Annotated in this window: 49 protein-coding genes, 1 tRNA gene and 1 pseudogene (1 of these 51 only partly in view); 25 read left to right on the top strand and 26 right to left on the bottom strand. The window is 70.7% G+C overall.

Annotated elements, in window-relative coordinates:
• Positions 1–255 precede the first annotated feature (255 nt).
• Complete coding sequence (locus tag ACIBQ1_RS50345; RefSeq protein WP_397289125.1) at positions 256–1,521, top strand: ATP-binding protein; 1,266 nt, start codon at positions 256–258, stop codon at positions 1,519–1,521.
• Positions 1,522–1,570: 49 nt separating this feature from the next.
• Here ACIBQ1_RS50345 and ACIBQ1_RS50350 read toward each other — a convergent pair.
• The 7 genes from ACIBQ1_RS50350 to ACIBQ1_RS50380 all read right to left on the bottom strand — a co-directional run bounded on the left by ACIBQ1_RS50350 (position 1,571) and on the right by ACIBQ1_RS50380 (position 5,059).
• Positions 1,571–1,642, bottom strand: a tRNA-Val gene (locus ACIBQ1_RS50350).
• Positions 1,643–1,659: 17 nt separating this feature from the next.
• On the bottom strand, positions 1,660–2,679 hold the full coding sequence (locus tag ACIBQ1_RS50355; protein WP_397289335.1) for an ROK family protein: 1,020 nt from the start codon (positions 2,677–2,679) through the stop codon (positions 1,660–1,662).
• Positions 2,680–3,082: 403 nt separating this feature from the next.
• Complete coding sequence (locus tag ACIBQ1_RS50360; RefSeq protein WP_397289127.1) at positions 3,083–3,406, bottom strand: hypothetical protein; 324 nt, start codon at positions 3,404–3,406, stop codon at positions 3,083–3,085.
• 14 nt (positions 3,407–3,420) lie between these two features.
• A complete protein-coding gene (locus tag ACIBQ1_RS50365) occupies positions 3,421–3,882 on the bottom strand; it encodes a peroxiredoxin (RefSeq protein ID WP_397289337.1) in 462 nt (153 codons plus the stop codon).
• 31 nt (positions 3,883–3,913) lie between these two features.
• On the bottom strand, positions 3,914–4,342 hold the full coding sequence (locus ACIBQ1_RS50370; RefSeq protein ID WP_397289129.1) for a DUF3052 domain-containing protein: 429 nt from the start codon (positions 4,340–4,342) through the stop codon (positions 3,914–3,916).
• A 117-nt stretch (positions 4,343–4,459) separates the two neighbouring features.
• Positions 4,460–4,867 carry a secondary thiamine-phosphate synthase enzyme YjbQ gene (locus tag ACIBQ1_RS50375; protein WP_397289131.1) on the bottom strand — a complete coding sequence of 136 codons (408 nt, stop codon included), beginning with the start codon at positions 4,865–4,867 and terminating at the stop codon, positions 4,460–4,462.
• 9 nt (positions 4,868–4,876) lie between these two features.
• Positions 4,877–5,059 (bottom strand): DUF1918 domain-containing protein, encoded by a 183-nt coding sequence (locus ACIBQ1_RS50380; protein ID WP_397289133.1) that lies wholly within the window; start codon positions 5,057–5,059, stop codon positions 4,877–4,879.
• Positions 5,060–5,843: 784 nt separating this feature from the next.
• Between ACIBQ1_RS50380 and aceE the strand changes: the two genes are divergently transcribed.
• From aceE to ACIBQ1_RS50395, 3 genes are all read left to right on the top strand, one after another.
• On the top strand, positions 5,844–8,591 hold the full coding sequence (aceE, locus tag ACIBQ1_RS50385; RefSeq protein WP_397289135.1) for a pyruvate dehydrogenase (acetyl-transferring), homodimeric type: 2,748 nt from the start codon (positions 5,844–5,846) through the stop codon (positions 8,589–8,591).
• A gap of 186 nt (positions 8,592–8,777) precedes the next feature.
• The gene (locus ACIBQ1_RS50390) at positions 8,778–10,274 is read left to right on the top strand and encodes an alpha/beta hydrolase (protein WP_397289137.1); all 1,497 of its coding nucleotides are present in this window, start codon (positions 8,778–8,780) and stop codon (positions 10,272–10,274) included.
• A 10-nt stretch (positions 10,275–10,284) separates the two neighbouring features.
• Positions 10,285–11,022: a maleylpyruvate isomerase family mycothiol-dependent enzyme gene (locus ACIBQ1_RS50395; RefSeq protein WP_397289139.1), complete on the top strand. Its 738-nt coding sequence runs from the start codon at positions 10,285–10,287 to the stop codon at positions 11,020–11,022.
• A gap of 185 nt (positions 11,023–11,207) precedes the next feature.
• On the opposite strand, the gene ACIBQ1_RS50400 is transcribed toward ACIBQ1_RS50395, so the two are convergent.
• The 6 genes from ACIBQ1_RS50400 to ACIBQ1_RS50425 form a co-directional block, all read right to left on the bottom strand.
• Positions 11,208–11,564 carry a VOC family protein gene (locus ACIBQ1_RS50400; protein WP_397289141.1) on the bottom strand — a complete coding sequence of 119 codons (357 nt, stop codon included), beginning with the start codon at positions 11,562–11,564 and terminating at the stop codon, positions 11,208–11,210.
• Positions 11,565–11,650: 86 nt separating this feature from the next.
• Positions 11,651–12,382: a helix-turn-helix transcriptional regulator gene (locus ACIBQ1_RS50405; RefSeq protein ID WP_397289143.1), complete on the bottom strand. Its 732-nt coding sequence runs from the start codon at positions 12,380–12,382 to the stop codon at positions 11,651–11,653.
• Positions 12,383–12,471: 89 nt separating this feature from the next.
• Complete coding sequence (locus ACIBQ1_RS50410; protein ID WP_397289145.1) at positions 12,472–12,828, bottom strand: hypothetical protein; 357 nt, start codon at positions 12,826–12,828, stop codon at positions 12,472–12,474.
• A 141-nt stretch (positions 12,829–12,969) separates the two neighbouring features.
• A complete protein-coding gene (locus ACIBQ1_RS50415; protein WP_397289147.1) occupies positions 12,970–13,275 on the bottom strand; it encodes a hypothetical protein in 306 nt (101 codons plus the stop codon).
• Between the two features lie 83 nt (positions 13,276–13,358).
• Entirely contained in the window at positions 13,359–14,336 is a 978-nt protein-coding gene (locus ACIBQ1_RS50420) for an aldo/keto reductase (protein WP_397289149.1), read from the bottom strand.
• A gap of 70 nt (positions 14,337–14,406) precedes the next feature.
• Positions 14,407–16,320, bottom strand: a complete 1,914-nt coding sequence (locus ACIBQ1_RS50425; protein ID WP_397289151.1) for a hypothetical protein — start codon at positions 16,318–16,320, stop codon at positions 14,407–14,409.
• 91 nt (positions 16,321–16,411) lie between these two features.
• Between ACIBQ1_RS50425 and ACIBQ1_RS50430 the strand changes: the two are divergent.
• The 7 genes and pseudogenes from ACIBQ1_RS50430 to ACIBQ1_RS50460 form a co-directional block, all read left to right on the top strand.
• A pseudogene (locus ACIBQ1_RS50430) lies at positions 16,412–16,921 on the top strand (GNAT family N-acetyltransferase); the annotation flags it as partial.
• Positions 16,922–17,128: 207 nt separating this feature from the next.
• Positions 17,129–18,439 carry an MFS transporter gene (locus ACIBQ1_RS50435; protein WP_397289153.1) on the top strand — a complete coding sequence of 437 codons (1,311 nt, stop codon included), beginning with the start codon at positions 17,129–17,131 and terminating at the stop codon, positions 18,437–18,439.
• 4 nt (positions 18,440–18,443) lie between these two features.
• Positions 18,444–20,465 carry a molybdopterin oxidoreductase family protein gene (locus ACIBQ1_RS50440; RefSeq protein WP_397289155.1) on the top strand — a complete coding sequence of 674 codons (2,022 nt, stop codon included), beginning with the start codon at positions 18,444–18,446 and terminating at the stop codon, positions 20,463–20,465.
• Positions 20,462–21,856, top strand: a complete 1,395-nt coding sequence (locus ACIBQ1_RS50445) for an FAD-dependent oxidoreductase (protein WP_397289158.1) — start codon at positions 20,462–20,464, stop codon at positions 21,854–21,856. Before ACIBQ1_RS50440 ends, ACIBQ1_RS50445 begins: the two co-directional genes overlap by 4 nt.
• Positions 21,853–24,279: a nitrite reductase large subunit NirB gene (gene nirB / locus ACIBQ1_RS50450; protein ID WP_397289160.1), complete on the top strand. Its 2,427-nt coding sequence runs from the start codon at positions 21,853–21,855 to the stop codon at positions 24,277–24,279. Before ACIBQ1_RS50445 ends, nirB begins: the two co-directional genes overlap by 4 nt.
• Positions 24,276–24,596, top strand: a complete 321-nt coding sequence (nirD, locus tag ACIBQ1_RS50455) for a nitrite reductase small subunit NirD (RefSeq protein ID WP_397289162.1) — start codon at positions 24,276–24,278, stop codon at positions 24,594–24,596. The genes nirB and nirD overlap by 4 nt, the downstream gene beginning before the upstream one ends.
• A gap of 846 nt (positions 24,597–25,442) precedes the next feature.
• Positions 25,443–25,838 carry a nuclear transport factor 2 family protein gene (locus tag ACIBQ1_RS50460; RefSeq protein WP_397289164.1) on the top strand — a complete coding sequence of 132 codons (396 nt, stop codon included), beginning with the start codon at positions 25,443–25,445 and terminating at the stop codon, positions 25,836–25,838.
• Between the two features lie 115 nt (positions 25,839–25,953).
• On the opposite strand, the gene ACIBQ1_RS50465 is transcribed toward ACIBQ1_RS50460, so the two are convergent.
• Positions 25,954–26,100, bottom strand: coding sequence for a hypothetical protein (locus ACIBQ1_RS50465; RefSeq protein WP_397289166.1), 147 nt, complete (start codon positions 26,098–26,100; stop codon positions 25,954–25,956).
• A 231-nt stretch (positions 26,101–26,331) separates the two neighbouring features.
• On the opposite strand from ACIBQ1_RS50465, the gene ACIBQ1_RS50470 reads away from it, so the two are divergent.
• Positions 26,332–27,243, top strand: coding sequence for a hypothetical protein (locus ACIBQ1_RS50470; RefSeq protein ID WP_397289168.1), 912 nt, complete (start codon positions 26,332–26,334; stop codon positions 27,241–27,243).
• Positions 27,244–27,298: 55 nt separating this feature from the next.
• Here ACIBQ1_RS50470 and ACIBQ1_RS50475 read toward each other — a convergent pair whose 3' ends face one another.
• Together ACIBQ1_RS50475 and ppgK are read right to left on the bottom strand one after the other, a co-directional pair.
• Positions 27,299–27,958: a FadR/GntR family transcriptional regulator gene (locus ACIBQ1_RS50475; RefSeq protein ID WP_397289170.1), complete on the bottom strand. Its 660-nt coding sequence runs from the start codon at positions 27,956–27,958 to the stop codon at positions 27,299–27,301.
• Positions 27,959–28,063: 105 nt separating this feature from the next.
• The gene (gene ppgK, locus ACIBQ1_RS50480; RefSeq protein ID WP_397289172.1) at positions 28,064–28,783 is read right to left on the bottom strand and encodes a polyphosphate--glucose phosphotransferase; all 720 of its coding nucleotides are present in this window, start codon (positions 28,781–28,783) and stop codon (positions 28,064–28,066) included.
• Positions 28,784–29,003: 220 nt separating this feature from the next.
• Here ppgK and ACIBQ1_RS50485 point away from each other — a divergent pair, with 220 nt between their 5' ends.
• A complete protein-coding gene (locus ACIBQ1_RS50485; RefSeq protein WP_397289173.1) occupies positions 29,004–30,062 on the top strand; it encodes a TIGR03118 family protein in 1,059 nt (352 codons plus the stop codon).
• A gap of 294 nt (positions 30,063–30,356) precedes the next feature.
• Positions 30,357–31,004 (top strand): TenA family protein, encoded by a 648-nt coding sequence (locus ACIBQ1_RS50490; RefSeq protein ID WP_397289175.1) that lies wholly within the window; start codon positions 30,357–30,359, stop codon positions 31,002–31,004.
• On the opposite strand, the gene ACIBQ1_RS50495 is transcribed toward ACIBQ1_RS50490, so the two are convergent.
• Positions 31,001–31,579, bottom strand: a complete 579-nt coding sequence (locus ACIBQ1_RS50495) for an HAD family hydrolase (protein ID WP_397289177.1) — start codon at positions 31,577–31,579, stop codon at positions 31,001–31,003. The genes ACIBQ1_RS50490 and ACIBQ1_RS50495 overlap by 4 nt on opposite strands.
• A 108-nt stretch (positions 31,580–31,687) precedes the next feature.
• Between ACIBQ1_RS50495 and ACIBQ1_RS50500 the strand changes: the two genes are divergently transcribed.
• On the top strand, positions 31,688–32,494 hold the full coding sequence (locus ACIBQ1_RS50500; protein WP_397289179.1) for a DUF4253 domain-containing protein: 807 nt from the start codon (positions 31,688–31,690) through the stop codon (positions 32,492–32,494).
• Positions 32,495–32,546: 52 nt separating this feature from the next.
• Here ACIBQ1_RS50500 and ACIBQ1_RS50505 read toward each other — a convergent pair whose 3' ends face one another.
• Together ACIBQ1_RS50505 and ACIBQ1_RS50510 are read right to left on the bottom strand one after the other, a co-directional pair.
• A complete protein-coding gene (locus ACIBQ1_RS50505) occupies positions 32,547–33,380 on the bottom strand; it encodes an SAM-dependent methyltransferase (RefSeq protein ID WP_397289181.1) in 834 nt (277 codons plus the stop codon).
• A gap of 184 nt (positions 33,381–33,564) precedes the next feature.
• A complete protein-coding gene (locus ACIBQ1_RS50510; protein ID WP_397289183.1) occupies positions 33,565–34,827 on the bottom strand; it encodes a Scr1 family TA system antitoxin-like transcriptional regulator in 1,263 nt (420 codons plus the stop codon).
• Between the two features lie 206 nt (positions 34,828–35,033).
• On the opposite strand from ACIBQ1_RS50510, the gene ACIBQ1_RS50515 reads away from it, so the two are divergent.
• The 6 genes from ACIBQ1_RS50515 to ACIBQ1_RS50540 all read left to right on the top strand — a co-directional run bounded on the left by ACIBQ1_RS50515 (position 35,034) and on the right by ACIBQ1_RS50540 (position 40,984).
• Complete coding sequence (locus ACIBQ1_RS50515) at positions 35,034–35,780, top strand: hypothetical protein (protein WP_397289185.1); 747 nt, start codon at positions 35,034–35,036, stop codon at positions 35,778–35,780.
• On the top strand, positions 35,777–37,036 hold the full coding sequence (locus ACIBQ1_RS50520; protein WP_397289187.1) for a hypothetical protein: 1,260 nt from the start codon (positions 35,777–35,779) through the stop codon (positions 37,034–37,036). Before ACIBQ1_RS50515 ends, ACIBQ1_RS50520 begins: the two co-directional genes overlap by 4 nt.
• A gap of 12 nt (positions 37,037–37,048) precedes the next feature.
• Entirely contained in the window at positions 37,049–37,258 is a 210-nt protein-coding gene (locus ACIBQ1_RS50525; RefSeq protein WP_397289189.1) for a hypothetical protein, read from the top strand.
• A 65-nt stretch (positions 37,259–37,323) separates the two neighbouring features.
• Positions 37,324–38,049, top strand: coding sequence for a hypothetical protein (locus ACIBQ1_RS50530; RefSeq protein WP_397289191.1), 726 nt, complete (start codon positions 37,324–37,326; stop codon positions 38,047–38,049).
• Positions 38,046–39,212, top strand: coding sequence for an FAD-dependent oxidoreductase (locus ACIBQ1_RS50535; protein ID WP_397289193.1), 1,167 nt, complete (start codon positions 38,046–38,048; stop codon positions 39,210–39,212). Before ACIBQ1_RS50530 ends, ACIBQ1_RS50535 begins: the two co-directional genes overlap by 4 nt.
• A gap of 44 nt (positions 39,213–39,256) precedes the next feature.
• Positions 39,257–40,984 carry an RNA polymerase sigma factor gene (locus tag ACIBQ1_RS50540; protein WP_397289195.1) on the top strand — a complete coding sequence of 576 codons (1,728 nt, stop codon included), beginning with the start codon at positions 39,257–39,259 and terminating at the stop codon, positions 40,982–40,984.
• A 69-nt stretch (positions 40,985–41,053) separates the two neighbouring features.
• On the opposite strand, the gene ACIBQ1_RS50545 is transcribed toward ACIBQ1_RS50540, so the two are convergent.
• Positions 41,054–42,976, bottom strand: coding sequence for a Xaa-Pro dipeptidyl-peptidase (locus tag ACIBQ1_RS50545; protein ID WP_397289197.1), 1,923 nt, complete (start codon positions 42,974–42,976; stop codon positions 41,054–41,056).
• Positions 42,977–43,049: 73 nt separating this feature from the next.
• Here ACIBQ1_RS50545 and ACIBQ1_RS50550 point away from each other — a divergent pair, with 73 nt between their 5' ends.
• On the top strand, positions 43,050–44,153 hold the full coding sequence (locus ACIBQ1_RS50550) for an ADP-ribosylglycohydrolase family protein (RefSeq protein ID WP_397289199.1): 1,104 nt from the start codon (positions 43,050–43,052) through the stop codon (positions 44,151–44,153).
• Between the two features lie 110 nt (positions 44,154–44,263).
• On the top strand, positions 44,264–48,136 hold the full coding sequence (hrpA, locus tag ACIBQ1_RS50555; protein WP_397289201.1) for an ATP-dependent RNA helicase HrpA: 3,873 nt from the start codon (positions 44,264–44,266) through the stop codon (positions 48,134–48,136).
• Here the strand turns inward: hrpA and ACIBQ1_RS50560 are convergent.
• Both ACIBQ1_RS50560 and ACIBQ1_RS50565 read right to left on the bottom strand, forming a co-directional pair.
• Positions 48,126–48,779, bottom strand: coding sequence for a Uma2 family endonuclease (locus ACIBQ1_RS50560; RefSeq protein WP_397289202.1), 654 nt, complete (start codon positions 48,777–48,779; stop codon positions 48,126–48,128). The genes hrpA and ACIBQ1_RS50560 overlap by 11 nt on opposite strands.
• A gap of 61 nt (positions 48,780–48,840) precedes the next feature.
• Positions 48,841–50,844, bottom strand: a complete 2,004-nt coding sequence (locus tag ACIBQ1_RS50565; RefSeq protein WP_397289204.1) for a catalase — start codon at positions 50,842–50,844, stop codon at positions 48,841–48,843.
• Positions 50,845–50,917: 73 nt separating this feature from the next.
• Between ACIBQ1_RS50565 and ACIBQ1_RS50570 the strand changes: the two genes are divergently transcribed.
• A complete protein-coding gene (locus ACIBQ1_RS50570; protein WP_397289206.1) occupies positions 50,918–51,571 on the top strand; it encodes an HAD family hydrolase in 654 nt (217 codons plus the stop codon).
• A gap of 137 nt (positions 51,572–51,708) precedes the next feature.
• On the opposite strand, the gene ACIBQ1_RS50575 is transcribed toward ACIBQ1_RS50570, so the two are convergent.
• Together ACIBQ1_RS50575 and ACIBQ1_RS50580 are read right to left on the bottom strand one after the other, a co-directional pair.
• Entirely contained in the window at positions 51,709–52,035 is a 327-nt protein-coding gene (locus ACIBQ1_RS50575; RefSeq protein WP_397289208.1) for a DUF5709 domain-containing protein, read from the bottom strand.
• A gap of 108 nt (positions 52,036–52,143) precedes the next feature.
• A complete protein-coding gene (locus ACIBQ1_RS50580; RefSeq protein ID WP_397289209.1) occupies positions 52,144–53,877 on the bottom strand; it encodes an ABC transporter ATP-binding protein in 1,734 nt (577 codons plus the stop codon).
• Between the two features lie 71 nt (positions 53,878–53,948).
• Between ACIBQ1_RS50580 and ACIBQ1_RS50585 the strand changes: the two genes are divergently transcribed.
• On the top strand, positions 53,949–54,368 hold the full coding sequence (locus ACIBQ1_RS50585) for a MarR family winged helix-turn-helix transcriptional regulator (RefSeq protein ID WP_397289210.1): 420 nt from the start codon (positions 53,949–53,951) through the stop codon (positions 54,366–54,368).
• A 67-nt stretch (positions 54,369–54,435) separates the two neighbouring features.
• Here ACIBQ1_RS50585 and ACIBQ1_RS50590 read toward each other — a convergent pair whose 3' ends face one another.
• Positions 54,436–55,431 (bottom strand): imidazolonepropionase-like domain-containing protein, encoded by a 996-nt coding sequence (locus tag ACIBQ1_RS50590; RefSeq protein WP_397289212.1) that lies wholly within the window; start codon positions 55,429–55,431, stop codon positions 54,436–54,438.
• Positions 55,432–55,549: 118 nt separating this feature from the next.
• On the bottom strand, positions 55,550–56,574 hold the 3' portion of the coding sequence (locus ACIBQ1_RS50595) for a PucR family transcriptional regulator (RefSeq protein ID WP_397289214.1). It continues 133 nt past the right edge of the window; 1,025 of the gene's 1,158 nt are visible here — the last part of the coding sequence; its start codon lies beyond the right edge, outside the window — the gene reads right to left on this strand; the stop codon is at positions 55,550–55,552.

Here is a 56,574-nt window from a genome sequence, read left to right on the forward strand (position 1 = left end):
CACCAGGGAAAGCACAGCCGACCGGGAAACCGGCGGAAGAAAGGCCCTGGGCCCTACCGTCAGACATCATCACCTCGTCTGCTCCCGACCCGACTGATCAGGAGTTGCGCCGTTCACCTTTACTGCTGCGCGGCACGCGCCGCTCAGCGAGCGACCATCACCCCATATTGATAGCGACCATTCCGCCATCAATATAGCGACCAAGTCACTGCCGATCAGGCGACCAACTCACCACAACATGTCATGATGGAGAGCATGGTCACCACCCCGCTCGGGCGCTTGATCCACCGTCACGCGGAGCAAACAGTCACGGACGCCCTGGCCGACACGCGCGTCGTCCTGGTCAACGGCGCACGGCAGTCGGGCAAGAGCACACTGGTCCGGCGGCTCGCCAAGGCAGACGGCACCGAGTGGCGCGACCTCGACGATCCACTGACCCTGCAGGCTGCGTTGAGCGACCCCAGCGGCTTCGTCGACTTTCCGGAGCCCATGGTCATCGATGAGATCCAGCGTGCTCCGGAACTACTGCTCGCTATCAAATCTCAGGTGGACGCCGATCCGAGACCCGGCAGATACCTGCTCACCGGCTCCTCCCGGCTACTCGCCCTACGCGGTCTGCCGGACACCCTGCCCGGGCGGATGGAAACCATCGAACTGTGGCCTTTCGCGCAGGGCGAGATCGACGGCCGTCCTGATGCCTTCGTCGACGCGGTGTTCACACACGGCCCGACCCTCCGGCACACCTCCCGGCTCACCCGGGCTGACTATGCAGACCGCCTGATCCGCGGCGGCTACCCCGAAGCTGTCGCCCGCACCAACCCTCGACGCAGGCAACGCTTCTTCGACTCCTACGTCGGCGATCTGATCAACCGTGACGTGATGCAACTGTCGGAGATCGAACGTACTGCGGAACTACGCGCGTTGGTCAGGTCTCTGGCGGCCAGATCCGGCCAACTCCTCGTCGTTCAGGCGCTCGGCCGTGACCTCGGCCTGCCCGGCACCACCACTGCCAGATTTCTGGCACTGCTGGAAGAAGTCTTCCTGATCAAACGCATCCCCGCCTGGTCGAAGAACATCAGCAGCCGGGCCGTACACACCCCCAAGGTCACCTTTGTCGACTCGGGAGTGGCAGCGAACCTGCTGGGCGTCGACGCCCACAGCCTCCTCCGGCCCGGTTCGGCATTCGGGCCGCTGCTGGAGGGCTTCGTCCTGACGGAACTGGCCCGGCAGGTGACCTGGGCGGACACCTTGGTCGACCTGTACCACTACCGGACCAAGGACAAGGTGGAGGTGGACGCCGTCCTTGAGAGCCGCCAGGGCCGGGTTGTGGGCATCGAGGTCAAGGCCGCCTCCACCGTACGACCGGACGACTTCAAAGGACTCCGCCACCTTGCGGAACGGGTGGGCCCCGACTTCGTCGCCGGTCTCGTCCTGCACACCGGCACGCAGACATTCTCCTTCAGCGACCGAATGCTGGCCGTCCCGGTCAGCGCCCTGTGGGAGGCAACAGCCACGACCTAGCCGGCCGCCACTCGATATACCACCGGACCCCCACGAGCCCTGGAACATGTGGGCGGTACTGGGTTCGAACCAGTGACCCCTCGCTTGTAAGGCGAGTGCTCTACCGCTGAGCTAACCGCCCCTGATCGGCACTACACCTTACGACACCACAGGGGCCGATCGCACATCCACCGTCCACCCCGGGCCCAGTTCGGGGCGGTCGGCGGCGCGCCAGCCCAGGAGGGCGGCTCCGAGCATGCCTGCGTCCACCCCGAGCGCGGCCGGGACCAGTGGGGGTGCCTCGCGGAAGGCCAGGCGTTTGACGAGGCGGGTGCGTACCGGGTCGAAGAGGGCGGGGCCCGCTTCGGCGAGGCCGCCGCCGAGGACGATCACCGTGGGGTCCAGCAGCAGCGTGTACGTGGCCAGGGCCAGCGACAGGGCCTCCACGGCCTCGTCCCAGACCTCCACGGCGATCGGGTCGTCGGAGGAGACCACCTGTTCCGCCTTGACGTCCTCGATGCCGGCGCGCTGGCTGTAGCGGCGGCCCACCGAGGCGGCCGAGGCGTACGTCTCCAGGCAGCCGAACTGGCCGCACGCGCACTGCTCCCCGTCCGGGAAGACCGGGGTGTGGCCGATCTCGCCGGCCCAGCCCGAGGAGCCGCCGTACGGCTCGCCGCGGATGATCGAGGCGCCGGCGATCCCCGTGCCGATGGGGAGGAAGAGGAAGTCGGACAGGCCACGGCCCGCGCCGAGGATGCTCTCCGCGAGGCCGCCGGTGCGTACGTCGTGTCCGAGCAGGACGGGGGTGTCCAGGGTCGTGAAGCTTGAGGCGGGGACGTCGCGCCAGCCCAGGTTCGCGGCGTAGAGGGCGGCGTTGTCGGACACCAGGCCGGGCACGGCCAGGCCCACGCCTGCCGGGGTGCCGTCACCCGAGGCGGCCAGGTGGCTGATGAAGTCGGAGATGGCGGCCACGACCGCCTCCGGGCCCTCCGCACGGGGCGTCGGGCGGCGCTCGCTCAGCAGCACCACGCCGGACTCGCTGACCAGGCCGCCCTTCATGGACGTGCCGCCGACGTCGAGCGCGACGACGAACGAACTCGGAGCCGGGCTCGCACTCGGGCTCGGGCTCACACTCGGGTTCGGGCTCACGCCCGCGCTCGTGCTCACGCTCGGAGTCATGTCGGACACGGAGGAGACGATAGCGCAGCTCAGCAAATGTCTGGAAAGCGTCCCCTCGGCTGTTCCCTTGACCGTCCTCCCCATGGGGGTTCTTCGTTGGGGCTGTGCGGTTGGCTGGGGCCGGTGGGTCCGACTCGCCTGTTGTTCGCCTGGGGCTCGTGGCCGCTGGGTTCTCTGGGGCTGATGGGTTCTGCGGGGTCCGGGCCGGTCCGGTTCGCGGGGTTCGGGGCCGGGTGGGTGCAGTGGGTTCTGCGGGTCGGGTGGGGGTGGTCCGGTGGGTGGGGATCGCTGGTCGTTTTCTGGGGGTTGTGGTCTACGGGATCCGGCAGGGCGGCAGGTTTGGGTCGTGGGGCGGCCCAGAGCGACTCACAGCGCCGGTGGCGCCCAGGTCCGGCCCCAGGGGTCAGGCGCGGCCCAGTACGCGGTTGAGCGCCGCTTCCACCTCCGCCGAGAGGCCGGGTGGCGGGGACGGTGGGGAGGCGGGAGCGTCGGCGAGCGCGTCGCAGCGCGCCAGCCGTACGGCGCCGCAGGACCGGCACTCCACCTCGCCCAGCCGGCAGATCAGCGCGACCGACCCGCAGGTCGCGCACGAGTCGAGGTCGAGGTCGTGCAGCCGCTGACAGTCCGGGCAGATCAACACCTGGGTTTCCTGGCGCACCCCGCGCTGCCACGGGCTGGCGCCGCGCACCGGGTCGGTCTGCCGGGCCCCGCATCGGTAGCAGGGCATCGTTCCCTCCGAGGTCAAGAAATGTCGGCGAGTGCCTTGGTGTAGTCGGCGACGTCGCGTGCGGCGGAGGTCGGATTGACCACCGACCACCTGATCACGCCGTCGCCGTCGATGATGAAGGTCCCCCGAAGAGCGAACCCCTTCGCCTCATCGAACACACCGTACGCCCGCGCGACCTGTCCGTGTGGCCAGAAATCAGAGAGCAGCGGAAACGCGTAACCCTCACGATCGGCCCACGCACGGTGCGTGAACATGGAGTCGACGGAGACAGTCAGCAGCTGCGCCCCGTCGAGTGGCTGGTCGCGCAGCGCGGACAGCTCACCGTGACAGATCCCGCTGAAGGCAAGCGGGTAGAAGACCAGCACGACCTTCGTGCCCCGGAACTGAGACAGGCTCACCGGGGTGCCGTGCTGGTCCTGCAGCTCGAAATCCGGAGCCAGGGCGCCGACCGCGGCAGGATGTGCGTTCACAGGCATCATCCTGCCGCACGGAAGGCGCTCGGGCCCCCTACCGTTTGCCCTTGGGCGTGACGAGCCTGGTCCCGGACCAGTCGGATGCGGCGGAGATGCTGCTGGTCTGCGAGAGACCCGCGGTAGCGGCATCCTCCCCGATGTCGCTCGGCTCCACGTGGCCGTCGCGTCCGGCCTTGGGAGTCAGCAGCCAGATCTGGCCGCCGTCGGCGAGTGATCGCATGACGTCGCTGAGGGCGTCGAAGAGGTCTCCGTCGCCGTCGCGCCACCACAGCAGCACCACGTCCACGACGTCGTCGCTCTCTTCGTCCAGCAGCTCGTTACCGGTCAGGTCCTCGATGGAGTCGCGAAGCTCGTCGTCGACGTCCTCGTCCCAACCGATCTCCTGCACCACCTGACCCGGCTTGAGGCCGAGCCGTTCGGCCAGGCCGCGCTCGCCCTGCGCCTGACCCGCGGTCGCGCTCACGTTTATCCCTCCTGCTTGAGTGGCCCCGCTTATGCGGTTTATCGCTTCGGCACAGTCCACACGCTGTGACCCTCAGTCGTCAACGGTCGCCACGGGTACGGCCGTAGTCGGTCAGAATCAATCAGACAAAAACGACAGGCGAACCTGGCGTTGCGGGTTGTCGACGTTCAGATCGACAAGTGCGATCGACTGCCACGTGCCGAGCGCCAGACGCCCGCCCAGCACGGGGACGGTAGCGTACGGCGGGATCAGCGCGGGCATCACGTGCGACCGTCCGTGACCGGGCGAGCCGTGGGCGTGACCCCATCGGTCGTCGGCCGGCAACAGGTCGCGCAGCGCGGCGAGCAGATCGTCGTCGCTGCGCGAGCCCAACTCGAGCAGGGCGACGCCGGCCGTCGCATGGGGCACAAAGATATGCAACAACCCGTCTTCGCCCTGCGCGCGCACGAAATCAGCGCATTGACCCGTGATGTCGTGCACGGTCTCTCGTGACCCTGTAGCCACGGAGATGATTTCAGATCTCACAGGGAAATCTTACTTATGCACCACGACGGCGTCCGGGCCGGGAAACACCAGTCCGGTGTGCCCGTCGTCGAAGCGCACCACGTAGGGAGGCCCGCCCTCGAGGCCCTGGACCTCCACAATCACACCACTCCGGTCCCCTTCGCCAACGGCATGCCCGTGCACCAGGAGCCGGTCTCCTACTGCAGCATTCATATAACCCACATTGGTACGTGGGGGGCCGTACGGAAAGAGTGATTCGCAAGTTTTGCCCCCACTCTGGGGGGAGCGAGAAAAATGACCGAAACGTTACGTAGTGCTGATGCGGTGTTTCGGGCTCCGTGGCCGGATAGCGATGTCGTGCGTGCTTTGTGCTGATCATGGCTGATGTCGCGGGATGCTCGACGCGCGTCGGCCGGCGGGCGGGGCGCGGAGGGTCGCCGGTGTTGCGATCACGAGGCCGATCGGGAGGAGGGTTTCGGCTGAGGGCTGAGGGTCCCCAGGGGAAGGAGTCGGAGGCGGGTGGGGAGGTCCCCGGATGGTCGGCTCCGGCTGTGTGCTCGGAGTGGGTGATGTGGCCGCGCGTGACCGATGTCTCCCATGGGTCCGGACAGAGGTGGCGGTACCAGTGGTGATCGTCAGGTCGCCGGACGGCCCCGTCGGAGTCGTGCCGGCGGGCGGGCCGCTAGACTCGCCCGTCACGCCGCGCCGTCCCGGTGAGAACCTCGCCCCGTCGGGGGAGAGTGGAGGGTGCGGAGATCAGGAGTCCAGGGGTGTTCGAGCGAAATTTCGTTCGTTTTCCTGTCTTGTTAAATTGCTCCCGGGATGTAACCTTTGGTGGCGATTCGTCCTACCATCGGTGGTCTAGGCCATCTGATCCGTCCCTGCCAGCAGGGACACCACTGGTTACCGGTCAGTAGAGATGCGTTTTCTACGGCTAGCGACCAGGATGGAAGGCGACCCAGACCAGACATCAGTCATCCTCGGAAGGCGAGACCCAGTGGCTTCCGGACGCCAGCGATTCTCGATCATCAGCGACGGCCTACCCAGCCAGCTGCCTGATGTCGACCCCAGCGAGACCAACGAGTGGCTCGAGTCTCTCGACAACGTCGTCAAGACCGAAGGCCGCACCAGAGCCCGCTACCTCATGCTGCGCATGCTGGAGCGGGCCCGCGAGCACCAGGTCGGCGTGCCGGGTTTGCGGAGCACCGACTACATCAACACGATCCCGCCGGAGCGCGAGCCCTGGTTCCCGGGCGATGAGCACGTCGAACGCCGCATCCGCGCCTACATCCGCTGGAACGCGGCCATCATGGTGTCCAGGGCCAACGCCCGCACCAACGTCGGCGGTCACATCGCCACCTACGCCTCCGCCGCCTCCCTCTACGAGGTGGGCTTCAACCACTTCTTCCGCGGCAAGGATCATGGCGAGTCGGGCGACCAGGTCTTCTTCCAGGGGCACGCCGCGCCGGGCATCTACGCCCGCGCCTTCCTCGAGGGCCGGCTCAACGAGGCCCAGCTCGACGCGTTCCGCCAGGAGTTGTCGCACGGCTTCCACGGCCTGCCCTCCTACCCCCACCCGCGCCTCATGCCCGATTTCTGGGAGTTCCCGACGGTCTCCATGGGCCTCGGGCCGATCGGCGCGATCTATCAGGCGCGGTTCAACCGCTATCTGCTCAACCGGCAGATCAAGGACACCAGCCGCAGCCACGTGTGGGCGTTCCTGGGCGACGGCGAGATGGACGAGCCCGAGTCGCTCGGCGCGATCGGCCTGGCGGCCCGCGAGGAGCTCGACAACCTCACGTTCGTGATCAACTGCAACCTGCAGCGGCTCGACGGTCCCGTACGCGGCAACGGCAAGATCATCCAGGAGCTGGAGTCGTACTTCCGCGGCGCCGGCTGGAACGTCATCAAGGTCGTGTGGGGCCGCGACTGGGACCCGCTGCTGGCGGCCGACGTCGACGGCGTGCTGGTCAACCAGATGAACACCACGCCCGACGGCCAGTTCCAGACCTACTCGGTCGAGGCCGGCGAGTACATCCGCGAGAACTTCTTCGGCGGCGACCCGCGCCTGCGCAAGATGGTCGAGCACCTGACCGACGACGACATCCGCAAGCTGTCGCGCGGCGGCCACGACTACCGCAAGGTCTACGCGGCGTTCAAGTCGGCCCGCGAGCACGTCGGCCAGCCGACCGTGATCCTCGCCCAGACCATCAAGGGCTGGACGCTGGGCAAGGACTTCGAGGCGCGCAACGCCACCCACCAGATGAAGAAGCTCACCAAGGCCGAGCTGAAGGAGTTCCGCGACCGGCTCTACCTGCCGATCCCGGACTCGGCGCTGGAGGGCGAGCTGCCGCCCTACTTCCACCCGGGCGAGAACGACCCCGAGATCCAGTACATGAAGGAGCGCCGCGCGGCGCTCGGCGGCGTGCTGCCCAAGCGGGTCATGCGCGCCAAGCCGGTCAAGCTGCCCGCCGACGAGGTCTACGGCGGCTTCGCCAAGGGCTCGGGCAAGCAGCAGGTCGCCACCACGATGGCGTTCGTGCGGCTGCTGAAGGACCTCATGCGCGACAAGGAGATCGGCCACCGGTTCGTGCCGATCATCCCGGACGAGGCCCGCACGTTCGGTCTCGACGCCATGTTCCCGACGGCCAAGATCTACTCCCCGCACGGCCAGACGTACGAGGCCGTCGACAGGGAGCTGCTGCTGTCGTACAAGGAGGCGACGCAGGGGCAGATCCTGCACGAGGGCATCAGCGAGTCGGGCTCGATGGCCTCGGCCATCGCGGCCGGCAGCGCCTACGCCACGCACGGCGAGCACATGATCCCGATCTACATCTTCTACTCGATGTTCGGGTGGCAGCGCACCGGCGACCAGATGTGGCAGATGGGCGACCAGATGGGCCGCGGCTTCCTGCTCGGCGCCACCGCGGGCCGCACCACCCTCAACGGCGAGGGCCTGCAGCACGAGGACGGCCACACGCCGCTCATCGCCTCCACCAACCCGGCCGCGATCTCCTACGACCCGTCGTGGGCGTTCGAGGTGGCCCACATCGTCAAGGACGGCCTGCGGAGGATGTACGGCGACCAGCCGGAGGACGTCTTCTACTACATGACCGTCTACAACGAGCCCTACCTGCAGCCCGCCCAGCCGGCGGACCTCGACGTGCAGGGCCTGCTCAAGGGCCTGTACAAGTTCGCCGACGGCCCGCGGACCCAGGGGCCGAGGGCCAACATCCTGTCCTCCGGCGTGGCGGGCCCGTGGGCGATGGAGGCGCAGCGGCTGCTGGCGGAGGACTGGGGCGTCTCGGCCGACGTGTGGTCGGCGACGTCGTGGTCCGAGCTGCGCCGCGACGCGCTGGCCTGCGAGGAGCACAACCTGCTCAACCCCGACGCCGAGCAGCGGGTGCCCTACGTGACCCAGGCGCTGTCCCAGGCGCAGGGCCCGTTCGTGGGCGTCAGCGACTACATGAAGGCCGTGCAGGACCAGATCGCGCAGTGGGTGCCGGGTGACTGGTCCTCGCTGGGCACCGACGGGTTCGGCCTGTCCGACACCCGCTCGGCGCTGCGCCGCCACTTCCACGTCGACGCCGCCTCGATCACGCTGGCCGTGCTGACCAGCCTGGTCAAGCGGGGCGAGCTCGACGGCGAGGTGCTGCGCGAGGCCATCGCCCGCTACCACCTCAAGAACGGCGTCACCGAGGCGGGCGGCGCGGAGAGCAACGACACCCAATCGATGGGCGTCTGAGTCATCCAGGAGGGGCGCCCCCGCGAAGAACATCTCGCGGGGGCGCCGTCATTGTCCGCCGCCCGCGGTGTTCGGCCTGTGAGGCGGCACGTTCAGGAGGGGTACGTGCCGCCTCACCCAGGTTTGGTGCAGCGTCACGTATTGTGGGCACTACTTCCCCCTGAGAGACCGAGGGGAAGTTTGTTCATGCGATCCGTCCTAGCCGCCACCCTGTTCATGACGGTTGTCGCCGGCTGCTCCACCGCGCCGGCCGAGCCCGCCACGCAGTCGACGGCGGATTCCGACACGATCAGCTGGGGGCCGTGCACCGACATCAAGCGTCCTGACGGCCAGCCGCCGGCCAGCCAGGACAGCTCCGTCCGGTGCGGGAAACTGGCCGTGCCGCTCGACTACGACAGGCCCAACGGGGAGAAGCTGGACCTGGCGCTCATCAAGCTGCCGGCCACCGGCAAGAGCCGGCTCGGTTCGATGGTGTTCAACTTCGGCGGTCCCGGCGCCTCCGGCGTCGACACGCTCGACCAGGCCGGCAAGGCGCTCACCGGCCTGCGCGCCCGGTACGACCTGATCAGCTTCGACCCGCGCGGCGTCGAGCGCAGCTCCGGCGTGCGCTGCGGCAACGGCGCGGAGATGGACAGGTTCACCGCGCTGGACACGCTCCCGGTCGACAGCAAGACCCACCAGGAGACCGCGGCGGCCAACAAGGAGTTCGCCGCCCTCTGCCAGCAGAACTCCGGCAAGATCCTTCCGTACGTCGGCACCGTGAACGCCGCCCGCGACATGGACCGGATCCGCGCCGCGGTGGGCGACCCCAAGCTCAACTACGTCGGCATGTCGTACGGCACGCAGCTCGGCGCCGTGTACGCCACCGAGTTCCCCAAGAACGTGGGCCGCATGGTGCTCGACGCGCCGCTCGACCCGACGGTGACGTTCGAGCAGCGCACGCTGGTGCAGACGCGCGGGTTCCAGAAGGCGTACGAGAGCTTCCTGCGCTCGTGCGTCAAGGAGAAGTGCGACATCGGCAAGGACCAGGCCACCGCCAACGAGAACGTCGACAAGCTGCTGAACCAGCTCACCACCAAGCCGCTGAAGGTCGGCACCCGCGAGCTCACCCAGGGACTGGCCGCCACGGGCGTGGCGGCGGCGCTGTACTCGGAGCTGACCTGGCCGTTCCTGGAGCAGGCCCTCTCGGAGGCGATCAAGGGCCGGGGCGAGGCGCTGCTGTACCTGGCCGACTCCTACACCGGCCGCTCCCAGGACGGCAAATACTCCACGCAGATGACCAGCTTCCCGGCCATCACCTGCGTCGACACCTCCGAACGGCCCAGCGAGGCCGAGCTGCGCCGCACCGAGGCGGCCGCCATCAAGATCTCGCCGCTGTTCGGCAGCGAGGGGTCCGGCGGGCTGTGCCGGGTCTGGCCGGCCAAGGGCAGCGACCAGGCGCGGCACGTGAACGCCACCGGGTCGGCGCCGATCGTCGTGGTCGGCGGCAAGGGCGACCCGGCCACGCCGTACGAGTGGGCGCCCAAGCTGACGGCCCAGCTCAGGACCGCCAGGCTGGTGACGTACGAGGGCGAGGGGCACGGCGCCTACCTGTCGGGCAGCAAGTGCGTGCTGGAGCTCGTGGACTCGTACCTGATCGACGGCAAGCTGCCGCAGAAGGGCGCGACCTGCCCGGCGGCCTAATGTGGGCCCTGTGACGACATATGACTCGCTCATCGACACCGAGACCGCCCGCCTGGCGGCCCTGGCCACGGATCTGTCCGTCCCGGTGCCCACGTGCCCGGGATGGACGCTCGCCGAACTGATCACGCACGTCGGCCAGACGCACCGCTGGGCCGTGCACGTGCTGCGCAACCAGGCCCAGGAGCGGATCTGGTCGCGCCAGGTGCCCAGCGGGCTGGCCGAGGGCCAGAGCGGCGACGCGGCCTGGCTGACCGCCGGGGCGGCCGAACTGCTCGACACCCTGCGCGCCACCGACCCGTCGCAGGCGGTGTGGACCTGGGGCCCGGACCGGCAGGCGTCGTGGTGGCCCCGCCGGATGCTCTTCGAGCTGGTGATCCACCGGGCCGACGCGGAGCTCGCGCTCGGCATCGACCCGGTCGTCCCGGCCGAGGTCGCGATCGACGGCATCGAGGAGTTTCTCCACAACCTGCCGTACGCGACCTGGGTCACCCGGTCGCTGGCGGAGCTCGAGGCGGAGGGGGCCACGATCCACCTCCACGCGAACGACGCCGACGGCGAGTGGACCATCACCCAGGGGCCGGCCGGGGCGGTCGACTGGGCGCGCGGGCACACGAAGGGCGACTGCGCCGTCCAGGGGACGGCCCAGGACCTGCTGCTCATGCTGTACGGCCGGCGCTCGCCCGAGGCGCTGACCGTGTACGGGGACGCGGACCTCCTCAGCCGCTGGCTGTCCAGGGCGGCCTTCTGACGCGGGGAATGGGCCCTGGACGCGCCGCCGCTCGGCGATCGGCGGCGTGCCCAGGGCGCGGGGTGAACCGCTCCTCGGAAGCGGCCCGTCCGTACGCCGGGGGTCGGCGGGGAAGGCGTTCTCCCCGGCCCTCGAACGGGTGATTCACCTGTGAGGGGAAGTCTCTTGGCGCGCCCGGCCGGGCGTCACCTGCGGTGGAAGATCCCGAAGACGCTCCCGGACGTGTCACGCAGGTAGGCGAAGTCGGTGCCGGCGCCGTCGTCGATCACCTTGGTGATCACCTTGCCGCCCAGCGACTCGCTCTTGGCGCAGGCCGCCTCGACGTCGGCCACCTGCACGTGGAAGATCGCGTGCGCCGGGAACTCGCCCTTGGTGTTGAACAGGCCGCCGCGGGGCTGCTCGGCGCCCGGATAGCCGATCATCCGGTAGTCGATCGGCCCCTCGCCGGCGGCGAACGTCCAGCCGAACAACCCGCCGTAGAACGCCTGGGCGCCTTCGGGATCGTCGGTCGCGATCTCGAACCAGGTCACGGTGTTGTCCATCGTCGTCTCCTCGTCACTGAACTTTTCTCGAACAAGACAACGATCTAACGGTGTGGCGACAACCCTATGTCGGTGTTTTCGATTGACTAATCGAGCGCGGCACTGTTGACGATCATGTGGGGCACGTCGGCGGCGAAGCCTTCGAGGGGCCGGTCGGGGCTGCGCTCGGCGGTCACGGTCGCGGCGGCGATGCGATCGAGCCGGAAGACCCGCACGTCATCGCGTAACCGGCACCAGGCCACGAGATACCAGAACCCGCCGCGCCCGCCCAGGAAGACGCCAGGCTCGACGTCCCGCGAGGTCAGCGCGCCCTTGGCGTCGGCGTATTCGAGCCGGAGCACGCGCCGCCGCAGCAGCGCCTCCTCGATGGCCCGGGAGATGCCCTCGCCGCCGAGCGGCTGGATCTCGGCGGAGCCGGGCTCGGGCGGGTCGCGCATGAGCTGAACGCGCCGCGCCAGCTCCCTGGCCAGCTCGCCCTCGGAGCCCGGCATCGCGGCCACGACCTTGCGTAACGCGCTGCGGGCCTGCCGCCCGAACGGCTGGTCGCCGGCCTGGCTGAGCGCCACCGCGATGGCCACCGCCTCGGCCGGGGTGAAGTTGAGCGGGGGCAGCGACATCTTCTTGTCGATCGCGTAACCGCCCTTGCGGCCCGGCTCGGCGTAGATCGGCACCCCTGACTCCTGCAGGGCGGTGATGTCGCGCTCGATCGTGCGCACGCTCACCTCGAACCGCTTTGACAGCTCGCGGGCGGAGCGGCAGCGGGGCGCGATGGCGCGCAGGTCCTCGACGAGCGCGTAGAGCCGGTCGGTACGATTCACAGCGGCGACGCTACGCGCCGCCACCGACAATCATGGTCCGCGCGCCGTCCCGGCAACCCGTGCCTCACCCCGCCGCCACAGGGGTCTCACTACACGGGGCAGGCTCTGCTGGTCCCCGTGCGGATCGAGTAAAGGACGACCTGGCGGTAGGCCGCCGGGACCACGGCCTTGCCCGCGCAGAGGACGAAGTCGCCGCCCAGCGAGTGCAGCACCACCTGGCATCCGGGCAGCGGGCTGTTGTCGAAGGACCCGACGCGCTGCCCGGGTACCCGGCCGATGAAGTTGTCGCAGGTCTCGTAGCTGACGGAGTTGGTCGGGCGGGAGAAGCCGGTGTCGGAGTAGAGGGTGAGCCGGGCCGTCGCGGCGCCGGCCGGAGCGGCCGCGAGGGCGAGCGCGGAGAGGGTCGTGGCGGCCACGCAGGCCGCGCGAGCTCGCTGACGTAACATGCTGGTCCCCAAAGGTTGTGAGATCGCCGGAACGCGGCGAACTCCCCGTGCCCAAGACCCCGTCGCCGCGCCTTGCCGACCTCATCATTTGCGACTGCCGTGCGGCTGTAAAGGCGCGGCCCGGGATCCGGCGCGGACAGGTCAGCCTCGGGTCTCGACCCAGAAGCTGACCGTGGTGTGCGGCGTGATGCCGGTGTAGGAGACGGTGCCTACGGGCTGCCACGGGCCCTCGATCGGGATCAGGCCGACCTCGGGCAGGAAGTGCCGTTGCAGGACCCGGATGCGGTGCTCGCCGGTGCCCGACGTGCACAGGCTCGTGGCCCAGCGGTCCTGGGTGTTGAGCTGAGACGTGCAGCCGGTGGGGGAGGCGTGGGCGGCGGGGACGGGGCCGAGGACGAGGGCGGCCGTCAGGAGGGCGGTGGGGGCGGCCCATCTTCTCGCGTTCATGGCTGGCTCCTTGGGGGGAGGGGTGGAGCAGGCGAGAAATGCTTAGGAAAGCTTCCTAAAAGATAGCCGCCCCGTCAATGCGCCTACCAGCGGTCGTGGACCTGAGGCCGGATCAGGTCGTCGTAGACGGCCTGGACCGCCTCCAGCGTGGCCGCCGGGAGGGGCGGGGCCGACGCGGCGGCCGCGTTCGCGGTGGCCTGGGACGCGTTGCGGGCGCCGGGGATCACCACCGACACGCCCGGCTGGTCGAGGATCCAGCGCAGCGCGAACTGGGCCATCGTCAGGCCCTCGGGCACCAGGGGAGCCAGGCGGCGGACCGCCTCCAGGCCCGTGCCGAAGCCCACGCCGGAGAAGGTCTCGCCGACGTCGAACGCCTCCCCTTGCCGGTTGTAGTTGCGGTGGTCGTCGGCGCCGAAGGTCGTGTGCTCGTCGTACCGGCCGGACAGCAGGCCGCTGGCCAGCGGGACCCGGGCGATGATGCCCACCCCGGCGGCCCGGGCGGCGGGCAGGACCCGCTCCAGCGGCTTGAGCCGGAACGCGTTGAGGATGATCTGCACGGACGCCACCCCTGGCCGCGCGATCGCGGTCAGCGCCTCCTCGCACGTCTCCACGCTGACCCCGTACGCGGCGATCTTCTGCTCGGCCACCAGCGTGTCCAGGGCGTCGAACACGGCGTCCGTCGAATACACCGGGGTCGGCGGGCAGTGCAGCTGGACCAGGTCGAGGGCGTCCACGCCGAGGTTCTGGCGCGAGCGCTCGTTCCAGGCCCGGAAGTTGGACATCACGTAGTTGCCGGGGATCTGCTCCAGCCGGCGGCCCATCTTGGTGGCCACGGTCAGCTCCGGCCGGCCCTTGGCGAAGCGGCCGACGATCTGCTCGCTGCGGCCGTCGCCGTAGACGTCGGCCGTGTCGATGAAGGTGACCCCGGCATCCACGGCGGCACCCAGGGTGGCGAACGCCTCGTCCTCCGTCACCTGGCCCCAGTCGGCCCCGAGCTGCCACGCGCCGAGGCCGACTGTGCCCACCTGGCGTCCTGTCCGTCCCAACGTGCGTTGTTCCATGGGAACAGTCTCCCGGATGGAGACCGCACCCGGCGGGGACCCCCCACCTGAGGCGTGACATCCCGTTCCATCACCGGGGCCGGTAGCAGCAGCGCAGCCCCGTCTGCACCGTGGCGCGCAGCTCGTCCCCGATCGCCGGGTCCACCGCCGAGATGCGCGCCAGCGCCCGCCTGATCGCCTTGCCCACGGCGATCCTGGCCCGCTCCTCGCTCCCGGTGAACGGCCGGGCCCGCCCGCCGAAGCCCGTCGCCGCCGCCAGCTCCGCCACCAGCCACTCGCGCTCCAGCCGCAGCCCCGCCGCCCGTTCGAGGTCGTTCATCGACTCCAGCTCGTCGATCTCCGCCTCCAGCTGGCCCAGCCGCTGCCGGTAGGTCTGCCTGGCCTGCTCGTCCAGCACCAGCTGGGCCGACCCGGCCTGGGGCTCGCGCGTCCACGTCTCCGACGCCAGGTCGGCGGCGAGGATCTCCCGTCCCGGATTGGCGATCAGCGTGGCCAGATGCCCCATCCCGACGCTGTGGTCGACCAGCGCGAGCCGCCCGCCCAGCTCGACCTGCCAGTGCCGCCCGTGCCTGCGGATCCGGCAGCCGCCCTGCCCCGCGGACGGGCGCCCGGCCGCGGACGGCAGCACCATGCCCAGCTCGCCGGCCTCCCGCTCGGCGGCGGCCTGCTCCCGGTTGGCCTGCGGGTCCCGCGTCCCGTCGCGCCGCGCCAGCGCCTGCCCCAGCCGCCACCTCGACAGCGCGGCGGCCGGCCAGTGACCCAGGGCGAAGTTCTCCCGCACGGCCGCCCGCAGGTGCTCCACGGCCGTGGGGAGGTCACCGGTGGTGAGCGCGGCCATGCCCAGCGAGTGGTGGACGGAGCCGAAGCAGGCCACGCCCAGGCTGGCGACCACCGGCAGGCCCGCGAACGGGCGCAGCAACCCGTACGCGCGGGCGGCCGCGTCCGTGTCCTGCAGCAGGTGGGCGGTCTCCACGACGCAGTACATCGAGACCAGCCAGGTGCTCGACCCCGGCATCTCCTCCACGCGCAGCCTGGCCAGATGCCCGGCCGCCGCCCGCCGGTCGCCCGCGACGGCCGCGGCCAGCGCCAGGCCCGCCAGGTACGAGTTGTCGATCGGGCTCAGCGTGGGCGAGCTGACCAGGTCCGACAGCACGGGCAGCAGCTCGGCGGCCCGGCCCTGGAACCAGCGGATGGCGCCGAGCTGGCCGCCGTACCAGCCGGTCGCGTCCATGTCACCGGCCGCCACGCCGCGCTCGAAGCACTCGCCGGCCCGCTTCTCGGCCTCGGCGAAGCGGCCCGCGCGGATGGTCAGCATGACCTCGATCGCCTCGACCACGTACCCGACCGCGAGATGGGCGTGGCCGGCCAGCAGGCCGCGCAGCTCCTCCAGGCCGCGTTCGGCGTGCGGGTCGGCGGCCAGGTAGAGGTCGACCGTCCGCCACAGCAGGCCCATCAGCAGGTCGCCCCTGCGCTCGGTGACGGCCGCCTGGCCGATCAGCTCCCTGGCCAGCTCCAGCCTGAGCGCCGCGTGCTCGGGGCCGAGCAGGCAGTGGTGCGCCAGGCTCAGCGCTTCGGCCAGCGCCATCGGGTCGCCGGAGCCCCTGGTCTCGGTGAGCAGCCGCACGATCGCGGCGTGCCGGCCCGCGCGGTAGTCCTCCTCGCCCAGCAACCGCACGCGCAGCCGCAGGGCCAGCGACGAACGGGGGTCGATCAAGGACAGCGCGTTCCGCTGGCGGGCGCGTACCATCTCCGACTCCGCGCACGTCCTGTGCTCGTGCACCCAGACCCCGCCCAGCCCCAGCGCCGCCCGCGCCAGCGACGACGGGTCGCCGCAGAGCTCGGCCAGCCGGTACGCCGAGTCGAACCAGCGCCGCGCGGTCTGCAGGTCGCCGTTCACGAACAGCGCCCGCTCGCCGAGCACGAGGGCCAGCTTGAGGTCGGGGCACGAGGGCAGGAACACCCCCGGCTGCTGTGCAACGCCCATCGGTTCCGCTCCCCTGTCCGTCACCTTACTGAGCGCCATCACGGTCCCCGAATACCGTTCTGGGAACTAGGACGTTCGACACACTCGGCGGGGTTCACGCCGGGAGGCCAATACGCTGGAGGACATGATTCGCCCCGCAACGCCTGCCGACGTGCCCGAAATCGTCAACATGATCCGCGAGCTCGCCGAGTACGAGAAGGCCGCGCACGAGGCGAGGGTGACCGAGGAACAGCTGCACACCGCGCTCTTCTCCGCCCACCCCGCCGCTTTCGCGCACATCGCCGAGCACGACGGCGAGGTGGCCGGCTTCACGCTGTGGTTCCTGACGTTCTCGACGTGGCGGGGCGTGCACGGCATCTACCTGGAGGACCTGTACGTACGTCCCCGGCACCGGGGCGGCGGCCACGGGATCGCGCTCATGAAGGAGCTGGCCCGGATCTGCGCCGAGCGTGGCTACCAGCGCTTCGAATGGTCGGTGCTCGACTGGAACGAGCCCAGCATCGTCTTCTACGAAAAGCTCGGCGCGGTGCGCCAGGACGAGTGGCTGAAGTATCGGCTGACCGACGAGCCGCTGCGCCGCCTGGCCGGCCGCCAGGACTGATCGCTCACATACCGTGACAAGCCACGCGTAAGGTTACGACTGATCATCACGCCGTATTACGAGCATGTTTCCTTCGTGACGCATGTGCGTGGCTTGTTACGCCGGTGAATCACACGTAACGAACGCACAGCCACGGATCGTCAAAGTGCGTAACGCGCGCTTCCTACTTTGGAGTTCCCCCCGGACGCCGAAGGTAGGAGAAAGTCGATGGCGCGCTGGATCGCCGACTGGCACCCCGATGACCCAGCTTTCTGGGAGAGCTCAGGCAAGCGCGTCGCACGGCGCAACCTGATCTTCTCGATCGCGGCCGAGCACCTCGGCTTCACCGTGTGGACGCTGTGGAGCATCGTGGCCACCAAGATGGGGGTCTACGAGTTCTCCACGGACCAGCTCTTCTGGCTGGTCGCGCTGCCGAACCTCATCGGCTCCGCGCTGCGCGTGCCCTACACGTTCGGCCCGGCCAGGTTCGGCGGGCGCAACTTCACCGTGGTGAGCGCGCTCCTGCTGCTCATCCCCGCGGTGCTGCTCGGCGTGGCGGTCGGCAACCCGGACACGCCGTACTGGCTGTTCCTGGTGATCGCGGCGCTGGCCGGAGTCGGCGGTGGCAACTTCGCCTCCAGCATGGCCAACATCACCTACTTCTACCCCCGCCACAAGCAGGGGATCGCCCTGGGGCTGAACGCCGCGGGCGGCAACATCGGCGTCAGCTCGGTCCAGCTCGTCATGCCGCTGGTGATCGGCGCGTTCGGGCTGGCCGCGGCCGGCTGGTTCTGGATCCCGTTCGTCGTCGTGGCCGCCGCCTGCGCCTGGTTCTTCATGGACAACCTCACCAGCGCCAAGGCCAACCCGCGCGAGCAGCTCGCGGTGGCGGGCAAGGCCCAGACCTGGATCATGTCGTTCCTCTACATCGGGACCTTCGGCTCGTTCATCGGCTACTCCACGGCCTTCCCGCTGCTCAGCAAGAGCCTCTTCCCCGAGGCCCCGTTCGCCGCCGTGGCGTTCGTCGGGCCGCTGCTGGGCTCGCTGATCAGGCCGGTGGGCGGCTGGCTGGCCGACAAGCTCGGCGGCGCCCCCGTCACGTTGTGGAACTTCGCCGCGATGGGCGGCGGCGTGCTGGTGGTCTGGCTGGCCAGCACCTCGGGCAACTTCTGGATGTTCTTCCTGTCCTTCCAGCTCCTCTTCGTCACCGCCGGCATCGGGAACGGCTCCACGTACCGCATGATCCCGGCCATCTTCCAGGCCAAGGCCGTCGCCGAGCGCGGCGAGGGCGAGGAGGCCCTGATGTACGGCAAGCGCCAGGCCTCGGCCGCCATCGGCATCATCTCGGCGGTGGGAGCGCTGGGCGGGTTCCTCATCAACCGGGCGTTCGGGATGTCATTCGCCGCGGCCGGGACCCCCGCGCCCGCCTTCCTCGCCTTCGGCGTCTTCTACGTCTCCTGCTTCGCCCTGACCTGGTGGTGCTACACGCGCAAGGTGGGTGCCTCGGTCGTGGCCAGCCTCGCCTATGCCCGGGTCTGACCTGATGGCCGAGCCCGTGAAGACCCACTGCCCGTACTGCGCGCTCCAGTGCGGCATGGAGATCGGCCCGGGGCTGGCGATCAGCCCCAGGACCGACATCCCTGCCAACGCCTCCGGCGCGCTGTGCCAGAAGGGCTGGACCGCGGGCGAGCTGCTCACCAACGGCGAGCGCCTGACCACCCCGCTCCTGCACGGCGAGCCCGTGGAGTGGGACGTCGCGCTCGACCACGTGGCGGAGCGGCTGTCCGCCATCCGCGCCGAACACGGCCCCGACGCCGTGGCCGTGTTCGGCGGCGGCGGGCTCACCAACGAGAAGGCCTACACGCTCGGCAAGTTCGCCAGGGTCGCGCTGGGCACCAGCCAGATCGACTACAACGGCCGCTTCTGCATGTCGTCGGCCGCCGCCGCCTCGATCAGGGCGTTCGGGATGGACCGCGGCATGCCGTTCCCGATCACCGACCTGGCCGAGGCCGACGTCGTGCTCCTGGCCGGCGGGAACGTCGCCGAGACCATGCCGCCGTTCGTGCGCCACCTGAGCGGGCCGCGCATGATCGTCATCGACCCGCGGCGCACCCAGACGGCCAAGCTGGCCTGGCTGCACCTGCAGCCCACGCCCGGCACCGACCTGGCCCTCGCGCTCGGGATGCTGCACCTGGCCATCGCGGACGAGCTCGTTGACGAGGCGTACGTGGCGGCCAGGACCACCGGGTTCGAGGAGGTCCGCACCTCGCTGGCCGCCTGGTGGCCGGAGCGGGTGGAGCGGATCACCGGGGTGCCGGTCTACCGGATGCGGCAGGCGGTCAGGGCGCTGGCCGCGGCGGGCAACGCGTACGTCCTGACCGGGCGCGGCGCCGAGCAGCACGCCAAGGGGACCGACACGGTCACCGCGTTCATCAACCTGGCGCTGGCGCTGGGCCTGCCCGGCCGGCACGGCTCCGGGTACGGCTGCGTGACCGGGCAGGGCAACGGCCAGGGCGGCAGGGAGCACGGGCAGAAGGCCGACCAGCTCCCCGGCTACCGCAAGATCGACGACCCGGCGGCCCGCGAGCACGTGGCGGGCGTGTGGGGCGTCCCGGCCGACAGCCTCCCGGGGCCCGGGCGGTCGGCGTACGAGCTGCTCGACGCCCTCGGCACCCCAGGCGGGCCGCGGGCGCTGCTGCTGTTCGGCTCCAACCCCGTGATCTCCGCGCCCGCCGCCGAACACGTGGCCGAGCGCATCGCCTCCCTCGACCTGCTGGTGACCTGCGACTTCGTCATGTCCGAGACCGCGGCGCTGGCCGACGTGGTCTTCCCGGTGACGCAGTGGGCCGAGGAGAGCGGCACCATGACGAACCTCGAAGGCCGCGTCCTGCTCCGCAACCGGGCCGTGGCGCCGCCCGAGGGTGTCAGGAGCGACCTCGACGTGCTCGCGGGGCTCGCCGACCGGCTCGGCCACCGCTTCGAGACCGAGCCGGTCAAGATCTTCGACGAGCTGCGCCGGGCGAGCAAGGGCGGGGCGGCCGACTACTCCGGCATCACCTACGAGCGCATCGCCGCCGAGAAGGGCGTCTTCTGGCCCTGCCCGGAGCCGGAGCACCCCGGCACTCCGCGCCCGTTCCTCGACTCCTTCGCCCACCCGGACGGCCGGGCCAGGTTCGTGCCCGTCCAGCACCGGCCCGCGGCCGAGGAGCCCGACGACGACTACCCGATCTACCTGAGCACCGGCCGGGTGCTCTCCCACTACCAGAGCGGCGCCCAGACCCGCAGGATCGCATCGCTCGTCCAGGCGGCCCCCGAGCCGTTCGTCGAGCTGCACCCGGATCTGGCCGAGCAGCTCGACATCTCGCCCGGGGACGTCGTACGGGTCAGCAGCAGGAGAGGCGAGGGGAAGGCCGTGGCCAGGATCAGCGACACCATCAGGCGCGACACCGTTTTCATGCCCTTCCACTGGGAGGGCGCCAACCGGCTCACCAACCCGGCCCTTGATCCGGCATCGAGGATGCCGGAGTTCAAGGTCTGCGCTGTCAGGGTGGAGAGGGACACATGAGGCTCGTCGTCGTCGGCAACGGGATGGCCGGGTCACGGCTGGTCAGCGAAGTGCGCACCAGGGACCCGCACATGAGGATCACGATCTTCGGCGCGGAGTCGCGCCGGCCGTACAACAGGGTGCTGCTGTCCAACGTGCTGGCCGGCAGCTCGCGTCCCGAGCAGGTGAGGTTGCTCGAATCCTCCTGGTACGACGCCCACAACGTCGAGGCCGTGTTCGGCGACGCGGTCGCCCACATCGACAGGGAGACCAGGCACGTGGTGACCGAGGGCGGGCGGCGCGAGCCGTACGACCTGCTGGTCCTGGCCATGGGCAGCGAGGCCGTCGTGCCGCCGATCCCCGGCGTGGAGCGGGCCATCCCGTTCCGCACGCTCGACGACTGCGAGCGCATCATGCAGGCCGCGGACCAGGCCCGCGGGGCCGTGGTCGTCGGCGGCGGCCTGCTCGGCATCGAGGCCGCCCGCGGGCTGGCCGGGCGCGGCCTGCCCGTGACGCTGCTGCACCTGGCCGGGCACCTCATGGAGCGCCAGCTCGACGTCGAGGCGGGCGAGGTGCTCGGCGAGACGCTCGCCGGGCTCGGCGTGGAGATCCGCACCGGCGTCAGCGCGGAGTCGGTGCGGGAGGACGGCGTCCGGCTGGCCGACGGCGAGCTGATCGAGGCCGACCTCGTCGTGCTGGCCTGCGGCGTGCGCCCCGTCACCGGCCAGGCCGCCGCGGCGGGGCTGGAGGTGCGGCGCGGCATCGTCGTGGACGACGAGCTGCGCACCGACGACCCGTCGATCTTCGCCGTCGGCGAGTGCGCCGAGCACGACGGCACCGTGTACGGCCTGGTCGCCCCCGCCTGGGAGCAGGCCGCCGTGGCCGCAGACGTCATCACCGGCGGCAAGGCCCTCTACCGGGGCTCCCGGCTGGTCACCAGGCTCAAGGCCAGGAGCGTCGAGCTGGCCGCCATGGGCGAGACCCAGCTCACCGAGGAGCACGCCGAGGTGGTGCGCTTCAGCCACCGGGCCCGCGGCACCTACCGCAAGCTGGTCATCCGCGACGGGCGGCTGGTGGGCGCGATCCTGCTGGGCGAGAGCGACGCCGTGGGCACGCTCACCCAGCTCTTCGACCGCGGCGCGCCGGTGCCGGGCGACCGGGCGGGGCTGCTGTTCCCCGGGCTGTCGTCGGCGCCCGTGGCCGACAGCCCGACGCTGATGCCGGACGCGGCCAAGGTCTGCCAGTGCAACAACGTGACCAAGGGACAGATCAGGGCGTGCTGGGAGGCCGGGGCCCGCGACGTGGCCGGAGTGGCGGCCGCGACCAGGGCGACCACCGGATGCGGTACCTGCCGAGACGCCGTGGAGGGCATCGTCGGCTGGCTGTGTGAGCAGGAAGGGGTTTCTGTATGAGCAGGATCGTTGTCGTTGGGTACGGGCCGACGGCCCACCGGCTCGTCGAGACCCTTGCGGACAAGGGGTTCGACGGGCGGATCACCGTGATCGGGGAGGAGCCGCGCCCGGCCTACGACCGGGTGGCCCTGACCTCCTACCTTTCCGGCACCACCGTCGAGGACCTCACCTACGAGGTCCCCTCGGGGGTCGTGACGAGGCTGAGCACCCGCGTGACCGGGATCGACCGGGACGCCCGCGAGGTGACCCTGGCCGACGGCGGCACCGAGCCCTATGACGTGCTCGTGCTGGCCACCGGGTCGTCGCCGTTCGTGCCGCCGGTGCCCGGCGCCGAGCACGCGTACGTCTACCGGACCATCGACGACCTGGACGCCATCCGGGTGGCCGCCAAGGACGCGGCCGAGGGCATCGTGATCGGCGGCGGGCTGCTCGGCCTGGAGGCCGCCGACGCGCTGCGCGCGCTCGGTCTGAAGGCGCACATCGTGGAGATGAGCCCCTGGCTGATGCCGCGGCAGGTGGACGAGGGCGGCGGCGCGGTGCTGAAGTCCCACATCGAGGGCCTCGGGCTCAGCGTGCACGCCGGGGCGGGCGTCCAGGAGATCATCACCACGGACGGCCAGGTCACCGGGCTGCGCAAGCCGGACGGCACGGTCGTGGACGCGCAGGTCGTGGTCTTCTCCGCGGGCATCAGGCCGCGTGACGAGCTGGCCAGGTCGTCCGGGCTGGAGGTCGGCGAGCGGGGCGGCATCGTGGTGGACTCCTCGATGCTCACCTCCGACCCCTCGATCTACGCGGTCGGCGAGTGCGCGCTCGTCGGCGGCATGGTCTACGGCCTCGTGGGGCCGTGCAACACGATGGCCGAGGTGGCGGCCGACCGGATCATGGGCGGGGCCTCGACCTTCGAGGGCGCCGACATGTCCACCAAGCTCAAGCTGCTGGGCGTCGAGGTGGCGCAGTTCGGGGCCATGTCCGGGGCGCTCGACGTCACCTACATGGACCCGGTGGGCGGCGTCTACAAGAGGCTGTTCATCAGCGACGACGCCAAGACGCTGCTCGGCGGCATCTGCGTGGGCGACGCCTCCCCGTACACCTCCCTGCGGCCCTTCGTCGGCAAGGCGCTGCCCGCCTCGCCGTCCGACCTGCTCTTCAGCGGGGCCGGGGCCAGTCTCGACCTGCCCGACGAGGCGCAGGTGTGCTCCTGCAACAACGTGTGCGCGGGCGCCGTCCGCACGGCCATCGCCGACAAGGGCGTCACCGACGTGCCCGGCATCAAGGCCTGCACCCGCGCCGGCACGACCTGCGGCAGCTGCGTGCCGATGCTCAAGCAGTTGCTGGAGAAGTCGGGCGTCGAGGTCAGCAAGGCGCTGTGCGAGCACTTCACGTACTCGCGGGCCGAGCTGTTCGACATCGTACGGGTCCGCAAGATCACCACGTTCTCCCAGATCATCGCCGAGCACGGGCAGGGCAGGGGCTGCGACATCTGCAAGCCGGCCGTGGCCTCGATCCTGGCCTCGCTCTACAACGGCCACGTGCTCGAAGGCGAGCGGGTCACGCTGCAGGACACCAACGACCACTTCCTCGCGAACATGCAGAAGAACGGCACGTACTCGGTCGTCCCGCGCATCCCCGGCGGCGAGATCACCCCCGACAAGCTCATCGTGATCGGTGAGGTGGCCCGCGACTTCGGCCTCTACACGAAGATCACCGGCGGGCAGCGCATCGACCTGTTCGGCGCCCGGGTCGAGCAGCTGCCGGAGATCTGGCGGCGGCTGGTGGACGCCGGGTTCGAGTCCGGCCACGCGTACGGCAAGGCGCTGCGCACGGTGAAGTCGTGCGTGGGCTCGACCTGGTGCCGCTACGGCGTGCAGGACTCGGTGGGCATGGCCATCGCGCTGGAGCTGCGCTACCGGGGCCTGCGCTCGCCGCACAAGCTCAAGTCGGCCGTCTCCGGCTGCGCCCGCGAGTGCGCCGAGGCCAGGTCCAAGGACTTCGGGATCATCGCCACCGAGCAGGGGTGGAACCTGTACGTCGGCGGCAACGGCGGCTTCAAGCCCCGCCACGCCGACCTGCTGGCCACGGACCTGAGCTCGGAGGAGCTGATCAGGACCATCGACAGGTTCCTCATGTTCTACATCCGCACGGCCGATCGGCTGCAGCGCACGTCCGCCTGGCTCGAGTCGCTCGACGGCGGCCTCGACTACCTGCGAGAGGTGATCATGGAAGACTCGCTCGGCATCTGCGCCGACCTGGACGCGCAGATGGAGAACCACATCGCCACCTACGCCGACGAGTGGGCGGCCACCTTGGACGACCCCGAGAAGCTGAACAGGTTCGTCAGCTTCGTCAACGCCCCCGGCGTGCCCGACCCGTCGATCGTCTTCGCCAGCGAGCGCGGCCAGATCAAGCCGGTGATGGCCCGATGAGCTGGACCCGGATCTGCGACTACGAGGCCATGGTGCCGGAACGCGGCGTCTGCGCCCTGGTGGACGGCGTGCAGGTGGCCGTCTTCCGCACCCACGAGGGCGTGCTGCACGCGCTGGGCAACCTCGACCCGTTCAGTGGCGCGTACGTGCTCTCGCGCGGCATCGTCGGCACCAGGAAGGGCGAGCCGACCGTGGCCTCGCCGCTGCACAAGCAGGTGTTCTCCCTGGTGTCGGGGCGCTGCCTGGACGAGGACGCGGTGTCCGTGCCGGTCTACTCGGTACGGGTGGCGGACGGCGGGGTGGAGGTCGGCGTGTAGTTCTTCAGCGGGTTGATCGCCCGCTCGGCGAGGTCGCGCGCTTTGCAGCGTTCAGGTGCGGTCGGGGTGAGAGGAGGTCTCACCCGCGGCCGCATTTGTGCGTTCGTGACGGCCTGCTCCCGCTGAGCGTCACGTGCGGGTGGTTCCGGGCGCGGCTTGGCCGCACCCGCGCAGGGGGCACCTCCGTCACGTGCACCGCCGCCGGCGCCTGCGACGCCGGGCCGGGCAGCTGGTAGAGCACCGCTTTCCAGGTCTTCCAGGGCTTTCAGAGAACCGTCACGGCTCCGGAAGCCGGTCGAGGAGCCCGGGGACCGCCTTCCTCGCGTTCGGGAGGCCGCGGCCGATCAGGCTTGCCGTAGGGGCCATCGTTCGGCGATGCCGTTCTGGTATATCGGCTGCGCGGCCGACGGCCGACGGTTATGCTCCAGTCTCCACCGGGGGGTAGACGTGAGGGCTTCGATGAGCCATCGGCAGCACGCAACGCCGTCCTGAATCGATGCTGTCGCAACGTTCGGCGTCCTCGCGCTGGGGGAGGGGTTCCGGGTTCGCCTGGATTCGCGGCACTGGACGGACGCTATCGGCGGCGCTCGGTGATCTGGTCTCGTGGCGGCAACGATCGCAACTCTGACCGGTCTCAGCAAATCCAGTGAACCGTTACCGTGAGTAACACCCCAATGAGGCAAAAGCGGTGTGTGGAGTGGTCAAACGTCACATTCGCTCATGACGGGCGCGGGCATCTAAGCGGCCATGAGCAAGGTTTTTCAGCGCAGTGCGCTCCTGCCGACGGCGATCGTCCCCGCACTCATGGTTGCCGGCTGTGTCGCCGACGGTGACCGTACGCAAGCGATGAAAGCGGTTGTGACCGCGTCCCCGACGGGAACGGCGTCGGTGGCCGGGCAGCCGCGCGCGGCCGTCGAGTCATATTTCAACGCGCTCAAGTCAGGGAACGTGGACCAGATCGTCACCGCGTTCGCCGCCAACGCCGTGGTCGAGGTCGACGGTGAGGCCACGGCGCAGGGCATCCGGGCGATCCGCGGCCTCTTCCAGCAGCAGCTGCATGGCGCGACCGACCTGCTGTCGGCCAAGCACAGGATCGAGGACGTGCGCGAGGTCGGTGCCGAGGGCGCCGTCGTCCGCTCGACGAGCAAGCAGGGGGACGCGAACTTCCGCGAGCTGTTCCTGCTCACCAAGGAGGGCGGGAAGTGGAAGATCTTCGAGTTCGTGAACAACCAATCGGCCTGACCGCAGGCACTCCCTGAATGGACGCCGCGCGCTTTGCGGGAAGTTGTCCGGGAATGCGGGAATTCCAGGACGGATTGACCGGGCCGGGTTATGAGCGGGCGGTCGCCGGGGCGGGTTACGACTGCGCGGTGCCGCGGGGGATGCGCGGCGTGATGCGGCCCTGGTCGACCAGCGCCAGGTACACGGCGAAGGCGCCCCGCGCCCACGTTTCCGCCTGTCGCATGGTCAGTCTGATCTCCTCGCCCTCGTGCGAGACGATCATGTAGCCACCCCAGGGCGTACTTCGCCGCCACGCCACCAATACGTTCTCGTAAACGAGGACGTCGAGCATTGCGGTCACATATGCGCGTCCGGTGGCGGACACGGCGCAAGCCTCCTCGCTCCTCGCCGAATTTATCGCCTTGCTTCTATTGTGCGCGCCGTATCGGGAAATGTCGCAAGCCCGTCAGAACCTGGGCCGCGCCTGCGGTGTACCTGTACCGGAGGTGGTTCCATGAAGAGGATTCTGGCAGTGCTGGCCGCCACGGCCGCACTGGCTCTGGGCGCCCTGCCGGCCGCCGCCGCGGGCGGGTGGGCGGTGACCTACCTGGATCCGGCGCCGTCGCGGTTCGAGGGCGGCACGTCGTACGCGCTGGGGTTCTGGGTGCTCCAGCACGGCTCCCATCCGTACGAGGGGGATCTGGGGGCCGTCGGGCTGCGGTTCACCGGGGAGGGCGGGAAGAGCCTGCTCTTCGACGGCACGGCCCTGCCCGAGGCAGGGCACTATGCCACGTCGGTGGTGGTGCCTGAAGGGGTGTGGAAGGTGGAGGGCGTCCAGGGGCTGTTCCAGCCGTACGAGGTGGGGACGCTGACCGTGCCCGGCGGGCTGAAGGTCAACCCGGTGCCGCCTGAGATGGCGGCCCCTCTGCCTGCGGCGCAGTCGTTCTGGGGGGCCGTTCGGCCGCCCGGGTTCCGGGACGGGGGCTCGGCGGTGATCACCCGGTCGCCGCAGGGGCAGGAGAGCGCCGGTGCCACCGGGATGCCGCAGGGGCAGGGGAACGCTGATGCCGCTGGGGTGCCGCAGGGGCAGGAGAACGCCGGTGACACCGGTGTGGGGAAGGGATCGGCGGGCGGGGTGCCCGCGTACGCTCTGGTGATCGCCGCCGTCGGTGGCGCGCTGGTCGTGGTGGCGGGATTGTGGCTGCTGCCTTCGTCACGCCTGGTGGGCCTGTTGACACAGCCGCGCCTGCCGGGTGAGGCGTCGCCGAGGTCTCCGGCCCGTGTGCCGCTCCTGGCTCGCTGGTCGCGCCGGACGGAAGCCGATCCGGACCCGTCTCCGGGCCCGTCCGTGGGCGCGTCGGGCCCATCGGACCAGCCTGAGGCGGCGGGCTCGCCGGAGGAGACGATCGTCATCTCCGGCAGGTGAGCGGCGCGACCGGTGGGGAGAGCGCCGGGGTGTGCCCGTGACGCCGCCTTTGTGGTCAAAGTTCGCGTTCCTGGTGGTCGAGGATGGCGACGGAGACGGCGACCGCGCGTGCCGCGTCGCCGTCCTCGATCGCGCTCAGCAGGTCGTCGTGGGAGCTGTCGGGGGTCAGGGCCGCCTGGTCCTGGTCCCTGACGCTGTCGCGCAGGGCGTCGCTCATGCTGCGGTAGAGGTCGCCGAGCAGGGCGTTGTGCGCGGCGTCCGCGACCCGCAGGTGGAAGTCCACGTCCGAGTCCGCGAACCCGTCGAGGTCGCCGGCGCGGGCGGCCGCGTCCCTGCGGGCCAGCGCCGCGCGCATCGCGGTCAGATCCTCCTCCGTGCGCCTGCCCGCCGCGAGCCGGGCGGCCACGAGGTCGAGGCCGCGGCGCACGTCGATGATGTCCATGGCCGCCGCCGTGTCCAGCCGCCGGCGCAGGGCGACCTTGGACTCGTCGGTGGCGGTCACGTACGTGCCGTCGCCCTGGCGGGTGTGCAGCAGCCCGGCATGGGCCAGGACCCGCACCGCCTCGCGTACGGACAGCCTGCTCATGCCGAGGCTCTGCGCGAGCTGGCTCTCGGACGGGATCTTGGTGCCGACCGGCCACACACCACGCGCGATCTCTCGGCGGAGCTCGTCGATCGCGGCATCCACGAGCGAGGTCCGAGCGACGTTTCGCATGCACCCTCTCCTCATCGGCTGGAGGACATCCACCCTAAGAGCTATCGCCGAAGGCGGGGTAGTCCGGCCCGCGATCGGCCGGGATCGGGCGGGCCGCGCGTCCGGTCAGCGGCGGGAGGCGGCCAGGGCGGCGCCGATGATGCCGGCCTCGTTCTGGAGGGCGGCGGGCAGCACGGGCGTGTCGATGTGGACGTGCGGCAGGAACTTGTCGGCCTTCCTGCTCGCACCTCCGCCGATGACGATCAGCGTGGGCGACAGCAGCATCTCCACGTGCCGGAGGTACTCCTCCACCCGCTCGGCCCACTTCTCCCAGCTCAGCTCGTGCTCCTCCCGCGCCCGCGCCGACGCCCGGTGCTCGGCGTCCTTGCCCCGCAGCTCCAGGTGCCCGAGCTCGGTGTTGGGGACGAGCGTCCCCTCGGTGAACAGCGCGCTCCCGATCCCCGTGCCGAACGTCAGTACGAGTACCGTCCCCCGCTCCCCACGCCCGTGCCCGAAGGCCACCTCCGCCACGCCGGCCGCGTCGGCGTCGTTCAGTACGGTCGCCCCGCCGAAGAGCTCGGCCGCGTCCACGCCGATCCACGAGTGGTCCACGTTGGCGGCGGTCAGCACGACCCCGTCCTTGACCACACCGGGGAACGTCACTCCGACAGGACCGTTCCAGCCGAAATGTTTGACGATCTCCGCCACCGCCTCGGCCACCTCATCGGGCTTGGAGGGCTGGGGCGTGGGAATGCGCAAACGCTCCTCGACCAGCTCGCCGGCCTCGGTGTCGACCGGGGCGCCCTTGATTCCCGAACCGCCGATGTCAATGCCCAACACGTTCATGTCAATCCCTCTCCCCTTCAGGACACGAAAAAACTCCTGTCCTGATATTTCCAGAATTGGCTGAACCGCCCCCCGGCCCTCCGCGTATCTCGCGTCACAAGCGCTAACTAGGAGGCAACGGATGCGGCCACGCATCATCACACTCTGCGCTGTCGCGAGTGTTCTGGGAGCGACTCTTGCCACTCCCGCGGACGCCGCTACAACCAGGAACCGTTTCGACGTGATCAACCTTGTGTCGGACGTTCAGGGCAAAGCCCCGGTCACCGACGCCAAGGTCGTCAACCCGTGGGGCCTGGCCATGGGCAAGACTCTGTGGGTCTCGAACACCGGCACCGGCACCGCCACCGTCTACTCCGGCACGGGCAAGAAGGAGCAGACCGAGGTCTGGATCCCCGGCGGAGCCCCCACCGGCCAGGTGTTCAACCCGGGAGAGGGCTTCACCGTCAAGGGCAAGCCCGCCACGTTCATCTTCTCCAGCCCGAGTGGCGCCATCACCGGCTGGAACAAGGACGTGGACCCGAAGAACGCGATCATCGGGGCATTCACCCGCGGCGCCGACTACAAGGGGCTGGAGCTCGTCGAGACCGACGACGGCGACTTCCTGCTGGCCGCCGACTTCGCGAGCGGGCGCATCCACGCCTTCGACGAGGACTTCCGGCGCATCAGCCTGAAGAGCTGGCAGTTCCGCGACCCGGGTGTCCCCAGGACGTACAAGGCCTACAACGTGGCGATCGCCAACGGCAGCATCTGGGTGTCGTGGGCCCTGCGCGACCCGTCCACCGGCAAGCCCGAATTCGGCGAGGGCAAGGGTTTCGTGAGCCGCTTCAACGCCGGCGGACGCCTCACCGGCCGCATCTCCAGGGTGGGGCTCAACGCCCCCTGGGGGATCACCGCCGCGCCGAGGGGCTGGGGACAGTACCGGGGCGCGCTGCTGATCGGCAACTTCGGTGACGGCACCGTGCACGCGTACAAGAACAGCCGCCACCTGGGCGCGCTGGCCACGGCCGACGGCAAGCCGATCGTGCTGCCCGGCCTCTGGGACCTGGAGCCCGGCACGGCCACCAACGGCGGCGAGAACTCCATGTGGTTCTCCGCGGGCATCGACGGCACCAAGCACGGTCTGATCGGCATCATCGCCCCGCAGGGCACGAAGCCGACGTCCACCTCGACGCCCACCTCGACGCCGTCGAGCTCCCCGACGAACCACCCGTCGGGTCACCAGACGAGCGCCCCCAGTAGCCAGTCGTCGTCCTCCCAGAACCCGTACGGCGGGTACTGAGCGGCGCTCTCTCGCCGTCGCCCCCGGCCTGGCGAGAAGCGCAGCTCGCCGACCAAGGCCGGGGGCGACGGTCACGAGAACGTTTCCGGCGCGGCTGGCGCGAGCCGCGCCGGAAACAACCCCCTTGTTAGTGCTTCCCGCCGCACCCTTGCTCCTCGCCGCACCTCAGCCGAGGTCCTGAGAGAGGGAAAGGGAAGGGCTGGCTCCTCCTGGAGGACCTCGGTGTCCTCCAGGAGGAAGGGGTTGTGGTCCCCCTGGCGTTTGGCCAGGCCAGGACTTCGGTACGGTCGGATCGTGAGCGAGCGATCCTTCAGCGAATGGCTCAGGCAGCAGTGCGAGCCGGAGTGGACGGCCGTGGTGACACACCCGTTCGCGATGGCGATCACGACGGGCTCGGTGCCCGACGACGCCATGCGGCGTTACCTGGAGCAGGACTTCCAGTTCGTGGACGCGTTCACGGCCTTGCTCGGGGCGGCCGTGGCGAGCGCGGACACATTCGAGGCGCGGGTGCCCTACGGGAAGTTCCTCGGCCAGGTGGCGACCACCGAGGAGAAGACGTACTTCCACCGGGCGCTGGCCGAGCTGGGCGGGCGGACCGACGCGCCGCCCGAGCCGGTGACGGCCGCGTTCAGGCAGCTCATGGACGAGGTGCGGACGTCGCAGGACTACCTGCTGATCGTCGCCGTGCTCTGCGTGGCCGAGTGGTGCTACCTGGGCTGGGCGTCGCGCGCCGAGGAGCCGCTGCCGGAGAGCTTCGTCCACCGCGAGTGGATCGAGCTGCACGAGGGCCCGGAGTTCCGGAAATGGGTGGCCTTCCTGCGCGGCGAGCTCGACCGGCTGGGCGCGGACCTGGACGAGGATCGCCGTACGGCGGCGCTGGACGTCTTCCGCCTCGCGGTCGAGCTGGAACACGCCTTCTTCGACCTGGCCGCCGCCCCTTAGCCCAGCACGGCCGCCAGGTCCTGGAACGAGCGGTAGTGGACGCCGGTCATGCCGAGCTCCCTGGCCGCCTCCACGTTCCGCAGCCGGTCGTCCACGAACAGGCAGCGCTCGGGCGCGACCCCGGCCCGCTCCGCGGCGATCTCGTAGATCCGCCGGTCGGGCTTGGCCACGCCCACTCTCGCGCTGCTGACCACGTCGTCGGCGAAGTACGTGAGCCCCAGCAGGTCGAGGTGCTGCTCCAGCGAGTCCGTGGCGTTGGTCACGATCACCACGGGCACGTGCTGCTGCGCCTTGGCCAGCAGCGCCCTGACCTCCTCGTCCACCCAGAACCGCACCTGCGCGAACTCCGCCACGGCCTGGCGGGCCCGCTCGTCGCCGCCGAGCGCGACCACGACCGACTCCAGCCACTCCGCCTCGGTGGCGTGGCCGAGCGTGGCGGGCATGATCAGCGCAGGGTCGAGGGCCGTCTTCATGAGCGGCAGGCCGTACCGGGCTTCGATGCCGGCCTGGGCGTCATGGTCGAAGAGGCGAAGCACTCCATCAAGATCGGACAGGACCGCGTCAAAGGGGATCACAGCCCCTCATTGTGACAGTCGCCAGCATTTCCCGCGTCGTCAAAGGTCCAAGGGCGACCGGCCGGACTACCATCTCCGAGACAGGATTCGGTATCGGAACGGTAGGGCATGAGCGCACGCGAGCTGGGGCGGCTGTTCGCCGACGGCGGCAGGGGTCACAGGCTGCCCGCGGGGCTGCCGCCGGGCGACGTGGTCTGGCCCGATCCCGGCTACACCCGTCAGGGCGAGGCGGTCAGGCCGGCCTTCTGGATGAGCGAGGAGGCGGTGTCCGGCGAGGACTGGACGCGCATGCGCGAATGGCAGCCGCACAGCGGGCTGTGGCCGGTGCTGCTGGACGAGTCGGCGCAGCCCTGGGGGGTCGGACAGATCATCCCGGACGATCCTCGACAGATCGACCACTTCACCGCCGAGGGGTTCATGGCCGAGGTGTGGCAGGAGTGGGTGGTCCAGATGCCGCAGGACGCGTTGGAGGAGCTGGACCCGTTCGGGGCGATCTGCCCCGGTCCCGCGCCGCCCGGGGTGCTCAGGGCCGCTCCCGAGGCGGTCGCCGACTGGCTCGCGGGCGAGCTGGCCGTCAAGGGGATGCCGCTCGGCCTGGTCGCCGCCTCCAGGGGCGCCGACGCGCTGGCCGTGATGGGCTGGCAGGGCGCGCTGCACCACAACGAGTGGATGGTCCCCCTGGCCGCCGTGGTGCGCAGCTGGGAGGACCGGTTCGGGGCCCGGGTGGTGAGCGTCGGGTTCAACACCCTGGACCTGAGCGTGGCCGCCCCGCCGGTCGATCCCGAGCACGCGTTGCACGTGGCCGCCGAGCACTGGGCCTTCTGCCCGGACAACATCGTCCAGGGGCCCGGTGACCTGCAGGGCTATGCCGAGCAGATCATCGGCGCGCACGCCTGGTCGTTCTGGTGGGACTGAACGGCGGCGCTGAACGGAGGTTCGGCCGGCGTTCCGGCCGAACCCTCCGGCGTCAAGGGATACGGGCCACGGCCCCGTAACTCCCCGAAGAACTCGGCTGTTCGGCGCAGGCGGTGTCGAGGCCGTTCGGCCGCCATTCCGGAATCCACACCAACCCCGGATCGACCAGCACCAGACCTTCGAGCAACGCCGCAACCTCCTCCCTGTTGCGGATCGCGTGACCCGGCAGCGTCATCGCCAGCAGGTCGTGAACCGCCGTCAACAGCTCCGGCGGGATCGCGTCGAACGTGGTCTGCAGCAGCGACAGATAGCTCCCTTCGGGCACCACCTGCCGGATCCGCTTGATCACGTAGTGGAAGTACTCGTCGTCGTTCAGGCTGTGGGTCGACAGCAGCAGCACGGCCATGGGCCGGTCCCAGTCGAGGAACGTCTGCAGGACCCGGTCATCGAGGATGTCGTCGATCTCGCGTACGTCGCCCTCTACGACGCGTACGAGGTCGGTGACGGGCTCGATGGTCGCCCGGGCTCCGGCCAGCACCATCGGGTCGTTCTCCACGTAGACCACACGGGGGACCGCGCCGCGCAGGGCGTCACGGGCCACGTCGTGCAACTGTCTGCCCGCCGGCAGGCCGGTGGGCACACCACTCCCGACAATGACGAACTGGTCCACACCTTCGCAGGCCAGATGGCGCACCACACGGCACAAATATTGGAGCACGGCCCGTGCGGCCGTCGTCACGATGGGAGCGGCCTGATCGTAGCGGCGCACTGCGTCTCTGTCCGCCACGAAGTGGTTCTTTCCACCCGTGGCAGCGTCGAGAACCCGGGTGATCCTTGCTTGGGTCATCTCCAGCTTCGCCAGGTTTCGGATGGCACGCTGACGCATTGAGTGTTGCCCCTTTCCCCTCGCCCACTATCTCGGGAAAAAGTTGATCCTTTCGGACCCCACTCGATGACCCAGAACTTATGATCCTCGCTGGGCGGCAGATGACAACCGGAAAAGCCATTAGTTTTCGGTATAACTGGCTAACCTTCTACCGCGAATAACGATCATGCGTTAGGGAAAGAGATCACTTTCCGAGGGAACGCGAAAGCCGCTCGCGATGGAAATTCAACACCTCGAAAGTCTCTTCGCGGGTCGTCGTCGTCACCGACAGCTTGGTGAACGCCTGGTGGTAGGCCTCCACCACGGCGGTGTCGGTGATCAACTCGTCGGACTCGATGCCGTGGGCGCAGGCGATGTCCGCCTCGAACGCCTCTGAGAAGCGCCAGAGCGTGAACGGGCCCGTGCGCGGCACGTAGACGGGGTCGTCCGTCGGCACCACGTGGAGCGAGACGTTGGGCCGCTTGGCGTGCTCGATGAGCTGGTCGATCTGGCGGAGCTGGACGTGCGGCCCGACGATCGAGCGGGTCAGCACGCTCTCGTCGACGACCGCCCACACCACGATGCCGCTGTCGCGGGCCACGGCCTCCTGGCGGGCCAGCACGAGGGCGAGCGCCTCGTCGACCGTCTGCTGCCCGAGCGTCGCCGGCCCGGAGACGGTGACGGCCGCCCGGGCGTACTCCTCGGTCTGCAGCAGCGGCGGGACGAACTGGGGCTGGTAGGTGCGGATCACCGTGGCCCGCTGCTCCAGCGCGTAGGTGGTGGCCAGCCAGACCGGCACCGACTGCGCGTCGTACCAGGCGGCCTCGCGCTCGCCCCGGGCCAGCGACAGCACGTATTCGCGGATGGGCGGGGCGGCGACGCCGTAGAGGGTGAGCAGCCGCTCGACGGTGATGGGCGCGGGGGCGATCCGGCCCTCCTCGATGGCCGGGATCGCCGCGGCTCCCTTGCCGATCGCGGTCTCCACCTGCTCGACCGACAGGTCGGCGGCCAGGCGCAGGCCGTGCAGCCGCTTGCCGAGCGCCCGGCGCTGCGGCCCGCTCAGCGGCGCGGCCGCGTCGGGGATGTCGTCGGGGGAGGGGGGCTCGGGCTCCTCGGGCAGCCCCTCGGCGCGGCGGGCCAGCTCGACCACGCCGCGCAGCACGGTCAGGGAGCTCTCGGACAGCTCTGAGGCGCCCAGGCCGATGGCGGCCGCGCGCAGCTGGAGGTCCTCGACGGCGCCGGACTCGAGGTAGTCGTCGCCGACCAGCCAGCCGACGCTCACCTGCAGGCAGGAGGCCAGCGCCCGCAGCACCTGGAGCGTCGGGTTGGTCTGCTTGCCGGTGCGCAGCTGGCTGACGTAGGCGCGGGTGATCGGGATGCCCGCCTCCGTCAGGGCGGAGGCGACCTGCGCGCCGGTGAAGCCGCGCTTGGTCAGCGCAAGATCGAGCCGCTCGGCGAAGTTCGCCACGGCACACCTCCATCCACCGCCCGTGAACTTTTCCAGCGTAAGGGACGCGAGCCGCACTGTCCCCTGCCATGCGGGGCAGCTCTGCCCCGCGAGTAGGTATCAACTTATGCGCAAACTGTCAGTTGACATAGCCCTACCCATAAGCGGACTATCAGAGCGAATGGTAACTGTGGCTTAACGGTTGGACGGGGAGGAGGTGGCCGGACGTGACCATGGAATCCTCGTACCTCGAAGATCAGCCCTCCACCGGGCAGGAGCGAGTGGTCCAGCGGATCTGCGCGCGCGTGGCCGGGCCGGCAGTGGGAGCCGGCGTGCACGTCGCGAGCCTGCCGCTGGGTGGCCTCCAGGTCTGGCTGGACAGCCAAGGTCACCGCTGGCGCTTCCACCACCGGATGGCCCGCGAGCTGCGGCTGGCCGGCTGGCACACGGAGACGGGACCTGATCGGCTGCTGTTGCTCGGGTGGAGTGCGGTCTGCCTGAGCCACCGGGCCAGGATGCTCAGCGCGGCCCTGGCGGGCCGGCTGGCCGACTTCGACAAGACGGCCTTCATGGCCGTCATGATCGCCACCCGGCTGCGCCACGAGGGATTCCCCCTGGAGGAGCTTCCGGCCGAGGTGGAGGCCCGCTGCCGCGACGCGCTGCGCTGGCCCGCCCGGCTGGACGACCTCGACGGCCTGGAACGCAGGTCGTCGCTGGAGCCGCTGCGCCTCAGGCTGGCCCAGGTGGCGGGGCTGGAGGCCAAGGTCGGCTGCCGCTGCCGCGAGCATCTCGCGCTCGTCTCGAAGGTCGCGCGTACGGTGGCCGGCGGTGCGGTGCCGGCCAGGACGCGCGCACGTTCGTCGGCATCGTGCTCCGCCACGACGGGTTCCACCCCTGGGGTGGGGCTGACCGAGCGCATGGTCTGCGTCAGCGTGCCCAACGTGACCACCACCGGCGCGGGGACGGCGCGATGACGCCGACGCCCATCCGCGCACCCAGGGCCGCACCGGTCCCGGGAGCCGTGGCGTGGCCGCGGCACCGGGTCAGGAGGCGGCCCGCTCACGACATCGGCGTCGACCCGAAGTTCCCCGCCGCGCTCGCGCTGCCGCCCGGCGCGCCGCCCACCGGCCACAGGCCCTGGGGCGTCGCGTTCTGGTGCGCGTGCGCAGGAGCGGGAATGCTGGCGCCACCATCAGAGAGCGGGAGGCCGGCGGCCGAGAACGGCCGGCTCGCCCTGCTCGTTTCCTGGGGGCCCGTCCCCCGTGCGGGACTGGTGGCTGCGCTTGTGCCGCTGGCCCCGGCGCTTCCCCATCCCTCCGGCACCGTGCGGCACGTGCCCGACTTAGTCGGTACGGTGCTGTCGACCAGCGCGTTAGCGGCTGGCGTGCTGGCCGGCACGAGGGGTAGCGCCTGGGGCCGGCTTTATCGGTGTTCGCCGGGCCGTGCGGCCGCGGCCTCGGTGCTGCGCGCGGGGTCGTACGCGACCCCGCGGCGGCGCCGTGCGCGCGCGATCGACCTGCGGCACCGGCGACGTAGCGGACTCCCTTCGGCGGCGGGCGCGTTCTGCCCGTCCGGCGCGGCCTCGTTCGCCGTGCTCGCCGTGGGACCGCCTTATGTGGAGACGGCCGGGCTCCTGCCGGCCATGATCGCGGCGACTCCGGCGGCCACCCCGGCCGTCCGCCGCGTCGGGTACGACGGAGCCGTCTACGGCGGAGGCTTCGCTCTGGGCGGAGGTTGCGCGCCGCTGCTCGCCCACCCGTCTTCCGACGGGTGGCGCCTGCTCGGCGCGGTGCTGGTGGGCGCCGGATTCGGCGCGTTCGCGGTCGGCCTTCTGGCGGGGACCACCGCGATGACCGAACCCGGTCAGCACGCCTCCGCGATCGGCACCATCGGCACGTGGGCGATGCTGGGTGGGGTGATCGGCGCGATGGGCGCCACAGTGCTGATCGACCGGCCGTTCTCGGAGGGGCCCGGGTCCGGGCCCGTCTCCGTCCTGGTGGCCGTTCTCCCGGCCGCCGTTCTGCTCGCCGCCACGGCGCTGGTGCGGGTCGCCGGGGCGTCGGGCCATGAGACCGAACCTCGATCTCAACGCGCGGCGGAAGAGGGGCCGGCGATGCCTCGCCGGCTCCTCGCCGAGCCGCGCGGCCATCCGACCCCAGTACGGAACGCGGCCGAGGAGGAATTGGCCCGCTTCCGCACACACGACCTCAGGGTCGTCAACCCGCGATGAACAGGAGCGATCATGCTCACCGATGAACTGCGCCGGTCGCAACCGCATGAAGTGCACGCACGCGGGGCACGCCACGCGCCGCCGTCCTGGGGCGAGGACCAGGGCGAGACGCCGCCGGCCGAACCGCCGCGCACCGTGCACCGGCTGCGCCGCATCCGGCAGGTGCCCGTGCGGGCGATCACCAAGTTCGACCACCAGGCGTTACGGCACCCCGCTTCCTGATACCCACACCCTTCCCGCACAGGAGGAGACACACATATGCGCACCGTCCTCGCCCGGAGTATGCAGTGAGCCGCGGGAGGGTGGGAGTGATCGTGGCGCCCGCCAACCCCTCGGCGGAGCCCGAGCTCACCCGCTTGCTGGGGTCGCGCGCTGACATGCACGTCACGCGCTTCCCGGTACGGCCCGGACAGTCCCTGGCCGAACGGCTGGAAAGCTACAACGAGGCCCTGCCCTCCATGGTCTACGCGTTCGACGCGCTGCCGCTGAACGCGATGGTCATGGCCTGCAGCGAGCCCCGGTACCTGCTCGGCCCCGACGAGGACCGCGACCAGTGCGCCGAGCTGACGGCCGCGACCGGGGTGCCCTTCGCCTCGGCCACGCAGGCCACGCGCGAGGCGATGGAACACGCCGAGGTGAACGACATCGTGCTGGTCTCCCCGTACCAGCCGTGGCTGACCGAGCTGGCCGAGCGGTTCTGGAAGACGACCGGCCTGAACGTCACCCAGGTCATCCAGGTACGCGCGCAGAACGGCTACTCCTCGTACGCGGTCACCCCCGCCGAGCTGATCAGCCAGGTCGAACTGGCGGAGCTGCCGCCGGACGCGGTGCTGCTGTTCACCGGCACCGGCATGGCCACGCTGCCCGTGCTCGGGCCCCTCAGCGCCGGCAACGACCGGATCCTGCTGACCTCCAACCTCTGCACGGCCTGGTGGGCGCTGTCCCGGGCCATCGGCCAGCAGGTGACGCTCGGCCGCGTGCCGCACCGCCGGTACATGGGAGGCGCGGCATGAACGGCGTCGTCGTGGTGGGGGCGGGACCCGCGGGCCTGACCGCGGCGCTCTCGCTGGCCAAGGCCGGGATCCCGGTCACCGTGCTGGAGCGCGAGACCGAGCTCAGCAAGCAGACCAGGGCCTGCACGTTCCACCCGGCCACGCTCGACCTCCTCGACGACCTGGGGGTGGCCTCCCAGCTCGTCGCCAAGGGCCGCGTGGTCGACCGGGTGCAGTGGCGCGACCGGTCCGGCATCGTGCTGGCCGAGATGGGCATGAACCGGCTCAACGGCCTGACCAGGCATCCGTTCCGGATCCACGCCGACCAGGCCTCGCTCACCCCGCTGCTGCTCGCCGCCCTCAGCGTCTACCCGGACGTGGACGTGCGGTTCGGCACCCACGTGGACGGCGTGGCCGAAGGCGGCACAGGGATCCGGGTCCGCGTCGGCCACACCTGGACGCGGGCCCGGTACATGATCGCCGCCGACGGCGCGCACAGCACGGTCAGGGGCTCCCTGGGCCTGCCGTTCCCCAGGTCCGCCTACCCGACGCAGGCGCTGCGGGTGTTCACCGACTCGCCGCTGGACCGGCTGCTGCCGAGCCTGGCGCCGCTGACGTACGTGCGGGATGTACAGCAGTCGTGCACGCTGCTCGGGCTGCCGGACCACTGGCGGATCATCTTCAAGATCCCCTGCGACACGCACGAGCCGCTGTCGCCGCCGAACCTGTCCCTGCTGGTCCGCCGGGCGCTGCCGGGGGCGAGCGGGCCGATCCACGTGACGGGCGCCGATCGGTTCGGCCTGTCCCGGGGCGTGCTGACGTCGTACCGGTGCGGCCGGGTGCTGTTCGTCGGCGACGCCGCGCACCTGACCTCCACGGTCGGCGGGCTCAACATGAACGCCGGCATCCACGACGCGGCCGAGGTGGGCCAGGTGATCGCGGCCGTGATCGGCGGCTTCGCCCCGCCCGCGGCGCTGGAGGCATGGGCCTGGCGGCGGCGCTCGGTGCTGCTGCAGCGGGTCATCCCACCTCGCGAGACCCGGCTCGTGGGCGTGCGGGAACGTGACAGCGCCAGGCTGGCGGCCGCCATGGCGGGGCTGCGCGCCATCGCCGGGGACCCCGACGCGACACGTGCCTACCTGGCACAGGCCTCATTACTGGACACCGTGCCAGGGAAGAGGTGACGACCCCCCGTTCCGCGTACTGACTGGAGGAGGTGTGACGCCGGATGTGGCGAACCCTGTCTGACGATGCTCGCCAGGCCATTCGCGACCTGTGCGACAAGCACGGAGCCCGCCTCTACGACTACTGCCGCACTGAGCTCGCCGCGGGCGATGCCGAGCAGGCGGTGGCCGGCGCGGCGCTGACGGCGCACCTGTACGCGGACCGCGTGGTCGATCCCGCCCTGCGGCGGCCCTGGTTGTACGCGGTGGCCCGCGCGCACCGGGCGGTCGTCGCCAAGCCCGCGAGCATCGGCTCGTGGTCGCGTCCCGGCCGGATGTCGGAGCTGCTGCCCGAGGCGCTGCTGTCCCTGGGGCGCCCGCAGCGGGAGCTGCTCGACCTGTCCATGCGCCACGGCCTGGCCGACACGGAGATCGCCGTGATCTTCGAGCTGCGCCAGGACGAGGTGCGGACCATCGTCACCCAGGCGGCCGCCTCCCTGGAGGAGTGGTTCGCCGCGATCATCGCCGCGCGGGGGCGCGACGGATGTCCCGACCTGACGGCACGGGTGTCGGCGTGGGTCGCCGCGCCCGGCCGGCGGGCCAGGGCCAGGATCGGCCGTCACATCCAGTCCTGCGCGACCTGCCGGGCCGCGCCCAGGACCATGTCGGCGGCGGCGCTGCTGCGCCGCCTGCCGATCACCACGTTGCCCGGCACACTTCCCAACCGGCTGGCGTTGGCGCAGCCGCTGCCCGGCGAGGGGCCGCTCTGGCGGGCAGACGGCTTTCCCGTGCAGGCACGCACACTGGTGGAGACCGGTCCTTCCCCGGCTCCTCCGGTCGCCGACGCCACGCCGCAGATCCCGGTCGCCGACCCCACGACGGCGACCTCGGGAAAGCCCTGGTCGGCGGCGGGCGCGGCCGCCGCCGACCAGGAGCACCCGGCGGCACCCGCCGTGCGCGGGCGGCACCCGTTCACGCCGCCGAGCCGTACCCGGGCCTTCCGCGGCGGCGCGTACGGCGACAAGCTCGTCTACAGCGCCGCCATCAAGGGCTCCAGCAACGGCTCCCACAGCGAGGGGGCCATCATCCGGTACGGCGGGATCACCCTGGACGGTGATCTGGTCGAGCTGCGGGACGGGCAGGTGCAGGAGTTCTGGCGGGACCGGCTGGACGACGACGATCCCGAGGCGGGGCCGCCGATCAGGGCCGTGGCCAGGCTCGGGCTGATCGTGGGCGTGGGCCTGCTGGTGGCGGGGCTGGTCTGGGCCGTCGTGAACACCCGCCAGCACCCTCCGCAGCTCACCAGGGCGTCGGCGCAGACGGGCACCCTGCTGGACGAGACGCCGCGCTGGGTGGCCGGGGTGGCCCCGATGGCCGCCGGGTCCGGCCTGACCCGCATGGCCAGGAAGGCCGAGCTGCCCAAACCCGCGCCACCGGTGGCCAGGCTGTCGCCGGCGACGGCGTGGCTGGACTCGGAGCGTACCGGGACGTTCGCGCTGTCCTGCACGGGGCAGTGCGAGATCGTCTCCGCCAGGGGCACCGACGGCATCACCGTGGCCGGCGGCACGTTCAAAATCGCCGCGCCGCTCTCGCGACCCGGCTGCTCCGGGCGGTCGAGCGTGGAGCGGGGGAAGATCACCGTCCAGTGGGCGGGCCGGGCGAGCGGCGACGGCAAGACCACCGGCGGCGCCACCGCCGGGCGCGGCACCCTGACCATGAGCGTCGCCTGGACGGTCAAGCACAAGGGCACGCGGATGCTCGACATCCGGCGAGGCGTCGTCTACTGCGGGTGAAGGCCCCGGGCGGCGTCGTCTACTGCGGGTGAGAGCCCCGGGCGGCGCGCCCGAGGCCCTCTCATGCCGCTAGAAGAACGAGAACTCGGGCTCGGGTTGCGGCAGCTCGACCCGGTCGGGACCGCGGAACCTGGTCGTGTCCTGCGGAACGTCCGCCAGCGGCGTGCCCAGGACGAACGGGACGACGACGCTGGACCTGGCCAGGTCGAGGGTCACGGTCGCGCCCGTGCCGGTCTCGTCGCTGTAGGTCGAGTCGGTGCCGGCCACCACGAGGCCGACCCGGTGGCCCTTTCCGAACGTGTAGTCCTGCGGCAGCGTCAGCCACTTGACCGTCCCGTACGTGCCGGGCGGCAGCGGCGTGGCCTGGCTGAGCGAGCCGCGGTTCTGGACGTCGATCCAGCCGCGGGCCACGATCTCGAGCGGGCGGGTGGCCACGTTCGTGACGACCTTCCTGTAGCAGGCGTCGTCGGCCGCGGTGCTCTCGCCGTAGCAGTCCTCCTCGGCGAGCGTGGTGATGCCCTGGCCGCGGCGCCAGTCGACGCGGGCCTCCTCGCCGAAGTCGACGAGCAGGGCGGTCAGGTTGGAGGTGGGCTTGTCCAGCTTGACCCGCAGGTCCGCGGTGGGCGTGCCGGACAGGCGCAGGTCGAGCGGGAGCGCGCCCGTGGTGAACGCGACCCGTCCGGGGTTCGCCGTCCCGACGTCGGCCGCCATGTCGGTCTCGGTCATGGCGACGTCGGTGAAGGAGGCGGTGCTGTTCCTGGCGGCGGGCTTCAGGCCGAGCGAGCCGTCGGGCCCGGGGCGCAGGGACGCCTTGAGCGCGAACGGCGCCGGCCAGTCGCGCTGGGTGATCCAGCGGGCCGGACCGATCTCGACGTCGGCGCGGGGGTCGTTCATGATCCCGTTGCGTACGCCGTGCAGCCAGTAGTCGAACCACCGGTGCAGGGTGTCCACCCAGAGCGCCCGGCGGCCCTCGAAGTCGAACGGGTCCACGTGCTGGGTCTGGCCGACCCAGATCTTGCGCGGCACGTTCCGGTCGGCCAGGGCCTTCCACCAGGTCGAGAAGTTGTCGGGCTTGACGTTGAGGTCGTTGACCGTGTGGATGACGAACACGCTGGCCCTGACCTTGGAGGCGTCGCCGAGCAGGCCCTTGATGTAGTCGCGCTCGGCCCAGAACGGGTTGTAGTCACCCGTGGCGTCGCCGTCCTCGGCGTCCATCTTGTCGCGCACGGCCTGGCACTTGGCCTCGGGGTCGGTGTCGACGTAGTTGGCCAGCCAGGAGGCGTAGTCGAGGTTGTAGATGACGCCGTTGGAGCGCTGGTACTTGTACCAGGAGCTGATGGCCGAGATGGGCACGATGGTCTTGAGGCCCTCGACGCCGGTGGCGGCGACGGCGTTGGCCAGGGTGCCGTCGTAGGACTTGCCGATCATGGCGGCCTTGCCCGTCGTCCAGTCGGCCACGGCCGGGCTGCCGTCCGCCCTGAACGCCTTGGCGCGGCCGTTCAGCCAGTCGACGACGGCCTTGCCGCCCAGGACGTCCGCCTTGCCGCCGATGTCCGGGCAGCCTTCGGACCGGGTGGTGCCGAGCATGTCGACGTTGAGGACGGCGTAGCCGCGGGGGACGAAGTAGTTGTCGTAGAAGAGCGGGAATCTAGTGACATTTCCGGCGGCGTCGTAAATTTTGCGCTCTGACTCGTTTCCGCGGCCCGAGTTGTCGTAGTACGGGCTCTCATCGATGATCACCGGCACCTTGAGTCCCGGGCCGGACTCCTTGGGCCTGATGATGTCCACCCGTACCTTGTCGAGTTTGCCGTCAAGGTCGCTGTCGACGGTCGACTCGACGTACACGTGCTCGCGGACGGCGTCCGCGTAGGAGAAGACCGGCTGCGTACGGCCGTTCTGGACGGTGACGGCGGGCGCTGCCGCCGCCTGGGCGGGAGTCGCGATCGCGAGGGTGAGGGCGACTGCGAAGAGGGCCGGGCGTAATTGTGACACGCGTGACCTCCGGGACGTGGGTCGAATAACCCGCAATCTCTCAGACCGCCCGGGAGCCTGACAAGATTTCCTCATGCAGGTACGGGATCGAGTACGAGGCTGCCTCCTCGGTGGCGCGATCGGCGACGCGCTCGGGGCGCCGATCGAGTTCCAGTCGCTGCGGGAGATCCGCAGGGAGCACGGGGCTGACGGCATTACCGGATATGTCACGACGTGGCGCGGAAAATCCGGCCTCATCACCGACGACACCCAGATGACGCTCTTCACGGTGGAAGGGCTGCTCGCCGCCCGCGCCGGCGGAGCGCCGGTCCCGGGGAACGGTAACGCGCCGGAGCCGGGTGCCGGCCGTGACACGCCGGGGCGGGCGGCGTATCCGTACCGGGCGGTGGCGGAGCCGGTGCGGGAGGCGTACCTGCGCTGGCTCGACACCCAGGACCACCACGGCCCGCCGCCCGCGGACCGCCCGCACCGCGCGGGGCGGCTGCGCGAGGAGACCTGGCTGTACTCGCGCAGGGCGCCGGGCAACGCCTGCCTGTCGGGCCTGCGCCAGCGGTTCCCCGGGCCGTCCCCGCTGGGCCGGCCCGGCCCGGTGAACCCGAACTCGAAGGGCTGCGGCACCGTGATGCGCTCGGCCCCCTTCGGCCTGGTCGCGCTCTCCGCCGAGGGGGAGCGGCCCGGCCCGCGGGAGGCGTTCGAGGCGGCGGCGGTGTGCGCGCAGATCACCCACGGGCACCCGACCGGCTACCTGGCCGCGGGGGCGTTCGCCGCGATCACCGCGTACCTCGTGGCGGGCGAGGCCCTGGAGCCCGCCGTCCACCGCGCTCTGGGCCTGCTGGCCGCCTATCCGGCGCACGACGAGACCAGCGCGGCCCTGCGTGCCGCCGTGGCGCTGGCCGCCGCCGGCGGCGCGCACACGCCGGAGCGGGTGGAGTCGCTGGGCGGCGCGTGGGTGGCCGAGGAGGCGCTGGCCATCGGCGTCTACTGCGCCCTGGCCGAGCCCTCCGTGGAGCGCGCCCTGCTGCTGTCGGTCAACCACTCGGGGGACAGCGACTCCACCGGCTCGGTGTGCGGCAACCTGCTCGGCGCCCGGCACGGCGCCGACGTCCTGCCCGCCGCCTGGCTGCGCCCCCTGGAAGGCCGCGACACGATCGAACGCCTCGCCGCGGACCTGGCCTGACCGACAGGCGCCCCGTCCCGGGCGAGATATTGGGATGCGCGTCCCGGCGGTGTCGGGCAGCATGGTCGGTTGGCTCCGGGGACGCGGGGCTCAAATATCCTGAAAGCAGTATGGGAACGCCTTCCTTGTCCTCTCCACTCGCCGAGCTCAACTCCCGCCTGCCCGAGCTCATGCCGCGCGACCAGCGGCGACTGCGGCGCAGGCTCGACGGCATGCGCCGGGTGCGGTCACGCGACGCCCGGGACAAGATCGTCGCGGAGATCCTGGTCGACGTCGAGCGTGCCGAACAGCGGCTCGTCCGGCGTCGCGAAGCCGTACCGGTGGTGAGATATCCGGAAAACCTGCCGGTCTCCCAGCGGAAAGACGACATCCTTGAGGCCATCCGCGACCACCAGGTTGTGATCATCGCGGGCGAGACGGGCTCCGGCAAGACGACCCAGATCCCCAAGATCTGCCTGGAGCTGGGCCGCGGCGTACGCGGGCTGATCGGCCACACCCAGCCCCGCCGCATCGCCGCCCGCACGGTCGCCGAGCGCATCGCCGAGGAGCTCGACACCGACCTGGGCGAGGTCGTCGGCTACAAGGTCCGTTTCACCGACCAGGCGAGCGACCGCACGCTCGTCAAGCTGATGACCGACGGCATCCTGCTGGCCGAGCTGCAGAACGACCGCCTGCTCGACCAGTACGACACGCTGATCATCGACGAGGCCCACGAGCGCAGCCTCAACATCGACTTCATCCTCGGCTACGTCAAGCAGCTCCTGCCCAAGCGGCCCGATCTCAAGGTCATCATCACCAGCGCCACGATCGACCCCGAGCGGTTCTCGCGCCACTTCGACGACGCGCCGATCATCGAGGTCTCCGGGCGCACCTACCCGGTGGAGGTGCGTTACCGGCCGATCGGCGAGGACGACGACCAGACCCAGGGCATCGTGGACGCCTGCCGGGAGCTGATCTCGGAGGGGCCCGGCGACGTCCTGGTGTTCCTGTCGGGCGAGCGGGAGATCCGCGACGCCGCCGACGCCCTGGCCAAGGCCGAGTTCCGCAACACCGAGATCCTCCCGCTCTACGCCCGCCTGAGCGCTGCCGAGCAGCACCGCGTCTTCCAGCGCCACACGGGCCGCCGCGTCGTGCTGGCCACCAACGTCGCGGAGACCTCGCTGACGGTCCCCGGCATCAAATACGTCGTCGATCCCGGTTTCGCCCGCATCTCCCGCTACAGCCACCGCACCAAGGTGCAGCGCCTGCCGATCGAGGCCATCTCGCAGGCCAGCGCCAACCAGCGCAAGGGCCGCTCCGGCCGCACCTCCGACGGCATCTGCATCCGGCTGTACGAGGAGGAGGACTTCCTCAACCGGCCCGAGTTCACCGACCCCGAGATCCTGCGGACCAACCTGGCCTCCGTCATCCTCCAGATGACCTCGATCGGGCTGGGCGACATCGAGGCGTTCCCGTTCGTGGAGCCGCCGGACCGCCGCCAGGTCAAGGACGGCGTCAACCTGCTGCACGAGCTGGGCGCGTTCGACGTCCACGGCAAGCTCACCGGCGTCGGCCGCAAGCTGGCCGGCCTCCCCGTCGACCCGCGCCTGGGCCGCATGGTGCTGGAGGCCGAGAAGAACGGCTGCCTGCGCGAGGTCATGGTGATCGCCGCCGCGCTGTCCATCCAGGACCCGCGCGAACGCCCGTCCGACAAGCAGCAGCAGGCCGACGAGAAGCACCGGCGCTTCGCCGACCCCGAGTCCGACTTCCTGGCCTACCTCAACCTGTGGAACTACCTGCGTGACAAGCAGAAGGAGCTGTCCTCCAGCGCGTTCCGGCGGTTGTGCAAGGCCGAGTTCCTCAACTACCTGCGCGTACGCGAGTGGCAGGACATCTACAGCCAGGTGCGCCAGTCGCTCGGCGCCCAGCCCAACAGCCAGCCCGCGCAGCCGTACCACGTGCACGCGTCGCTGCTGGTCGGGCTGCTGTCGCACATCGGCGTCAAGGACGTCGTGGACAAGCAGCGGGGGCAGGACGGCCGCAGGCCGATCCAGGAATACCTCGGCGCCCGCAACGCCCGCTTCGCCATCTTCCCCGGCTCGGCGCTGGCCAAGAAGCAGCCGCAGTGGGTCATGTCGGCCGAGCTGGTCGAGACCTCCCGGCTCTGGGCGCGCGTCAACGCCAAGATCGAGCCCGACTGGGTCGAACCGCTCGCCCAGCACCTGGTCAAACGCACCTACTCCGAGCCGCACTGGGAGAAGAACCAGGGCGCGGTGATCGCCCTGGAGAAGGTCACCCTGTACGGGGTGCCGCTCGTGGTGGGCCGCAAGGTCAACTACGGGCGCATCGACCCCGACCTGTCGCGCGAGCTGTTCATCAGGCACGCGCTGGTCGAGGGCGACTGGGACACCCACCACCGCTTCCTCATGGACAACCGCAAGCTGCTCGGCGAGGTCGAGGAGCTGGAGAACAGGGCGCGCCGCCGCGACCTCCTGGTGGACGACGAGGCGCTGTTCGACTTCTACGACCAGCGGGTGCCGGCCGACGTGGTCTCGGCCCGCCACTTCGACTCCTGGTGGAAGCAGGTCAGGCAGCAGACGCCCGACCTGCTGACGTTCTCGCCGGACATGCTGGTCAACGAGGGCGCCGACATCAGCGCCCGCGACTACCCCGACACCTGGAAACAGCTCGGGCAGCGGATGAAGCTGACCTACCAGTTCGAGCCGGGCGCGGACGCCGACGGCGTGACCGTCCACGTGCCGCTCCAGGTGCTCAACCAGGTCAGCTCCGACGGCTTCGACTGGCAGATCCCCGGCCTGCGCGAAGAGCTGATCACCGCGCTGATCCGCTCCCTGCCGAAGGCCCTGCGCCGCAACTTCGTGCCCGCCCCCAACTACGCCAAGCAGGTGCTGGCGGGGGTCGAGCAGGGTGGCGAGCCGCTGCTGGCGGCCGTGGAGCGCGAGCTGCTGCGCCTCACCGGCGTACGCGTGCCGCACGAGGCCTGGCAGCTCGACCAGGTGCCCGACCACCTGCGCATCACGTACCGGGTGATCGACGAGCGCAGGCACACGGTGGCCGAGGACAAGGACCTCGACGCGCTGAAGCGCCGCCTCGCCCCGCGCCTGCGGCAGACGCTCTCGCAGGCCGGCGACGACCTGGAGCAGACCGGCCTGCACACGTGGAGCTTCGGGACGCTGCGGAAGGTGTTCGAGCAGGGCCGGATGAAGGGCTATCCGGCGCTGGTGGACGCGGGCGACTCCGTCTCGATCAAGATCTACGAGACGGAGGCCGAGCAGCGCCGCTCCCACTGGCCCGGCGTACGCCGCCTGCTCCTCCTCAACGTCACCAACCCTGCCAAATCCCTGCTGGGCGGCCTGTCCAACCAGGCCAAGCTGGCGCTGTCACGCAGCCCGCACGGCGGGGCGGTGGCGCTGTTCGAGGACGTGGTCAACGCGGCGGTCGACAAGCTCATGCTCGACGCCGGGGGCCCGGCCTGGGACCCGGTGGCCTTCGACCGCCTCTACCAGCACGTACGTGCTCATCTCCACGACACGGCGGCCGACGTGCTGTCGAAGGTGGAGCAGATCCTGAGCGTCTGGCACGAGGCCGGGGCCCGGCTCGACGCCCTGCGGGCGAGCGCGTCGACGGACGACATCCGCGACCAGCTCGGCAAGCTGGTCTATCCGGGCTTCGTCACGGCCACCGGCTATCGGCGCCTTTCCGACATCCTCCGATATATCCGGGCGATCGACCGCCGCCTCACCAAGCTCCCGGAGGAGCCCTGGCGGGACCAGGAGTGGATGGACCGGGTGCACAAGATCGAGGACGACTACCACGACGTGCTGGAGAAGCTCCCTCGGGCGCGGCGAGGGGATCCGGACGTGGTGGAGATCCGGTGGATGATCGAGGAGCTGCGGGTGAGCTTCTTCGCCCAGACGCTGGGCACGCCTACGCCGGTCTCGGAGAAGCGCATCACCAAGGCGATGGAGAAGCTCACACCTTGAAGATCGACGTGTCGAGCTCGAAGTCGATGGGCGCGGGCAGCTTGATCGGCGTGCCAATGAGCGTGGTGTTTCTCACCTGGTAGGCGTCATCCTTGATCTCGCTGAACACTGTCACTGCCGGCTCGTCGGCGAGCGGATCGATCAGCAGGTAGACCGGCACCCGGCCCAGCGCGTAGAGGTGCGCCTTCTCCTTGCGGTCGATGTCCGCACTGCTGGGCGAGACCACCTCCGCCGTCATGAGCACTCCAGACGACAGCAACTCCCATTTCCCCCAGCGGGGGCAGTCGGCGGAGGCCAGGACGTAGTCTGGTTCCAGAGAGTCTCGAGGCCCCTCGATACAGATGCTCGGACCGCCTGGTGCGCCGCGCCATCCTCGCTCCTTCCGCAGCGGAAGTAGAGCATCGTGCAGGTCTGCGGTCAGCCAAGTGTGCTCGGGGCTGCCCATCGGGCTCATTAGCAACTTCCCTTCGATGACCTCAACCCGGAAACCGGGGAGGGGGGGTAGGGCATCGAACACCTCCCGAGCGGACTTCGGCTTGCGCGGGAGGCTCGTGTTGATCGATTCCGTGTAGTGCATCTCTTCGGCCATGGCGACCATGGAATCTTTCCCTTCGTATTCGAACGGACACGCTAAGTATTCCATCACATGCGCCCTCGCGCCACACGAATCGGCCGCCCCGAAGGACGGCCGACTCGCGTACCGGTCACGCCGGGACGGCGTCCACGTTGCGTTCGTAGAAGCGGTGCCCGGCCACCGCCGTGGCGAACTTCTCGGCGATCCCGTCCCCCATCACCACCCCCACGTCGCTGGGCAGCCGCGCGGCCTCCAGGAGCTCCCGCCCCGACCCCACGGCCCCGATGGGCTTGCCGTGCTTGAACGCCTCCATGACGAAGAACCGCGCCCGCCCCAGCGGCGCCAGGGCCGCGCCGTCGGCCGCCACCACCGCGTCGTAGAGGACCGAGCTGGCCGCGCCGAGCTGCCGGTCCACCTGGAGACCGGCCACGGTGCCCTCCGCCGGGGCCAGCACCTCGCAGATGGCGCCCTTGCCCTCCAGGGACTCGCGCAGGGCGGTCACCTCGGCGGCGTCCGTCCCGTCCGCCATGAGGATGGCGATCTTGCGGGTGGCGACGCTCTGCGGCTGGCCGGTCATGCTGAGCGCGGGGGAGGCGTTCGCGTGGACCTCGGTCCTGGGCGGCTCGGGCAGGCCGAGCCCCTGGGCCACCTGGGCGGCCAGGTCCGGGTGGATCTGGCCCAGGTGCCGCAGCACGCCCTCCTTGATGGGCGGGCGCTCCACATGCCCCAGCTCGAACAGGAACGCGGCCACGATGTGCCGCTTCTCCCAGTCCGACATGCTGTTCCAGAACAGAGTGGCCTGGCTGTAGTGGTCCTCGAAGCTGGGGCTGCGCTCGCGGATCTTCACGCCGTCCACCCGCTCCTGGTAGTGCCGGTAGCCGTCGGTGGCCTTGGGGCGGTCGCCGCTGATGGAGTTGGGCGCGTAGCTGGTGCGCGACTCGTGGATCAGGTGCTGGTGGAAGCCGTCGCGCTGGTCGTTGCGTACCTCGTTGACCGGCCGGTTGACCGGGATCTGCGGGAAGTTGGGCCCGCCCAGGCGCAGGAGCTGGGTGTCGAGGTAGGAGAAGTTGCGGGCCTGCAGCAGCGGGTCGTTGGAGAAGTCGATGCCGGGCACGACGTTGGCGGTGTGGAAGGCGACCTGCTCGGTCTCGGCGAAGAAGTTCTGGGGGTTGCGGTTGAGCGTCATCCTGCCGACGGGCCGCAGCGGCACCTGCTCCTCGGGGATGATCTTCGTGGGGTCGAGCAGGTCGAAGTCGAAGTCGTGCTCGCGCGACTCCGGCACGAGCTGCACGCACAGCTCGTACTCGGGATAGGCGCCGCCCTCGATGGCCTCCCACAGGTCCCGGCGGTTGAAGTCGGGGTCGTTGCCCTGGATGCGCAGCACCTCGTCCCACACCAGCGAGTACGTCCCCAGCACCGGCCGCCAGTGCCACTTGACGAACGTCCCCTGCCCGGAGGCGTTCACCAGCCGGAACGTGTGCACCCCGAACCCCTGCATCATCCGGAAGCTGCGCGGGATCGCCCGGTCGGACATCAGCCACATGACCATGTGCAGCGACTCGGGCTGGAGCTGCACGAAGTCCCAGAACGTGTCGTGCGCCGACTGCGCCTGCGGGATCTCGTTGTGCGGCTCCGGCTTGACCGCGTGCACGAAGTCCGGGAACTTGATGCCGTCCTGGATGAAGAAGACCGGGAAGTTGTTGCCGACGAGGTCGAAGTTGCCCTGAGTGGTGTAGAACTTCGTGGCGAACCCGCGTACGTCACGGACGGTGTCGGCCGAGCCGCGCGAGCCCGCGACGGTCGAGAAGCGCACGAACGTGGGCGTCGGCGCCGACGTGTCGTTCAGGAAGGCCGCCGTGGTCAGGTCGCCGAGCGGCTCGTAGAGCTGGAAGACCCCGTACGCGCCCGCGCCCCTGGCGTGGACCACCCGCTCGGGGATGCGTTCGTGGTCGAAGCGGGTGATCTTCTCGCGGAAGTGGAAGTCCTCCATGAGCGTCGGCCCGCGGGCGCCCGCCCGCAGCGAGTCGTCGGTGTGGTCGACCGGGACGCCCTGGTCCGTGGTCATGGTGTGATCGTCCAGCGGGACGCGGTCGGCGTCGAGCTGGCGGTGCTTCGGGTCGCGCTCCGGCTGCATGAAAAATCCCCCTATAGGCTTTGTCGGGCGACTTACCTGGATGCCCGTCCGGGCGGCTTGAAGCGGGGGATCGATGATCAAGGCTGTGGTGTTCGACGTCGGGGAGACGCTGATCGGCGAGGCGCGCATCTGGGCGGGCTGGGCCGGGCGGCTGGGCGTGAGCGAGTTCGTGCTGATGGGCGCGCTCGGCGGGATGGCCGCGCTGGACCGCCCCCACACCGACGCCTTCGAGCTCATCCGCCCCGGCTTCGACGTGGACGCGGAGGAGGCCGCCTGGGAGCGCGACGACCCCGACGGCCTGCGCAACCATTTCGACGCCGACGACCTCTACCCCGACGTGCGCGACGCCCTGAGCGCCATCAGGGCGGCCGGATACCAGGTGATCATCGCGGGCAACCAGCCGACGCGGGCCTATGACGCGCTGGTCGCCATGGACCTGCCCGCCGACTCCGTGCACACGTCCGAGGGATGGGGCGTCTCCAAGCCGGAGGCGGGATTCTTCGCCAAGGTCGCGGCCGTGGCGGGGCGGGAGGCCGGCGAGATCCTCTACGTCGGCGACCGGCTCGACAACGACGTGCTCCCGGCCGCCGCGGCCGGCATGCGCACGGCGCTGCTGCGCCGCGGCCCGTGGGGGTACCTGCACGCCGAGCGCCCGCAGGCGGCGTCCGCCGACGCGATCGTCGACGACCTGCACGCCGTGCTGCCCGTCCTGCGACGCCTCGGCTGAGCGCGTGCGGCGGGAGGCTGAGGGGGGCGCGTCCTGAGGTGCCGCAGCTGAGGGCATGCGGCGGGGCGCGTCCTGGGACGCCGCGGCTGAGGGCGCGCGGCGGGGCGTCGTGCGGGTGGTGACGGCGCCGGGACGGCTCACGTGAGGTTCTCGTCGGGGTCGATGCGCATGGCGCGCTCCTCCGCCGACAGGTCGTTCTCCCCGTCGTCGCCCCAATCGCGGGCGATCTCCTCGCCTTCCGTGTCGGGCGCCAACCCCTCGTCCGGCTGGGTCAGCCGGTGCCTGGGGCGGGGCTCGTGGAGCCGGTCCCTGGCCTCGCGGCGCAGGCGTTCGTCGAGGGTGTCCCGGTGCTGGGGGTCGTCTTCCTTGACCTCATGGTAAAAACCGAGATCCTCGGTCCACTCCTCGAACTCGATCGCCTGTTCGTCGCTGTAGCCGAACCGGTCCGGAGGTTTTTCGGTCATATCCGCCCCCTACCCAGGACACGGCCCGAAATCCTGCCTCCCCACGGGTGCAGCGGCGCTCTCGCGGGCGCACGTTCCGGTTCGACCCAAATGTGGGTCTATTGATGGTCAAACGAGTTCGAGCGGATGATCCCTGCTCACCAGCGCCGCGTACAGGCCGGCGCGGGCCATCAGCTCGTCATGGGTGCCGCGCTCGACGATCTTCCCGCCGTCCAGCACGACGATCTGGTCAGCGTCCCGGACCGTGGACAGCCGGTGCGCGATCGTGATGGTCGTACGCCCCCGCGCCAGCGTGTCGAGCGCCTCCTGCACGGCCCGTTCGGTCTGCGTGTCCAGCGCGCTGGTGGCCTCGTCGAGGACCAGCACCGGCGGGTTGCGCAGCAGCGTGCGGGCGATGGCCAGGCGCTGCTTCTCGCCGCCCGAGAACCGGTAGCCGCGCTCGCCCACCAGCGTGTCGTAGCCGTCGGGCAGCGAGGCGATGTGGTCGTGGATGCGCGCGGCCCGCGCGGCCTCCTCCAGCTCCTCGTCGGTGGCCGACGGCCTGGCGAAGCGCAGGTTGTCGGCGATCGAGGCGTGGAAGAGGTAGGTCTCCTGCGAGACCACGCCGACCGCCTCGCTCAGCGTCTCGAACGTCAGCTCCCGCACGTCCACCCCGTCGATCGTGACCCGGCCGCCGGTGACGTCGTAGAGGCGGGGCAGCAGGTAGCTGAGCGTGGTCTTGCCGGAGCCGGTCTCGCCCACGATGGCCAGGCTGGTGCCGGCCGGGACCTTGAGGTCCACGCCGGTGAGCGTGGGGGCCTCGCCGTACGAGAAGTCGACGTCCTCGAAGCGGACCTCGCCACGCACGTCCTTCAGCTCCCGCGTGCCGGGACGGATGTCCACCGGCAGGTCCAGATACTCGAAGATCCGCCCGAACAGCGCCAGCGAGGTCTGCACCTCGACGCCCAGCCGCAGCAGCGAGACCATCGGCCGGAACAGGCTGGTCTGCAAGGTCGTGAAGGCCACCAGCGTGCCGACCGAGATCGTGCCCGTGTAGCCGACGGCCCAGTAGATCAGCGCGGGCATGGCCGCCATGACGATCTGGATGGACGACTGCCGCCAGCGCCCGGCCATGCTCGTCCGCACGCCGAGGTCGGCCAGCTCGTCGGAGGCGCGGCCGAAGCGCTCGGTCAGGCCGTCGGAGCGGCCCATGGTGCGGCCGAGCAGGATGCCGCTGATCGACAACGACTCCTGGACCATGGAGGCGATGCTCGCCAGCTTGCGCTGGCGTTCGTTGGTGATGCGCTTGCGCTCGGTGCCCACCTTGCGGCTGATCCACACGAACACCGGCATCAGCAGCAGCGAGACGACCGTCAGCCGCCAGTCGAGCGCGAGCATGGCGGCGATCGTGGCGACCACGGTGGTGAGGTTGGAGACGAGCGAGGAGGCCGTCGAGGTGACGACCGACTGCATGCCGCCGATGTCGTTGGCGATGCGCGACTGGACCTCGCCGGTCCTCGTACGGGTGAAGAACGCCAGCGACATGCGCTGCAGGTGGGTGTAGACCGCGATGCGCAGGTCGTGCATCACCCGCTGGCCCACGGTGGTGGACACCAGCGTCTGCACCACGTCGAGCACGCTCGTGGTGACCGCCACCGCGATCATGCCCAGGGCCAGCAGCGCGAGCAGGACGGCGTCCCTGGCCGGGATCGCCACGTCCAGCACCTCGCGCAGCAGGAAAGGCGAGGCCAGCGACACCAGTGAGGACAGCAGGATGATGGCGCCCACCAGGGCCAGGCGGCCCCGGTAGGGGCGGAACAGTTTGATGATGCGCCCGAGAGGCGCGCGTGGTTCCTCCGCCAAGTGGTGCCTCCTTATCAGATGTCCACTCAAACAGAGGTTAACTCATATTTGTTCCGGCTAAACTTATCGGCATGGCAGAAAAGGAGCTCGCCGAGCTCTTGCACCTGGTCGGCCGGAGGTTGCGGCACGGGTACGTGCGTCGGCTGGTCCCGCTGGGGCTCAACCCGGGGCAGGCGCGGGCCCTGCGGGCGCTCGCCGAGGCCCCGCAGGCGCTGCGGATGGTGCGGCTGGCCGACGAGTTGCGGATCGTGCCGCGCTCGCTCACGCCGGTGGTGGACGCGCTGGAGGAGGCCGGGCTGGCGCGCCGCGAGGTCGACCCCGCCAACCGCCGCTCCACGCTGGTGGTGATCACTCCCGATGGCCGCCGGATGGCCGAGCGCGCCCGCGACGCCCGCCGCGACGCGGGCCAGGATCTGTTCGCGATCCTGACGCGGGAGCAGCGCGACGAGCTCCGCGACCTGCTGGGGCTGGTGGAGTCCCAGTTCGGCTAGCGCTCAGGCCGCGGGCAGGGTCGTGCCGCCGACGTTCAGGCGACGGGCAGGACGGTGCCGCCGCTGTTCAGGCCGCCGGGAGGATCGTGCCGCCGACGACGGTGCCGAGGCAGGGTGGCTGGGCCAGGAGGGCCGCGTACGGGTAGCGCCCGCGGGCGTCGAAGACGGCGAAGTCGGCGCGGGTCCCCGAAGCCAGCGACCCGATGCGCCCCTTGCCCCGGTCCATCCCCAGCGCCCGGGCCCCGCCGAGGGTCGCGGCCACCACCAGCCGGCCGTCCAGCCCCCGGGTCCGCAGCCCGAGCTCGCGGGCGTGCTGCCGGATGCCCCGCGCGACTGCGAGCACGCCGCCGGTGGGGCCGCCCCTGGCCCCGGTGCCGAGGGCGACGGTGTTGCCCTCGTCGAGCAGGGCCAGCACGTCAGGGGCGGGCGACGCGCAGACGGCCACCACGGTCCTGCGCAGCCGCAGCAACTTGCGCTCCCCGGGGTCCAGGGGCCGGGTGACCGCCACGTGGCACAGCGGCCCCAGCACGCCGGCCTCGTCCAGCGCCGCGGGGGAGTGCCGGTCCAGGTCGACCAGCAGCCGCAGCCCGAACGTCCTGGCCAGCACCGCCACGTCCTCCAGCACCTGCGGGTCCGGCGTGTGCGCCGCGATCCCCACCGCGCAGGGCCGGTCGACCTCGCGGATCGCCGTGATCACCGCGTCCCGACCGTGGGTCTCCCACTCCTCCTCGCTCGCGCTGGTCACCTCGACGTACGAGATCCCGGGCACACCGGGCGGCTCGGCCAGATCGGAGACCACGCCGGCCCGCGCGGTCACCCCGGGCCCCCCAGCGGGCCCGGCAGCGGGCCCGGGGGTGGGCCCGGGGACGGAGGCCGCGGCGCGGGCGTCGACCAGACCGGCCACGATCATCCCGGTCCACCGCAGCTCCTCGGCGGCGGGGAAGGACGCGGTGACCGAGGCCCGGGTGCCCACCTCGACCACCCGGTCGCCCTTGAGCGCCACGGCCCCGTCGCGGACCGGATCGGCGCAGACGGGCAGGACGAGCGGGGCGGAATGGATCACGACAGGCACGGGCGCGCGTCGGCTCTGGACCGGACCGGCACGCTTGGCAGACGGCATCGGCACTCCCGTCGGATCTCCCCTTCAGGGCATTAAACGTGAGCCACGTCATGCGCGCAAATCAGGACGAATTATGCGATTCCCTCGGTAAATATCGCCCGGAGAGGCGAGCGAGTTTCAGGCTCAGATGCAGCGCGAGCCGCTCGCCCCCGTCTTTCAGATCGGTACCGGCCAGATCCTCCACCCGCTGCAGCCGGTAATACAGGGATGTCCGGTGCAGCCGCAGCGCCCGCGAGGTGGCGACCGCGCTCCCGGCCAGGTCCAGGTAGGTCTCCAGGGTCTCCAGCAGCGGCAGGTACTGGGCGTCCGCCAGCAGCTCCTCCAGCCCCGGATGCAGCTCCTGGTCGGGCAGCTGGGTGAGCATCCGGTAGACGCCGAGCCGCGCCCACTCGGCCGTGCGCCCGAGCCCCGGCACCCGCGAGGTCACCTCCGCCGCGTGCCTGGCCTCCCGGTACGAGCCCGCCGCCTCCGCCAGCGCCGGCCTGGTCCGCCCCACCCCGACCACCACCGGCACCGGCATGGCCGCGTGCAGCTCGTCGGGGGAGATCGGCGGCCCGGCGGTCAGCAGCACGGCGTGGTCGTAGCGGACCAGGTGCAGCGGGTGGTGACCGCTCAGCCGCCGCCGCAGCGCCAGCAGCCCCTGCTCCAGGGCCAGCCTGAGCGCCTCGTCCGGCTCGGCTCCGCAGGGCCTGGCCACCAGCACGGTCACCGCCTGCGCCTGCGGGAACGCGCCCGCCTCGATGAGCTGCCTGGCCGCGTCCCGCTCGCCGGCCAGCAGCCCGGTGACCGCCTCCAGCTCCCGGTGGGAGGCCAGCCCGCTGGCCAGGCTCTCGTGGAACAGGGCCAGCGCCAGCGCCGGGGCGGCGGCCGCGGCCGTGGCGATCTCGGCGTCGGACATGGCCGGCTCCGCGTCGACGAACCACAGGAAGCCGAGCAGCGCGTCCGCGTGCCGTACCGGGACGCACACCCGCGGCAGCAGGCCGAGGTGCGGCGCGCCCGGGGTGCGCACGGGCCCGGTCGCCTCGTGCACCCCGGCGGCGCGGAACCAGTGCCGCACCTCGGAGGTGGTGCTGCGGCGCAGGATCG

It is taken from the genome of Nonomuraea sp. NPDC050153 (assembly GCF_044460125.1).
GTDB lineage: Bacteria > Actinomycetota > Actinomycetes > Streptosporangiales > Streptosporangiaceae > Nonomuraea.

Bases quoted from the DNA above. Each gene is read 5' to 3' on its own strand.
- ACIBQ1_RS50535 (WP_397289193.1), top strand. From the start codon at position 38,046: ATGAACGGCGTCGTCGTGGTGGGGGCGGGACCCGCGGGCCTGACCGCG.
- ACIBQ1_RS50520 (WP_397289187.1), top strand. From the start codon at position 35,777: ATGACGCCGACGCCCATCCGCGCACCCAGGGCCGCACCGGTCCCGGGA.
- ACIBQ1_RS50365 (WP_397289337.1), bottom strand. From the start codon at position 3,882: ATGCCTGTGAACGCACATCCTGCCGCGGTCGGCGCCCTGGCTCCGGAT.
- ACIBQ1_RS50415 (WP_397289147.1), bottom strand. From the start codon at position 13,275: ATGAACGCGAGAAGATGGGCCGCCCCCACCGCCCTCCTGACGGCCGCC.
- ACIBQ1_RS50460 (WP_397289164.1), top strand. From the start codon at position 25,443: ATGAAAGCGGTTGTGACCGCGTCCCCGACGGGAACGGCGTCGGTGGCC.
- ACIBQ1_RS50355 (WP_397289335.1), bottom strand. From the start codon at position 2,679: ATGACTCCGAGCGTGAGCACGAGCGCGGGCGTGAGCCCGAACCCGAGT.
- ACIBQ1_RS50505 (WP_397289181.1), bottom strand. From the start codon at position 33,380: ATGCGTCAGCGTGCCATCCGAAACCTGGCGAAGCTGGAGATGACCCAA.
- ACIBQ1_RS50575 (WP_397289208.1), bottom strand. From the start codon at position 52,035: ATGACCGAAAAACCTCCGGACCGGTTCGGCTACAGCGACGAACAGGCG.
- ACIBQ1_RS50475 (WP_397289170.1), bottom strand. From the start codon at position 27,958: ATGCGAAACGTCGCTCGGACCTCGCTCGTGGATGCCGCGATCGACGAG.
- ACIBQ1_RS50525 (WP_397289189.1), top strand. From the start codon at position 37,049: ATGCTCACCGATGAACTGCGCCGGTCGCAACCGCATGAAGTGCACGCA.
- hrpA (WP_397289201.1), top strand. From the start codon at position 44,264: ATGGGAACGCCTTCCTTGTCCTCTCCACTCGCCGAGCTCAACTCCCGC.
- ACIBQ1_RS50445 (WP_397289158.1), top strand. From the start codon at position 20,462: ATGAGGCTCGTCGTCGTCGGCAACGGGATGGCCGGGTCACGGCTGGTC.
- ACIBQ1_RS50585 (WP_397289210.1), top strand. From the start codon at position 53,949: ATGGCAGAAAAGGAGCTCGCCGAGCTCTTGCACCTGGTCGGCCGGAGG.
- ACIBQ1_RS50550 (WP_397289199.1), top strand. From the start codon at position 43,050: ATGCAGGTACGGGATCGAGTACGAGGCTGCCTCCTCGGTGGCGCGATC.
- ACIBQ1_RS50540 (WP_397289195.1), top strand. From the start codon at position 39,257: ATGTGGCGAACCCTGTCTGACGATGCTCGCCAGGCCATTCGCGACCTG.
- ACIBQ1_RS50400 (WP_397289141.1), bottom strand. From the start codon at position 11,564: ATGGACAACACCGTGACCTGGTTCGAGATCGCGACCGACGATCCCGAA.
- ACIBQ1_RS50560 (WP_397289202.1), bottom strand. From the start codon at position 48,779: ATGGAATACTTAGCGTGTCCGTTCGAATACGAAGGGAAAGATTCCATG.
- ACIBQ1_RS50390 (WP_397289137.1), top strand. From the start codon at position 8,778: ATGCGATCCGTCCTAGCCGCCACCCTGTTCATGACGGTTGTCGCCGGC.
- ACIBQ1_RS50440 (WP_397289155.1), top strand. From the start codon at position 18,444: ATGGCCGAGCCCGTGAAGACCCACTGCCCGTACTGCGCGCTCCAGTGC.
- ACIBQ1_RS50380 (WP_397289133.1), bottom strand. From the start codon at position 5,059: ATGAATGCTGCAGTAGGAGACCGGCTCCTGGTGCACGGGCATGCCGTT.
- ACIBQ1_RS50470 (WP_397289168.1), top strand. From the start codon at position 26,332: ATGAAGAGGATTCTGGCAGTGCTGGCCGCCACGGCCGCACTGGCTCTG.
- ACIBQ1_RS50435 (WP_397289153.1), top strand. From the start codon at position 17,129: ATGGCGCGCTGGATCGCCGACTGGCACCCCGATGACCCAGCTTTCTGG.
- ACIBQ1_RS50565 (WP_397289204.1), bottom strand. From the start codon at position 50,844: ATGCAGCCGGAGCGCGACCCGAAGCACCGCCAGCTCGACGCCGACCGC.
- ACIBQ1_RS50345 (WP_397289125.1), top strand. From the start codon at position 256: ATGGTCACCACCCCGCTCGGGCGCTTGATCCACCGTCACGCGGAGCAA.
- ppgK (WP_397289172.1), bottom strand. From the start codon at position 28,783: ATGAACGTGTTGGGCATTGACATCGGCGGTTCGGGAATCAAGGGCGCC.
- ACIBQ1_RS50360 (WP_397289127.1), bottom strand. From the start codon at position 3,406: ATGCCCTGCTACCGATGCGGGGCCCGGCAGACCGACCCGGTGCGCGGC.
- ACIBQ1_RS50570 (WP_397289206.1), top strand. From the start codon at position 50,918: ATGATCAAGGCTGTGGTGTTCGACGTCGGGGAGACGCTGATCGGCGAG.
- ACIBQ1_RS50465 (WP_397289166.1), bottom strand. From the start codon at position 26,100: ATGATCGTCTCGCACGAGGGCGAGGAGATCAGACTGACCATGCGACAG.
- ACIBQ1_RS50410 (WP_397289145.1), bottom strand. From the start codon at position 12,828: ATGTTACGTCAGCGAGCTCGCGCGGCCTGCGTGGCCGCCACGACCCTC.
- nirB (WP_397289160.1), top strand. From the start codon at position 21,853: ATGAGCAGGATCGTTGTCGTTGGGTACGGGCCGACGGCCCACCGGCTC.
- nirD (WP_397289162.1), top strand. From the start codon at position 24,276: ATGAGCTGGACCCGGATCTGCGACTACGAGGCCATGGTGCCGGAACGC.
- ACIBQ1_RS50420 (WP_397289149.1), bottom strand. From the start codon at position 14,336: ATGGAACAACGCACGTTGGGACGGACAGGACGCCAGGTGGGCACAGTC.
- ACIBQ1_RS50500 (WP_397289179.1), top strand. From the start codon at position 31,688: ATGAGCGCACGCGAGCTGGGGCGGCTGTTCGCCGACGGCGGCAGGGGT.
- ACIBQ1_RS50425 (WP_397289151.1), bottom strand. From the start codon at position 16,320: ATGGGCGTTGCACAGCAGCCGGGGGTGTTCCTGCCCTCGTGCCCCGAC.